The sequence below is a fragment of the Streptomyces sp. NPDC054842 genome (genome assembly GCF_053611025.1).
The window spans coordinates 112,691-169,381 of the sequence record NZ_JBSGZN010000011.1; the positions used below are offsets into that span (position 1 = coordinate 112,691).

Here is a 56,691-nt window from a genome sequence, read left to right on the forward strand (position 1 = left end):
GCAGCTCGCGCGTCACCACCTTCCTCGGCGGCGCCAACGCCGTCCGTACGAAGGTGCTCGCGGAAGTCGGCGGGCTGCCGGAGGAATTCTTCTACGCCCACGAGGAAACCGACCTGGCATGGCGGGCCCTCGACGCGGGCTGGATGATCGACTACCGGTCCGACATGGTGCTGTACCACCCCACGACCGCGCCCTCCCGGCACGCGGTCTACCACCGCATGGTGGCCCGCAACCGCGTCTGGCTGGCCCGCCGCAACCTCCCGGCGCTCCTCGTCCCGGTGTACCTCGGGGTGTGGATGCTCCTGACCCTCGCCCGGCGTCCCTCGGGACCCGCGCTCAAGGCGTGGTTCGGCGGCTTCAAGGAGGGCTGGACCAGCCCGTGCGGGCCCCGCCGCCCGATGAAGTGGCGTACGGTGTGGCGGCTGACCCGACTGGGCCGCCCTCCCGTCATCTGACACGCTCGATATCTGAGAGCATTCGGCCGTACCCCGGTCCCTGGCTTCCGGCCGGCCCGACCAGCTGCGAACTTTTGAGGACGAAAGTTTCCACTTGTGAGTGAGACAACGCATGACGGCCCAGTCGCGGTGAGCGACCGGCCGTCGCCCGACGACGGGCTTACCGCGGGCGAGCTGGCCTCCAAGTACGGGCTCGCGGTGAGCGGTGCCCGGCCCGGACTCGTCGAGTACGTCCGCCAGCTCTGGGGACGCCGTCACTTCATCCTCGCCTTCTCGCAGGCGAAGCTCACCGCCCAGTACAGCCAGGCCAAGCTCGGCCAGCTGTGGCAGGTGGCGACCCCGCTGCTGAACGCGCTCGTGTACTTCCTGATCTTCGGTCTGATCCTGGAGGCCGACCGCGGGTTCTCCCGCGAGGTGTACATCCCGTTCCTGGTGACCGGTGTCTTCGTCTTCACCTTCACCCAGAGCTCGGTGATGGCCGGTGTCCGCGCCATCTCCGGGAACCTCGGCCTGGTGCGGGCCCTGCACTTCCCGCGGGCCGCGCTGCCCGTCTCGTTCTCGCTCCAGCAGCTCCAGCAGCTGCTGTTCTCGATGATCGTGCTGTTCCTGGTGGCCATCGGGTTCGGCAGCTACCCGCAGCTGTCGTGGGTGCTGATCGTCCCGGTCCTCGCGCTGCAGTTCCTCTTCAACACCGGTCTCGCCATGATCATGGCGAGGATGGGCGCCAAGACCCCGGACCTCGCGCAGCTCATGCCGTTCGTGATGCGGACGTGGATGTACGCGTCCGGCGTCATGTTCTCCATCCCGGTGATGCTGGAGGACAAGCCGGCGTGGATCGCGGACGTCCTCCAGTGGAACCCGGCCGCCATCTACATGGACCTGATGCGCTTCGCGCTGATCGACGGCTACGGCTCCGAGAACCTGCCTCCGCACGTCTGGGCGGTCGCCGGCGGCTGGGCGGTCCTCGTGGCCCTCGGCGGGTTCGTGTACTTCTGGAAGGCGGAAGAGAGGTACGGCCGTGGCTGAGCAGCGCACCGACTCCCACATCCCCACCGTCATCGCGGACGAGCTGCACATCGTCTACCGGGTGAACGGCGCCAAGACCGGCAAGGGCAGTGCCACGGCCGCGCTCAGCCGCATCATCAAGCGCGGCGAGGAGCGCGGGGTGCGCAAGGTGCACGCCGTGCGCGGCGTCTCCTTCACGGCGTACCGCGGTGAGGCCATCGGCCTGATCGGCTCCAACGGCTCGGGCAAGTCGACCCTGCTGCGCGCCATCGCCGGCCTGCTGCCCGCAGAGAAGGGCAAGGTCTTCACCGACGGCCAGCCCTCGCTGCTCGGGGTGAACGCGGCCCTGATGAACGACCTCACCGGCGAGCGGAACGTGATCCTGGGCGGCCTGGCGATGGGCATGTCCCGCGAGCAGATCCGCGAGCGCTACCAGGAGATCGTCGACTTCTCGGGCATCAACGAGAAGGGCGACTTCATCACGCTGCCGATGCGCACGTACTCCTCCGGCATGGCGGCGCGGCTGCGGTTCTCCATCGCCGCGGCGAAGGACCACGACGTCCTGATGATCGACGAGGCGCTGGCCACCGGTGACCGCAAGTTCCAGAAGCGCTCCGAGGCGCGCATCCGGGAGCTCCGCAAGCACGCGGGCACGGTGTTCCTGGTCAGCCACAACAACAAGTCGATCCGCGACACCTGCGACCGCGTGCTGTGGCTGGAGCGCGGCGAGCTGCGCATGGACGGGCCGACCGAAGAGGTCCTGAAGGAGTACGAGAAGTTCACCGGGAAGTAGTCCTTCCTCTTCTCACCCGCACACGACCGAACCCCGCCGGGGACGCCCCGGCGGGGTTCGGTCGTGCAACCGGAGGGGCGCGGGCGGTGTCCTGACGGGCAGGAGCGCGCGCCGGAGGGGATCCGCAGTGCAAAGAGCGGACCAACTCTGGTTGTTATCAGGAAGCTTGGCGCCAATCGGTGTGTTGTTGTGATGTGCAGGACACCCCGGCGAGGCACACCGCGTTGTACAACGTAAGCTGTACCGGTGCTGATTCGCGGCAAGTAGGGCGATACTGCGCGACACCGACACGGGGGACTGCGCGCCCGCCGGGCGGCGTGTCCGAAATGGGATGTTATGGGTCGGCAGTGTAGAACGGGAGATGTGACGGCAATGGCTACGGAAACGCTCCGGCTCCGCGAGGCTCGTGCCGTCCGTGTGCCGGGTGGCGAGCGGTGACCGAAGCCGGGGCGGCGCAGGCCGGCCGTCCGGAGCGCGGCACGCTCGACAAGGCCGCCGACGAGAACTTCCCCGTCGCCCCCTTCTTCCTGCCGAGGGCCTGGCGCGACGACCTGATGGCCGTGTACGGCTTCGCCCGTCTGGTGGACGACATCGGAGACGGCGACCTCGCCCCCGGCGGTGCCGACGCCCGCCTGCTCGGGGTCGGCGCGCAGGAGGCCGAGGACCGGCTGCTCCTGCTGGACGCCTTCCAGGACGACCTCCACCGCGTCTTCGACGGGACGCCCCGCCACCCCCTGATGCGACGCCTGCAGCCCACCGTCCGGCGCACCGGTCTCACCCCCGGACCCTTCCTCGGCCTCATCGCCGCCAACCGCCAGGACCAGCAGGTCAAACGGTACGAGACCTACGACGACCTGCTCGCCTACTGCGAGCTGTCGGCCAACCCGGTCGGCCGCCTCGTCCTCTCCGTCACCGGCACCTCGACCCCCGAGCGCGTCCGCCTCTCCGACGCCGTCTGCACGGCGCTGCAGATCGTCGAGCACCTCCAGGACGTCGCGGAGGACCTGGGCCGCGACCGCGTCTACCTGCCCGCCGAGGACATGAAGCGTTTCCATGTCCAGGAGGCGGATCTCGCCGCGCCCACAGCAGGCGCATCGGTGCGCGCACTGGTTGCATACGAAGCAGAACGCGCCCTGCACCTCCTGAATGAAGGCACCCCCCTCGTGGGTAGCGTCCACGGCAGGCTGAGGCTGCTGCTCGCGGGGTTCGTTGCGGGGGGAAGGGCGGCGGTCCGAGCGATCGCCGCCGCCGAATACGACGTACTTCCCGGCCCGCCCAAGCCCGGCAAGCTCCAGTTGCTGCGCGAGGTGGGAGTGACTCTGCGAGGAGAGGGGTGATCCGGAGCGTGGAGTCGGAACCACACGCGTCCGCACCGGTACTCGCCGCTTACAGCTACTGCGAGACAGTGACCGGACAGCAGGCCCGCAATTTCGCGTACGGCATCAGGCTGCTGCCGACGCCGAAGCGCCGCGCGATGTCGGCGCTCTACGCGTTCTCGCGGCGTGTCGACGACATCGGCGACGGCACGCTGCCGCCGGACGTCAAGGCTGCCCGGCTCGAGGACACCAGGGCGCTGCTCACCCGGGTGCGCGAGGGGGCGGTGGACGAGGACGACACCGACCCGGTGGCCGTCGCCCTCAGCGACACCGCCCGGCACTTCCCGGTGCCGCTCGGCGGCCTCGACGAACTCATCGACGGCGTCCTGATGGACGTACGCGGCGAGACGTACGAGACCTGGGACGACCTCAAGGTCTACTGCCGCTGCGTGGCCGGGGCGATCGGCCGGCTGTCGCTCGGCGTGTTCGGCACGGAGCCGGGGGCGCGCGGCTCCGAGCGTGCCTCCGAGTACGCGGACACCCTGGGGCTCGCGCTGCAGCTCACCAACATCCTGCGGGACGTGCGCGAGGACGCCGAGGGAGGGCGGACCTACCTGCCGTCGGACGACCTGGCGAAGTTCGGCTGCTCGGCCGGGTTCAGCGGGCCGACGCCACCGCCGGGTTCCGACTTCGCGGGCCTCGTGCACTTCGAGGTGCGGCGCGCCCGCGCCCTGTTCGCCGAGGGCTACCGGCTGCTGCCGATGCTGGACCGGCGCAGCGGCGCCTGTGTCGCCGCCATGGCCGGCATCTACCGCCGCCTGCTGGACCGCATCGAGCGCGAGCCCGAGGCGGTGCTGCGCGGACGCGTCTCGCTCCCGGGACGGGAGAAGGCGTACGTCGCCGTACGCGGACTGTCGGGCCTCGACGCCCGCCATGTGTCCCGTCGTGCCGTCGGGAGACGCCCCTGATGGACATTCTGGGCCAAGGTGATTCCTCAGTCGAAAAGCGGCACGCAACCCTCCGGGGGTGCGTGGCGTCCCTGTCTGCGACGACCGGCGGTGCAGCGTTCAAGCACCGCGCACCGGTCGCGGGGGAGGGAGCACGATGACCGAAGGGACCGGGCCCGGAGCTCCGGACGCGGACGCGCCGGAACGACCCGGGGGCGCGAGCGCCGTCGTGGTCGGCGGCGGGCTGGCCGGCATCACGGCCGCGCTCGCCCTCGCCGACGCCGGCGTACGCGTCACCCTGCTCGAAGGACGGCCCCGCCTCGGCGGGCTCGCCTTCTCCTTCCAGCGCGGCGGACTGACCGTCGACAACGGCCAGCACGTGTACCTGCGCTGCTGCACCGCCTACCGCTGGTTCCTCGACCGCATCGACGCGGCCGCCCTCGCCCCCCTGCAGGAACGTCTCGACGTGCCCGTCCTCGACGCCGAGGGCGTGCCGGGACGGCGGCTCGGCCGCATCGGGCGCACGGCGCTGCCCGTCCCGCTGCACCTCGCCAGGAGCCTCGCCACCTACCCCCACCTCTCGCTGGCCGAACGGGCCAGGGTCGGGCGGGCCGCGCTGGCGCTCAAGCGCCTGGACCCGGCCGACCCCGCCCTGGACGCACAGGACTTCGGCACCTGGCTGGCCCGGCACGGGCAGTCGCCGCGCGCCGTCGAGGCCCTCTGGGACCTGGTCGGAGTCGCCACCCTGAACGCCGTGGCGGGCGACGCCTCGCTCGGGCTCGCCGCGATGGTGTTCAAGACCGGTCTGCTGTCCGACCCCGGCGCCGCCGACATCGGCTGGGCGCACGTCCCGCTGGGCGACCTGCACGACCGGCTCGCCCGCAAGGCCCTCGAATCCGCCGGCGTGCGCACCGAGGTCCGCACCCGCGTCACGTCCGTCACCCGGCAGGCGGACGGGCGGTGGAGCGTCCAGGTGCCCGGCGAGAGCCTCGAAGCCGACGCGGTCGTCCTCGCCGTACCGCAGCGCGAGACCCACGACCTGCTGCCCGACGGCGCGCTCGACGCCCCCGAGCGGCTGCTGCGCATCGGCACCGCGCCCATCCTCAACATCCACGTCGTCTACGACCGCACGGTGCTGCGCCGGCCGTTCTTCGCGGCGATCGGCTCCCCGGTCCAGTGGGTCTTCGACCGCACCGACGCCTCCGGGCTCGTCGACGGGCAGTACCTGGCCCTCTCGCAGTCGGCCGCCCAGGACGAGATCGACCAGCCCGTCGCCGCGCTGCGCGAGCGGTACCTGCCGGAGCTGGAGCGGCTGCTGCCCGCCACCCGGGGCGCCGTGGTGAAGGACTTCTTCGTGACCCGGGAGCGCACCGCGACATTCGCCCCCACCCCCGGCGTCGGGCGGCTGCGGCCCGGCGCCCGCACCAAGGCCCCCGGCCTCTACCTGGCCGGAGCGTGGACCGCCACAGGGTGGCCCGCGACCATGGAGAGCGCGGTCCGCAGCGGCGTCGGCGCGGCGGGCGCCGCGCTGGGCGCCCTGGGCCGGCCCCGCGACCACCTCCTCGAACTCTTCGAGGAGGCGGCGTGATGTTCGATCTGCACGGGACCGGCCCCCGCACCCCCGCCGGTACCGCAACAAGAGGAGAGACTGTGCCCACTGTGCCCCCGGCCGAAGCGGCTGTTGAGCCGGTGGACGTGACCGCGCTCCTGGAGCGCGGCCGGACCCTGGCCACCCCCGTGCTGCGCGCGGCCGTCGACCGCCTGGCACCGCCCATGGACACCGTCGCCGCCTACCACTTCGGCTGGATCGACGCCGAGGGCAACCCGGCCGACGGCGACGGCGGCAAGGCCGTGCGCCCCGCCCTCGCCGTGCTGTCCGCCCAGGCCGCCGGAGCCGAGCCCGAGGTGGGCGTGCCCGGCGCGGTGGCCGTCGAGCTGGTGCACAACTTCTCGCTGCTGCACGACGACCTGATGGACGGCGACGAGCAGCGCCGGCACCGCGACACCGTCTGGAAGGTGCACGGCCCCGCCCAGGCCATCCTCGTCGGTGACGCGCTGTTCGCCCTGGCCAACGAGATCCTGCTGGAGCTCGGCACCGTCGAGGCCGGCCGCGCCACCCGCCGCCTGACCTCGGCGACCCGCGCCCTGATCGACGGTCAGGCCCAGGACATCTCCTACGAGCACCGCGAGCGGGTCACCGTCGAGGAGTGCCTGGAGATGGAGGGCAACAAGACCGGCGCCCTGCTCGCCTGCGCCTGCTCCATCGGCGCGGTGCTCGGCGGCGCGGACGACCGCACCGCCGACACCCTGGAGAGGTACGGCTACCACCTCGGGCTCGCCTTCCAGGCCGTGGACGACCTGCTCGGCATCTGGGGCGACCCGGAGGCCACCGGCAAGCAGACCTGGAGCGACCTGCGCCAGCGCAAGAAGTCGCTGCCGGTGGTGGCCGCGCTCGCCGCGGGCGGCCCCGCCTCCGAGCAGCTCGGGGAGCTGCTCGCGGCCGACGCCAAGAGCAGCGACTTCGACAGTTTCTCCGAGGAGGAGTTCGCCGCCCGCGCCGCGCTCATCGAGCAGGCCGGCGGCCGGGAGTGGACCGCCCAGGAGGCGCGTCGCCAGCACACCATCGCCATCGAGGCCCTGGACACCGTCCAGATGCCGGACCGGGTGCGGGCGCAGCTCGTGGCGCTCGCCGACTTCGTCGTCGTACGGAAGAGATGATCACTATCGGTCGAATAAGCCTCGCGTAGTCGCCGGCCGGTGCCGCGGGAGAAGGAGCACCGGCCGACGGCGGACCCACAGCAGAGTCGTACCACTGCACGAAGGGGAAGCCATGACAGCGACGACCGACGGAAGCACCGGAGCCCTGCCGCCCCGCGCTGCCTCGGCCAGCGAAACCCAGCTCGAAGCCCCGGTGGTGGCAGGGGTCCAGGATGCCGCCGCGCGCGCGATGCAGCGTGCCACCGACCATCTCCTGTCGCGGCAGGACGCCGAGGGCTGGTGGAAGGGCGACCTCGAGACGAACGTCACGATGGACGCCGAGGACCTGCTCCTCCGCCAGTTCCTCGGGATCCGCGACGAGCGGACCACACACGCCGCCGGCCTGTTCATCCGCGGTGAACAGCGCGAGGACGGCACCTGGGCCACGTTCCACGGCGGCCCCGGCGAACTCTCCACCACCATCGAAGCGTACGTCGCCCTGCGGCTGGCCGGGGACGCCCCCGACGCGCCGCACATGGCCCGGGCCTCCGCGTGGATCCGCGAGCAGGGCGGGATCGCCGCGGCCCGGGTCTTCACCCGAATCTGGCTGGCCCTCTTCGGTTGGTGGAAGTGGGAGGACCTGCCCGAACTCCCGCCGGAACTCATCTACTTGCCGAAGTGGGTGCCGCTCAACATCTACGACTTCGGGTGCTGGGCACGGCAGACGATCGTGCCGCTCACCATCGTCTCGGCGAAGCGTCCGGTGCGGCCCGCGCCGTTCCCGCTCGACGAACTGCACGTCGACCCCGAGAACCCCAACCCGGTCAACCCCTTCGCTCCGGTGGCCAGTTGGGACGGCGCGTTCCAGCGCCTCGACCGGGCCCTGCACCTCTACCGCAAGGTCGCTCCCCGCCGGCTGCGCAAGGCCGCGATGAACACGGCCGCGCGCTGGATCATCGAGCGGCAGGAGAACGACGGCTGCTGGGGAGGCATCCAGCCGCCCGCCGTGTACTCGATCATCGCCCTCCACCTCCTCGGCTACGACCTCGAACACCCGGTCACGCGGGCGGGCCTCGAGTCGCTGGACCGTTTCACGGTCTGGCGCGAGGACGGCGCCCGGATGATCGAGGCCTGCCAGTCACCGGTGTGGGACACCTGTCTGGCGACCATCGCACTCGCCGACGCGGGTGTGCCCGCCGACCACCCGCAGCTCGTCAAGGCCGCCGACTGGATGCTCGGCGAGGAGATCGTCCGGCCCGGCGACTGGTCCGTGAAGCGGCCTCATCTGCCCCCGGGCGGCTGGGCGTTCGAGTTCCACAACGACAACTACCCCGACATCGACGACACCGCGGAGGTGGCCCTTGCCCTGCGCCGGGTCAGGCACCACGACCCGGAGCGGATCGAGAAGGCGATCGGACGCGGGGTGCGCTGGACCCTCGGCATGCAGTCGAGGAACGGCGCCTGGGGCGCCTTCGACGTCGACAACACCAGCCCCTTCCCCAACCGGCTGCCGTTCTGCGACTTCGGCGAGGTGATCGACCCGCCGTCCGCGGACGTCACCGCGCACGTCGTGGAGATGCTCGCCGTGGAGGGGCTCTCGCACGATCCGCGCACCCGCCGCGGCATCGAGTGGCTGCTCGCCGAACAGGAGGCGAACGGCGCCTGGTTCGGCCGCTGGGGCGTCAACTACATCTACGGCACGGGATCGGTGGTGCCGGCGCTCGTCGCGGCCGGACTGCCCGCCTCGCACCCGGCGATCCGCCGCGCCGTGGCCTGGCTGGAGACCGTCCAGAACGACGACGGCGGCTGGGGCGAGGACCTGCGCTCCTACCACGACGCCGCCGAATGGAGCGGACGCGGCGCCTCGACCGCCTCCCAGACCGGGTGGGCGCTGCTCGCGCTCCTCGCGGCGGGAGAGCGGGATTCCCTGGCCGTCGAGCGGGCCGTCGAGTGGCTCGCGCGGACCCAGCGGGAGGACGGCTCCTGGGACGAGCCGTACTTCACCGGCACCGGCTTCCCCTGGGACTTCTCGATCAACTACCACCTCTACCGGCAGGTCTTCCCCCTCACCGCGCTCGGCCGGTACGTGCACGGCGAGCCGTTCGCCAACACCAAGGGGGGTGGATGAGCGCCGCACCCCTTCCCGCCCCGCTGCTGATCGCCTGCGCGCTCGGCATCGAGCACCTCGCGCTGCGCAGCGGTGAGCGGGGCGGCGCCGACGGATCCGTCACCGTGCTGCGTACCGGCATGGGACCGCCGGCCGCCGAGCGCGCGGTCGCCAGGGTGCTCGCCGACCCGGCGCTGCACGACGCGGCCGTCCTGGCCACCGGGTTCTGTGCCGGTCTCGCCCCCGGTATGCACCCCGGTGACCTGGTCGTCGCCGAGGAGACCCGGGACCCGCGCGGAACCACACCGTGCGTGGGCACCGATCTGCTCGTCCGGGAACTGGCGCGCGCCCTGCCGGGCCGCACCGTCCACCGGGGTCCGCTCACCGGGTCCGACCACGTGGTCCGCGGTCCCGAACGGTCGGCGCTGCTGGAGACCGGCGCGATCGCGGTCGACATGGAATCCGCGGCCACGCTCCACAGCGCCGTGCGGGCGGGCGCGCGCCCGGTTGCGGCCGTCCGGGTGGTCGTGGACGCTCCAGAACATGAACTGGTCCGTATCGGCACGGTGCGCGGTGGAATATCGGCATTCCGCGTTCTTCGTTCGGTACTTCCCGCTTTTTTCGAATGGCACCGTTCTTTGCTGCTCCCTCGGAGGTAGAGCCAGATGGCCATGCCGCTTCGTCAGTCCATGAAGGTCGCCGCATATCTCTTTGAACAGAAGCTCAGGAAGCGGGACAAATTCGCGCTCCTTGTCGAGTTGGAACCGCTTTTCGCCTGCAATCTCGCCTGCGAGGGCTGCGGCAAGATCCAGCATCCGGCCGGTGTGCTGAAGCAGCGCATGCCCGTGGCCCAGGCCGTGGGCGCGGTCCTGGAGTCGGGCGCGCCGATGGTCTCCATCGCCGGCGGCGAGCCGCTCATGCACCCGCAGATCGACGAGATCGTGCGGCAGTTGGTGGCCAAGAAGAAGTTCGTCTTCCTCTGCACCAACGCGATGCTCCTGCGCAAGAAGATGGACAAGTTCACGCCCTCGCCCTATTTCGCCTGGGCGGTGCACATCGACGGGCTGCGCGAGCGGCACGACGCGTCGGTGGCGAAGGAGGGTGTCTTCGACGAGGCGGTCGAGGCGATCAAGGAGGCCAAGCGCCGCGGCTTCCGCGTCACCACCAACTCGACCTTCTTCAACACGGACACCCCGCAGACGATCGTCGAGGTGCTGAACTTCCTCAACGACGACCTGAAGGTGGACGAGATGATGCTCTCGCCCGCCTACGCCTACGAGAAGGCCCCCGACCAGGAGCACTTCCTCGGCGTCCAGCAGACCCGGGAGCTGTTCAAGAAGGCCTTCGCGGGCGGCAACCGGCGCCGCTGGCGGCTCAACCAGAGCCCGCTCTTCCTGGACTTCCTGGAGGGCAAGGTCGACTTCCCGTGCACCGCATGGGCGATCCCGAGCTACTCGCTCTTCGGCTGGCAGCGGCCCTGCTACCTGATGAGCGACGGGTACGTGCCGACGTACAAGCAGCTGCTGGAGGAGACCGACTGGGACTCCTACGGCCGCGGCAAGGACGACCGCTGCGCCAACTGCATGGCGCACTGCGGCTACGAGCCCACCGCCGTCCTCGCCACCATGGGATCGCTCAAGGAGTCCATCCGGGCGGCCCGCGAGACCTTCACGGAAAGCCGCGGGTGAGGTCATGACCGCCGTCTCCCTGGGCCTGCCCGAGGTGCCGGTCCGGCCGATCGCGGAACGCCGTGTGTCACGGCGGATCCAGGTCGGAACCGTGGCCGTGGGCGGAGACGCACCCGTGTCGGTGCAGTCGATGACGACGACGCGTACGTCGGACATCGGTGCCACGCTGCAGCAGATCGCGGAGCTGACCGCGTCGGGCTGTCAGATCGTGCGGGTGGCGTGTCCCACGCAGGACGACGCGGACGCGCTGGCGACGATCGCCCGCAAGTCGCAGATCCCGGTGATCGCGGACATCCACTTCCAGCCGAAGTACGTGTTCGCGGCGATCGACGCCGGGTGTGCGGCGGTGCGGGTGAACCCGGGCAACATCAAGCAGTTCGACGACCAGGTCAAGGAGATCGCGCGGGCCGCGAAGGACACCGGCACCCCGATCCGGATCGGGGTGAACGCGGGTTCGCTCGACAGGCGGCTGTTGCAGAAGTACGGCAAGGCGACGCCCGAGGCGCTGGTGGAGTCGGCGCTGTGGGAGGCGTCGCTGTTCGAGGAGCACGACTTCCGCGACATCAAGATCTCGGTCAAGCACAACGACCCGGTCGTGATGGTCAACGCCTACCGGCAGCTCGCCGCTGCCTGCGACTACCCGCTGCACCTCGGTGTGACCGAGGCGGGTCCGGCGTTCCAGGGGACCATCAAGTCGGCGGTCGCGTTCGGGGCGCTGCTGTCCGAGGGCATCGGTGACACGATCCGTGTGTCGCTGTCGGCCCCGCCGGCGGAGGAGGTCAAGGTCGGCATCCAGATCCTGGAGTCGCTCAACCTCAGGCAGCGCGGGCTGGAGATCGTCTCGTGTCCGTCGTGCGGGCGTGCGCAGGTCGACGTGTACAAGCTGGCCGAGGAGGTCACGGCGGGCCTGGAGGGGATGGAGGTCCCGCTGCGCGTCGCCGTCATGGGCTGTGTCGTGAACGGTCCCGGCGAGGCCCGCGAGGCCGACCTCGGTGTCGCCTCGGGCAACGGCAAGGGGCAGATCTTCGTCAAGGGCGAGGTCATCAAGACCGTGCCCGAGTCGAAGATCGTCGAGACCCTCATCGAAGAGGCCATGAAGCTCGCCGAGCAGATGGAGCAGCAGGACGGCGTCGCGTCGGGCGCCCCCGCCGTCACGGGAACACCCGCGGTGACGGTGATCTGAGGAAACGCATGGACCGAGAGGGGGCCCGAGCGTGACACTGCTGGAGAACATCCGGGGACCACGCGACCTGAAGGCGCTGTCCGAGGCGCAGACCGGCGAACTGGCCACGGAGATACGCGAGTTCCTGGTGCACGCGGTCGCGAGGACCGGCGGTCACCTCGGGCCCAACCTGGGCGTGGTCGAACTGACGGTCGCCCTCCACCGGGTCTTCGACTCGCCCGTCGACCGCATCCTGTGGGACACCGGCCACCAGAGCTACGTGCACAAGCTGCTCACCGGCCGCCAGGACTTCTCCAAGCTGCGCGGCAAGGGCGGCCTCTCCGGCTACCCCTCACGCGAGGAGTCCGAGCACGACGTCATCGAGAACAGCCACGCCTCGACGGTCCTCGGCTGGGCCGACGGGCTCGCCAAGGCGCGGCAGGTGCGGGGCGAGGAGGGGCACGTCGTCGCGGTCATCGGGGACGGTGCCCTGACCGGCGGCATGGCGTGGGAGGCGCTGAACAACATCGCCGCCGCCCGGGACCGGCCGCTGATCATCGTCGTCAACGACAACGAGCGCTCGTACGCCCCGACCATCGGCGGACTCGCCAACCACCTCGCGACGCTGCGGACGACCGACGGCTACGAGAAGGCGCTGGCCTGGGGCAAGGACGTACTGCTGCGCACGCCGGTCGTCGGGAGCACCCTGTACGAGTCGCTGCACGGTGCGAAGAAGGGGTTCAAGGACGCCTTCGCGCCGCAGGGCATGTTCGAGGACCTCGGGCTCAAGTACCTGGGGCCGATCGACGGGCACGACACGGCGGCCGTGGAGTCGGCGCTGCGGCGCGCGAAGGGCTTCCACGGACCGGTCCTCGTGCACTGCCTCACCGAGAAGGGCCGCGGCTTCGAGCCCGCGCTCGCGCACGAGGAGGACCGTTTCCACACGGTCGGGGTGATGGACCCGCTGACCTGCGAGTCCCTGGCGCCCTCCAACGGTCCGTCCTGGACCTCGGTGTTCGGTGACGAGATCGTCCGTATCGGGGAGGAGCGCGAGGACGTCGTGGCGATCACGGCGGCCATGCTGCACCCGGTGGGGCTCGGCCGGTTCGCGGAGCGGTTCCCCGACCGGGTGTGGGACGTCGGCATCGCCGAGCAGCACGCGGCGGTGTCCGCGGCCGGGCTGGCCACCGGCGGTCTGCACCCCGTCGTCGCGGTCTACGCGACCTTCCTCAACCGGGCCTTCGACCAGCTGCTGATGGACGTGGCCCTGCACCGGTGCGGTGTGACGTTCGTGCTGGACCGGGCCGGCGTCACGGGAGTGGACGGCGCGTCGCACAACGGCATGTGGGACATGTCGATCCTCCAGGTCGTGCCCGGTCTCAGGATCGCCGCGCCGCGCGACGCCGACCAGCTGCGGGCCCAGCTGCGCGAGGCCGTCGCCGTCGACGACGCCCCGACGCTGGTCCGCTTCCCGAAGGAGTCGGTCGGCCCCGCCGTCCCGGCGGTCGGCCGGGTCGGCGGCATGGACGTCCTGCACCGCGCCGAGAGACCCGAGGTGCTCCTCGTCGCCGTCGGCGTGATGGCGCCCGTGTGCCTCCAGGCCGCCGAGCTGCTGGAGGCCCGCGGGACCGGCTGCACCGTCGTCGACCCGCGCTGGGTCAAGCCGGTCGACCCCGCGCTGCCCGGCCTCGCGGCGGACCACCGCCTCGTCGCCGTCGTCGAGGACAACAGCAGGGCGTCCGGGGTGGGCGGTGCCGTGGCCCTCGCGCTCGGCGACGCGGAAGTCGACGTACCCGTAAGGAGGTTCGGCATTCCGGAGCAGTTCCTCGCGCACGCCAAGCGCGGCGAGGTGCTCGCGGACATCGGCCTCACGCCCGTCGAGATCGCCGGGCGGATCAGCGCCGGTCTGGCGGCGAAGGACCAGTTCGCCAAGGAGAGACAGGAATGACCATCCCCTCAGGGACGGCTCCCTCGGAGGAGCCCGTAGCCGGCGAGCCGCTCGCCGCGGACTCCCCGTCCGGCAAGGCACTGTCCGGGCCGCCCGGTGCCGGGAACACCGAGTTCGACCTCGGGGCGCTGCTGGCCGAGCGCGGCGGCGAGCGCTACGAGCTGCACACCAGGCATCTGAACCACCAGCTCCCGCGCATGCTCCACACCATCGGCTTCGACAAGGTCTACGAGCGGGCCGAGGGCGCCCACTTCTGGGACGCGGACGGCAACGACTACCTGGACATGCTCGCCGGGTTCGGGGTGATGGGCCTCGGCCGCCACCACCCGGTCGTCCGCAAGGCGCTGCACGACGTCCTCGACGCCTCGCTCGCCGACCTCACCCGCTTCGACTGCCAGCCGCTTCCGGGACTGCTCGCGGAGAAGCTGCTCACCCACAGCCCGCACCTGGACCGGGTGTTCTTCGGCAACAGCGGGACCGAGGCCGTCGAGACCGCGCTCAAGTTCGCCCGCTACGCGACCGGGAAGCCGCGTGTCCTCTACTGCTCGCACGCCTTCCACGGGCTGACCACCGGCTCGCTGTCCGTGAACGGCGAGGACGGCTTCCGCGACGGCTTCGCCCCGCTGCTGCCCGACACGGCCGTCCCGCTGGGCGATCTCGACGCGCTGGCACGGGAGTTGAAGAAGGGCGACGTGGCCGCCCTGATCGTCGAACCCATCCAGGGCAAGGGTGTGCTGGAGGCCCCGCCCGGATTTCTGCGCGGCGCCCAGGAGCTGCTGCGCCGGCACAAGGCCCTGCTCATCGCCGACGAGGTGCAGACCGGCCTCGGCCGGACCGGCGACTTCTACGCCTACCAGCACGAGGACGGCGTGGAGCCGGATCTCGTGTGTGTGGCGAAGGCGCTGTCGGGCGGGTACGTGCCGGTCGGCGCCACGCTCGGCAAGGACTGGATCTTCAAGAAGGTCTACTCGTCGATGGACCGCGTGCTCGTCCACTCGGCGAGCTTCGGCTCCAACGCCCAGGCGATGGCCGCCGGTCTGGCCGTGCTGTCCGTGCTGGAGAACGAGCAGGTCGTCGCCAACGCCCGGGCCACCGGTGAGCTGTTGAAGTCCCGGCTCACCGCGCTCATCGACACGTACGAGCTGCTGAGCGACGTGCGCGGGCGGGGCCTGATGATCGGGATCGAGTTCGGGCGGCCCCGGTCGCTCAAGCTGCGCGGCCGGTGGACGATGCTCCAGGCGGCGCGCAAGGGGCTGTTCGCGCAGATGGTCGTCGTACCGCTGCTGCAACGGCACCGCATCCTGACCCAGGTCTCCGGGGACCACCTGGAAGTGATCAAGCTGATCCCGCCGCTGACCATCGGGGAACAGGACGTGGACCGGTTCGTGGAGGCCTTCACCGCCGTGATGGACGACGCGCACAGCGGGGGCGGCCTGATGTGGGACTTCGGCAGGACCCTGGTGAAGCAGGCGGTCGCCAACCGCTGACGTTTTTTGCCTCTGGGGCAACAAAGTTGCCTCAGAGGCAAAGGTGCGGCTCAATGGACGGTATGAGCCCCGCCGCGGACACGAACCCGGAACGCCCGGCCGACGAGCTGCCCGCCGTCGCACCGCAGCTCCGCGCCCTGCGCCGTCGCGCCGACCTCACGCTGGAGGCGGCGTCACGCGCCGCCGGACTCTCGCCCGCCCATCTGTCCCGGCTGGAGACCGGGCAGCGCCAGCCCTCGCTGCCGATGCTGCTCGCCCTCGCCCGTGTCTACGGTACGACGGTCTCCGAACTCCTCGGCGAGACGGTCGCCGAACGGGACGCCGTGACGCGCGCCGCCGACGTGGAACCCAGCACGGCGGGCGGCTGGACCTACTGGCAGGCGGGCGCCCCCGGCCACGGGATGCAGGCGCTGCGCGTGCACGTCCCGCACGGGGCGCAGGGCGACATCGTGCGCGTCCACCCCGGCGAGGAGTGGCTGTACGTCCTCACCGGGCGGCTGCGACTGCGCCTCGGGGACACCGCGCACGTGCTCGCGCCGGGCGACAGCGCGCACTTCGACTCACTGACCCCGCACCGTCTCGCCGCCGCCGATCGCGGCGGGGCCGAGCTGCTCTTCGTCCACACGCTGCTGCAGAGCCCGGCCACCGCGCTCTGCCTCGGTCCGGTCACGGGCCACCCGACACCAGGAGAGACCCCATGACCGAGCACAGCGAGCCCACCGAGCCCGGCAGGCGGCGGTCGATGGAGGAGAAGTTCCCGCGCGCGCTGTGGGTGCGGCTCATCATCTACGTCGCCGTGGGCCACCTCTTCGCGGCCTTCATCTACCTGCTGTTCACCCTGGGCGCGCAGAACCAGTAGCCGGCCGGGCCGGCCCGTGTCCGGGCCGGGGCCCTCAGTCGAGGAGGCGGTCCCGCAGCCGCTCGCGCAGCTCCGGGGTGACCCCCAGGCCCTTCTCCAGGTAGGGGTCGACCCCGCCCCAGGTCTCCTCGATCGTCTCGAAGGCCGCCGTCAGGTACTCGGCGCGCGCGTCGAAGAGGGGGCTCAGCAGCTCCATGACCTCGGGGGAGTAGGCGGAGGCGGCGGAGCTGCTGCGGTGCACCTTGTAGCGGCGGTGCGTCGCGTTCGACTCCAGGTAGTCCGCGAGGATCGCGTCGCGCTCCACGCCCAGCGCCAGGAGCGTCACGGCTATCGACAGGCCCGCGCGGTCCTTGCCCGCCGCGCAGTGCATCAGGGCGGGCACGCTGTCCTCGGCCAGCGCGTGCAGCACCTGGGAGTGCTCGGCGGTGCGGTCCCTGATGATGATGCGGTAGGAGCCGATCATCCGGTTCGCGGCCTTGCCGTCGGAGAGGATCGCCCGCAGCTGGTCCAGGTCGCCGTCCCGGACCATCTTCCAGAACTCGGCCCCGTCCGCCGGGTCCGTCAGCGGGAGGTTCACGTTCCGCACGCCCGGCAGCTCGACGTCCGGGCCCTCCAGCCTCTGGTCGGCCGCGTTGCGGAAGTCGAAGATCGTGTGCAGGCCGAGCGAGGTGAGGAACGCGGTGTCCTCACCCGTCGCGTGCGCGAGGTGGCCGCTGCGGAACAGCCGTCCATGCCGCACTCGCCGGCCGTCCGTGGTGGGCAGGCCGCCCACGTCACGGAAGTTGCGCACTCCGGCCAGCTCGGGCTCGGTCGACGGGACCTGCTGCGTCACGGTGGCTCCTCCCATTCGTCCGCCGGCGCTGCTCGGCATCGCTCGCCGACGGGATGCGCTTCCGACGATACGACATGGGTTCCCGGGGCAATGAGTTGTCCACAGGCCTCCCGGCCCGGCCGCCAAGCGGAGTGACGCGCTCGGCGGTTGCCCGGCGCCAAGCCGGTAAGACGTCGCTCGTAGGGGCGCCGGGCCGCGCGGATGGCCGCCCGCGCCGACGGGCGGTGACACGGCTCATGGAGGAGTGACAGGTGAAGGGCTTCCGCGGATTCATCCTGCGCGGCAATGTGGTCGACCTGGCGGTCGGCATCGTCATCGGAGCGGCCTTCACCTCGGTGGTGAACGGGTTCGTCCGGGCGTTCCTGACCCCGCTGGTCGGGCTGGCGTCCGGGGCCACCGGTGATCTCAGCCGCAAGACCTTCACGGCGGGCGGGACCGACTTCCCCTACGGGGCGTTCATCAACGCCGCGATCAGCTTCCTGCTGGTGGCCACGGCCCTGTACTTCCTGGTGGTGCTGCCGGTGAACAAGCTGCACCAGCGGTTCGCGCCGAGCCACGACGTGCAGGCGCCCAAGCGCGAGTGCCCTGAGTGCCTGAGCCCGGTGCCCACCGAGGCCCGCCGCTGCGCCTCCTGCACGAGTCCGCTGCCCGTCCTGCCCGCGCAGGCCACCGCCCAGGCGTCGGAGGGCACCGTACCGGCACGTCAGGAGCGGTGACCGGCGCCCGTTGACCGGTGGGACCGGGCGCCCCCCGGCGAGGGAGTCGAGGGGCGCCCGGTTCCCCCTGCCCGCGCGCGGCCGGACCGGCCGGAGAGCTGCCACGGGCATCCCGCGGCCCGCTCGTTACGACTCGCCCCGGGCGGGAAGTCGCAGGTCATGAACGCATGGGCGGATCTTCGGGAAAGCGACCACCGGTTGACGAGGCGGGTGGCCGCGTGGCAGTCGGACTGTGCGCGGCGGCTGCTGCCCGCCGTGGAGGACGCGGCTCAGCACACCAAGCTGTGGTGGGGCGCCGCGGCCCTCATGTGCACGGTCAGCTGGAGAGCCCGCCGGGCCGCGGCCGCGGGGCTGGCGAGCATGGCCCTGGCCGAGCTGGTGTCGAACGGGGTGCTCAAGCAGGCCTGTGAGCGGGAGCGGCCGCCGAAGGAATGGATCTCGCACGAGGAGGTCCACGAGCGGCCCGAGTCCTCCTCCTTCCCGTCCGGGCACACCGCCGCGGGTGTGGGGTTCACTGCCGCGGTGGCCGCGGTGTGGCCGTTGGCGGGCGCCGCCTGCGCGGTCCCGGCCCTGATGGTGGCCGCCGAGCGGGTGCACACCGGCGCGCACTACCCGTCCGACGTCGCCGCGGGGGCGGCGGTCGGGCTGGCCGCGGCAGCCCTCGTGCACCAGGCCCCCCGCCTGGCCCTGCGCCTCCTGCGCTGACCGCGCGTGACCGCCCCGGCCGCCGCTCATCCGGGGGGCGTCAGTGCGCGTGGCCGTCCGCGCCTTCGGAGGGCGCGGTGCTCTCCTCGTGCCGGCCGGCGTCGGTGCCCGCTCCCGCCCGCACGGTGAAGGCGGCCGTGCGGACGGTGCCGTGGTGCCGGAAGTCGAGGAAGAGGCGGTAGGTGCCGGCGCTGGGCGCGGTGGCGGTGAAGGTGACGTCCGGGCCGGGCTTCGTCGTGCCGTCGCCCGGATCGCCGTGCGGGTGGACGTGCAGGTAGGCGAGGTCCCCGGCACGCAGGGCGACGAGGTGGCCGTACGCGCCGAGGTAGGGCTGGAGATCGGTGACGGGGCGGCCGTCCTTGCTGACGTTCAGCCTCAGTCGTCCTGGTGTCCCGGGGCGCAGGTCACCGTTGAGCGTCACGGTGTAGCCGTCCACGGACGCGGTGCGGGACGGCTCGGGCGGCTTCGCCGGCTTGTACGTGCCGGAGACCGCGAGGTCGGCGCCGAGGGTGAGGTTGCCGGCGCCCCCGGCGGCCGGGGTGAAGTCGGCGAAGACCCGGTAGCTGCCGGCGGCGGGCAGGTCGACGGGCGTGGACCAGGTGCCGTCGGCAGCCCGGACGGGATGCAGGTGCCGGTAGGTGACCAGATCCCGCGAGGCGACGATGAGGTGGAGTTCCTTGTCGTGCGCGCGCTGGTAGGCGGTGACCCGACGGCCGGTCCGGTCGCGGATGACGAAGCTCAGCCGGCTCTCCTTCCCGGCGCGCACGGCCGGTGTCCCGAGGTCGAGGGTGTAGCCGCGTTCGGAGACCTGGAGTCCTGAGGCGACCGCGTCGCCGCCCTTCCCCGCAGGTCCGGGTGAGGCGCCCCCGTCATGGCCGGAGTGCGTGGCCGGCTCGGGGCCGGCGGTCACGGGACCCACGGCGTCGCCGACGCCGTACGCGGCGGCGAAGGAGGCCGCGAGTGCGGCGCCGAACGCGGTGATCTTCACGGCGGTGTTCATGCGGTTCTCCCCTTGAAGCGTGTCCTGGGCGGTGCTCTCAAGGGCAGCGTATACCCCCTAGGGGTATTTACAAGAGGGGTGGGCGAGGCTTGCCAAGAATACGGGGGAGGGGTATACCTGAGGTCGGCCGACGGTACCCCCAGGGGGTATCCGAACGGGCGGCCGTCCCACCGACGAGGAGATCCCCATGTCCTGCTGCACCCCTGACGGCACCTGCTCCACCACCGGTACCGCCACCACCGGCACCGCGCCCACCGACGCCCGCAGCACCGTCTACGACGTGTCCGGCATGACCTGCGGGCACTGCGAGGCCACGCTCACCAAGGAGATCGGCGCCCTCGACGGCGTCCTCTCCGTGGACGTCGACCTCGCCGCCGGACAGGTCCGGGTCACCACGGAGACCGAGCCCGACGACGAGGTGCTCGCCGCCGTGGTGGACGAGGCGGGCTACGCACTCACCGGCCGGGCGGCCTGAGCCCCGCCGCCCGCCGCCGGGCCCGACGCACGCCGGGCCCGGCACCCCGCTTCCCGGTGCTCGTCCCGAGCCCGTTCCGCACCAGTCCGAGGAGCCCTGATGACCACCACGGTCCCCGACACCGCCGACATCGAACTCGTCATCGGCGGCATGACCTGCGCCTCGTGCGCCGCCAGGATCGAGAAGAAGCTCAACCGCATGGACGGGGTCGAGGCCACCGTCAACTACGCCACGGAGAAGGCGAAGGTCAGCTACCGCGGCCGGGACGTGTCGGTGGCGGACCTCATCGCCACCGTGGAGGCCACCGGCTACACCGCCGCCGAACCGGCTCCTCCGCACACCCGGCCGGGGCGGGAGACCGCCGCCCCGGACGAGACCGACCCGCTGCGGCCCCTGCGGCAACGGCTGGTCACCGCCGTCGTCCTGGCGGTCCCGGTCGTCGCGATGGCGATGGTCCCCGCCCTCCAGTTCACGTACTGGCAGTGGCTCAGCCTCACCCTCGCCGCTCCCGTCGTCACCTACGCGGCCTGGCCGTTCCACCGGGCCGCCGTCACCAACGCCCGCCACGGCGCGGCCACCATGGACACGCTCATCTCGGTGGGCACCACGGCCGCCTTCCTGTGGTCCCTGTGGGCGCTGTTCCTCGGCGCCGCCGGCACCCCGGGCATGACCCACCCCTTCGAGCTCACCGTCGGCCGCTCCGACGGCGCCGGGAACATCTACCTGGAGGCCGCCGCCGGAGTCACCGCGTTCATCCTGGCCGGCCGCTACTTCGAGGCCCGCTCCAAGCGCCGGGCCGGAGCCGCGCTGAGGGCGCTGCTGGAACTGGGGGCCAAGGAGGTCACCGTGCTGCGGCAGGGCGGTGAGCGGCTGGTCCCGGTGGACGAGCTGCGGACCGGGGACCGCTTCCTGGTCCGGCCCGGCGAGAAGATCGCCACCGACGGAATCGTCGTCGAGGGCACCTCGGCCGTCGACGCCTCCCTGCTGACCGGTGAGTCCGTACCGGCCGAGGTCGGCGCCGGTGACGCGGTCACGGGTGCCACGCTGAACGCCGGCGGCCGGCTCGTCGTGGAGGCCACACGGGTCGGCACGGACACCCAACTCGCCCGCATGGCACGGCTGGTGGAGGACGCGCAGAACGGCAAGGCCGCGGCCCAGCGGCTGGCCGACCGGATCTCCGCCGTGTTCGTGCCCGTCGTCCTCGCCCTCGCGCTCGGCACCCTCGGCTTCTGGCTGGGCAACGGCGCCGGGCTGACCGCCGCGTTCACCGCCGCGGTGGCGGTGCTGATCATCGCCTGCCCCTGTGCGCTGGGCCTGGCGACCCCGACCGCGCTCATGGTGGGCACGGGCCGGGGCGCGCAGCTCGGCATTCTCATCAAGGGCCCGGAAGTCCTGGAGAGCACGCGCAAGGTCGACACGATCCTCCTCGACAAGACCGGCACCGTCACCACCGGCAGGATGACCCTCCTCGCCGTCCACACCACCCCCGCGACCAGCGAGACCGAGGTGCTGCGGCTGGCGGGCGCCCTGGAGCACGCCTCGGAGCACCCCGTCGCCCGGGCCGTCGCCGCCGGGGCGGCGGAGCGGGGCGTCACCCTGCCGGTCCCCGAGGACTTCGCCAACGTCGCCGGGCTGGGCGTGCAGGGCGTCGTGGACGGTCACGCCGTCCTCGTCGGCCGCGCGAGGCTGCTCCAGGAGTGGTCCATGAGCCTGCCGGCGGAGCTGGAGCGCGCGAGGACCTCCGCGGAGGCTGCCGGCCGCACCGCGATCGCCGTGGCCTGGGACGGCGAGGCGCGGGCGGTCCTCGAAGTCGCCGACGCCGTCAAGGACACCAGCGCCGAGGCCGTCCGGCGGCTGCGTGCCCTCGGCCTCACCCCGGTCCTGCTCACCGGCGACAACCGGGCCGTCGCCGAGTCCGTCGCGGCCGAGGTCGGCGTCGACGAGGTGATCGCCGAGGTCATGCCGGAGGACAAGGTCGCCGTCGTGGAGCGGCTCCAGGCCGAGGGACGCAGCGTCGCGATGGTCGGCGACGGTGTCAACGACGCCGCCGCGCTCGCCCGGGCCGACCTGGGCCTGGCCATGGGCACCGGCACCGACGCGGCCATCGAGGCCGGCGACCTCACCCTCGTACGCGGCGACCTGCGCGCCGCCGCCGACGCGATCCGGCTGTCCCGCAGGACCCTGGGCACCATCAGGTCGAACCTGTTCTGGGCCTTCGCCTACAACGTGGCCGCCCTGCCGCTCGCCGCGGCGGGACTGCTCAACCCGATGATCGCCGGAGCCGCCATGGCCTTCTCCTCGGTCTTCGTGGTCGGCAACTCCCTGCGGCTGCGCGGCTTCCGGCCCCTCGGCTGACCCCGCGCCCGCGAACCCCGGCCACGGACGGGACGGAGCGGCCACTTGCGACGGATATCCCCTCGTGTCGCAAGTGGCCGTTCTGTCCTATTTATTGCTTTGAGGCCAACTGGCAGTGATTTAGGGCGTGCTGGCGTCCAACCGCGTGAGCAGGGTCATACCGGTGACGGTGCGTCGCCGACGCCGTCCGCCAAATCCCCGGGGCCGACAGGGGATTTCGGCTACGGAAAGATCACCCGTCGACGGACAGTCACCGGCAATAGGGACATGGATCAAGAAATGGGTGTGCACAGGAACCACACAAGCTTGTCCAGGCCCTCTCATGTCGCTTACGTTCACCCTCACTCCGGACGGACGCCCAATCCTGCCGCCGCCCGGAACCCGCACACTCACCCGTCCACGGCAGGAGCGGGGGACCCACAGGTACGACGCCTGTTCCGGTCTCCGGAACGGGCTAGGGGTTAAGCCGCGCGCAACGCGGCCGGGCATCTCCAGCTCGCACCCGACAGCTCACCTCGCAGGCGCCGGAGAGGAAATCACCATGCCCGCGAAGGGTAAGCACCGCCGTCCCAAGTCCCTGCGCATCACCCGCTCGATAGCCGTCGCCGGCACCGGTGGCGCCGCACTCGCGCTGCCCCTGCTGGGAGCCGCCGGCGCCCACGCCGCCACTCCGGCGGCCGCCGCCTCCGCCGCCACGGAGAAGACCGTCGCCGCCGCGCCCGTCGCCGCCCAGAAGGCCGCGGCCAAGACCTACGCGGTCAAGGCCGGCGACTCCCTCGCGAAGATCGCCGACGACCAGGACGTCAGCGGCGGCTGGAAGAAGCTCTACCAGGACAACCGCAAGGCCATCGGCGGCAACCCCGCGCTGATCCACCCGGGTCTGAAGCTGACGCTCGGCGGCAAGGCCGCGTCCGCCCCCGCCAAGCCGTCCACCGCGGCCAAGCCGTCCGGCAAGACCACCCAGACGGCCAGGACGAAGGCCGCCCCGGCCGCCGCGACCAGCAGCTCCGGCTACACCCTGCCGGTCGAGGGCGCGACCGTCGGCACCTCGTACAAGACCGCGGGCAGCATGTGGTCGAGCGGCTACCACACCGGCGTCGACTTCGTCGTCCCGACCGGCACCACCCTCAAGGCCGTCGGACCGGGCACCGTCGTCTCGGCCGGCTGGGGCGGCGCGTACGGCAACCAGGTCGTCATCCGGCAGGCCGACGGCCAGTACTCCCAGTACGCCCACCTGTCCTCGCTGTCGGTCTCGGCCGGGCAGACGGTGACCGGCGGCCAGCAGATCGGCCTGTCCGGCGCGACCGGCAACGTCACCGGACCGCACCTGCACTTCGAGATCCGCACCACGCCGGACTACGGCTCGGACGTGGACCCGCTCGCGTACCTGCGCGCGCACGGCGTCTCCGTCGGCTGACACCCGCACCCGCACGCGGGAGGCCGGACCCCGATCACGGGGGTCCGGCCTCTGTCGTACCGGGCCGGCGGCACGTCGCTCGCAGTGCACGCGTGGACGTCCGGGGAGCACCTACCGAGGACGGCGGACCGCAGGCGTTGAGGCTCGTCAACCGCCCTCGCACACCGCCTTATTCCGGGATTGACCAACACTTGACGAGTGGCTTATCTCACCGCCCGTCAACCCTTTCCTACGGTCGCGTAGCTCACATCAAAAGGTGAATCATGGGCCGATGTGGCAGACGATTCGAAGAGTGACAACAGATCAGTGATCGGGTCGTACGTGGCGGTGGGGGACAGCTTCACCGAGGGCGTCGGCGATCCCGGTCCGGACGGGGCCTTCGTCGGCTGGGCCGACCGGTTCGCCGTACTGCTCGCGGACCGACGGCCCGAGGGCGACTTCGGCTACACCAACCTCGCCGTACGCGGCAAACTGCTCGACCAGATCGTGGCGGACCAGCTTCCGCAGGCCAAGGCGCTGGAACCCGACCTCGTCTCCTTCTGCGCGGGCGGCAACGACATCATCCGGCCCGGCACCGATCCCGACGAGGTCGCCGAGCGCTTCGAACGGGCCGTCGCCGACCTCACCTCGGCCGTCGGCACCGTCATGGTGACCACCGGGTTCGACACCCGCGGCGTGCCCGTGCTCAAGCACCTGCGCGGCAAGATCGCGACGTACAACGGACACGTACGCGCCATCGCCGACCGCTACGGCTGCCCGGTGCTCGACCTGTGGTCCCTCAGGACCGTGCAGGACCGGCGGGCCTGGGACGGCGACCGGCTCCACCTCTCCCCCGAGGGGCACACCCGCGTCGCCCTGCGGGCCGGACAGGTCCTCGGCCTGGAGGTCCCGGCGGACCCGGACCAGCCGTGGCCCCCGCTGCCGCCGCGCGGCACCTTCGAGGTGCGCCGCGACAACATCCAGTGGGCGCGCGAGTACCTCGTGCCGTGGATCGGACGCCGGCTGCGCGGTGAGTCCTCCGGGGACCACGTGGCGGCGAAGGGCAGCCTGTCGCCCCACGACATCAAGACGCGGATCGCACCGGCCGTCTGAGCGGGGCGAAGGACCGGGCTCTGCCCCGGGCGAGTGGGTACGCGGGCGCGGGCCGACCGCGCTCTGAGCGGGCCGAGGGGCCGGACGGAGCGCCCGCCGGGTGCGTACGCGGGTCGATCACGCCTGCGATCGGGGGCACCGTGCGGCCACCGGTCCCGGTCGGGCGGCCGGACCGCCACGGCGCCCCGCCGACATCGCGGCGGAGACGCAACCCGGCGTCGACGGCAGGGCGGCGGCCGTCGGCCTCGCGGGGGAGGGGCCGGATCGGTCGCCAACGGGCCCTTGGGCGAGGTGAGTTGACGGGACCCGTGTCCGCCGGTGTCTCAGGCGCCGGGCGGTGCGGTCAAGGCCTCGCGCTCCAGGCCCAGTTCGCGGGCGAGCGCCTCGTCCACCCACGCCTGGGTACGCGCGCGGGACACCGAGCCGGGGTACGCCGTCATCTGCACGGCCAGACCGTCCAGCAGGGCCGTCAGCCGCAAGGCCGCGTCCATGGGGTCCGGGCACGCGAACTCGCCCGCGGCCACGCCCTCCGCGATGACCTCGGCGATCGCGGCCTTCCACTGCCGGTCGAGGCCCTGGGTGACCTCGCGCAGTCCCGGCTCGCGCAGGGCCACCGCCCAGCCCTCGATCCACAGCCGCCAGCCCTTGGCCTGTCCGGTCGGCGCGTACCAGCGCACGGCGGCCCGCAGCCTGCGCAGTGCCGACGTACGCCGGCCCAGCAGTTTGCGCAGCTTGGCCAGGTCGTCCTCGGCGGCGAACGTGAACGCCTCCGCGACCAGCTTCTCCTTGGTCGAGAAGTGGTAGAGGACCAGCGCGTTGCTCACTCCCAGCGCCGCGGCCACGTCGGCGATCCGTACGGCCGCGACACCCCGCGCCTCGATCTGCCCGATGGCCGCCCGCAGCAGCTCCTCGCGCCGCCGGCCCACACTCAACCGCACTCTCGCCACGCGGCAACCCTAATCCGTCGCGCCGGACGGCCCGACGCAGGCCCGGGGCCGGTCGGGCGCCGAGGGGTGACGGGACCTCAGCGGTACCGGCCGAACCGCTCGGCGATCACCGGCAGCCGGTCGGCGACGATGGCGTGCGCCGCCTCCCTGGGAGTGCTGCCGTCGGCCTCCGCGCGGGCCAGCATCCGGTCGATCAGGGCGCGCATCGAGCGACGGATGTGCGTGAACGCCTCGTCCGCGTCGGGGCCGATGTCGCCGAACAGCGTCCACCACCACCAGGCGTTGGTGCCGGAGTTCACCACCACGTCCGGCAGGACGGTGACCCCGCGCGCGGTGAGCAGTTCCTCCGCCTCGGGCCGCACGGGCATGTTGGCGGCCTCCACGATCCAACGGGCCCTGATCCCGGCCTGGTTGTCGGTGTCGACCGCGTACGAGACGGCGGCCGGCACCAGGACCTCCGCGTCGGTGAACAGCCAGGCGTCGGCGTCCAGTTCGCGGTCCGTGGACCGCAGCGCGCCGCGGTCGACGGTGCCGTACGCGTCCCGTGCGGCCAGCAGCGCGTCGACGTCGAGTCCGCGCGGATCGGCGATCGTGCCCTTGACGTCGGCGACCGCCACCACGGTGAGCCCGGCGCGCGCCAGGAAGCGCGCCGTCGCCCCGCCCATGGTGCCCAGGCCCTGCACGGCGACACGGGTCCCGGCGTACGGCACGCCCGCCCGGTCCAGGGCCGCCAGCACGGACTCGGCGACCCCGCAGCCACCGGCCAGCTCGTCGAGCCCGATGCCGTCCACCTCGACCGCGAACGCGTCCGCCAGCCGCCGCCGGGCCGCCGCCTCGTCGTCGAGCAGCGGGTACACGGCCTGGATCGAGGAGACGAGCCCCGCCTCCGCCATCGCCCGGTCCACGACGTCCTGCGTGAGCCCGAGGTCCTCCCCGGTCGCCCAGACGCTCTCGACGTAGGGGCGCACCGCGCGCAGGTACCGCACGAGCACGCCGTACGCCTCCGGGTCCCGGGGGTCGCAGTCGATGCCTCCCTTGGCGCCGCCCAGGGGGATGTAGCGGCCCTCGGGGTCGTAGTGCAGGGCCTCCTTCATGGTCATGCCGCGGGCGAGCCCCGCGACCTCCTCGACCGTGCAGCCCTCCCGCATCCGCAGCCCGCCGCTGGAGACCCCGCGCACCAGCCGGTCGACCACGAGGTGCCCCTCGCGTCCGGTGACGTGGTCGGTCCACGTCAGCTTGATGAGCGGGGCGTCGCCGGGGGCGGTCATGGGGGCTCCTGGGGTCGGGGACCGGTGGGCCGGTGGGTGGTGGGTCCGTGGGCCGGTTCCGGCGGTGGCGGTGTTGACGGCGGTGATCGGTGCCGGGTGTGGGTGTCGGCGGCGGATCGAGTGGACGTGCGGCGATCCCATACGACCCGAGCCCGGGCCCGGGCCTTCGCCGGAGGGCGCGGAGTCCGGGCGGGTGCCGGCGGTCCGCCCGGCTGTCCTGGCCGCCGGCGGGGATCCCCGCGTACGCACGCGCGTTCCCCGATCCGCCCCCGGACCTTCCGGTGACTCCTCCGTCGGGATCCGCAGGGATGATAGCCGGGCGGCGCCTCTTACTGAACAGCGGATCAATTGTGAACCGGTGTGCGCACCCGGCCGGTGGAGTCCGTGACACCGTGCTGTCACCCGGACGACCCGGCGTTGTCGGAGGGGCGGACCATAATGGGAAGTCAGACCGACTCCACCAGGAGGTTGCCGTGACCGGTTCCCGTCCCCTGAGCTCCGGGCTCCGCTCGTTGCGGCCCGCCGCCTTCGGCGCGGATCCGAGCGGCGAGCGCCTGGAGCGCATCCGCAGGTCGCCCAACTTCGCCGACGGTGTCTTCAAGAACCCGGAGAGTGCCCGGATCCGCCCCGACGGGTCCATGGTCGAGTTCGCGAAGGTCTTCTTCCGCCGGGAGGAGCGGCTGCACCGGTCCCCGGTCGGCGCGGTGCCGGTTCACCCCACGACCCTCGCGGACCTGGCGGCGCCTCCCGCGAGCGGACTGCGGATCACCTGGATGGGACACTCCAGCGTGCTGGCCGAGATCGACGGGCACCGGGTGCTCTTCGACCCCGTGTGGGGCGACCGCTGCTCCCCGTTCGCCTTCGCCGGGCCCAAGCGGCTGCATCCCGTGCCCCTGCCGCTGGCCGCGCTCGGCCCGGTCGACGTCGTCGTCATCTCGCACGACCACTACGACCACCTGGACATGCCGAGCATCAGGACCCTGGCCGGCACGGACACCGTCTTCGCGGTGCCGCTCGGTGTCGGCGCGCACCTGGAGCGCTGGGGCGTCTCCGCCGACCGGCTGCGCGAGCTGGACTGGAACGAGTCGACGAAGGTCGGGGGTCTCACCCTGACCGCCACCCCGGCGCGCCACTTCTGCGGCCGCGGCCTGCGCAACGCTCAGCACACGCTCTGGGCGTCCTGGGCCGTCGCGGGCGACGAGCACCGGATCTACCACAGCGGCGACACGGGCTACTTCGAGGGCTTCAAGGACATCGGCGCCGAGCACGGCCCGTTCGACCTGACGATGATCCAGGTCGGCGCGTACAGCGAGTTCTGGCCGGACATCCACATGACGCCCGAGGAGGGCATGCGGACGCACCTGGACCTCCAGGGCGGCCGGCCCGCCGGCGTGATGATGCCGATCCACTGGGCGACGTTCAACCTCGCGACGCACCCCTGGGTGGAGCCCGGCGAGGGCACGGTCGACGCCGCCCGCGCGGCGGGCGCCCGTGTCGCCCTGCCGCACCCGGGCGAGCCGTTCGAGCCCACCGCCGAGACCGTCCCGTCCGAGCCCTGGTGGCGTGGCGTCGCCCGGGAGCCCGGGGGCGGCTGGCCCGCTCCGGCCGAGGCGCCCGCCCCGGCCTCCCAGGCCACGGCGAGTGACCCCGGGGCCAGGTCCACCGAAGGCACGGGAGAGCCGGAGACCGTCCCCGCCGGGTGACCGGCCGGGACGCGGAGTCGTACGGCGAGGGCCGAGGAGCACACCGCTCCTCGGCCCTCGACGTTTGTCGCTGACCGCTTCCGACCAGGTCCGATCGATTCGTTTCCGGACGTGAGCGCGTATTCGAGGCGCTTGTCGGTCTGTCGTACGAAGCCTCATACCAGAGCGGGACGGTCGCCGGAGGACTTTGCCAACTGCCCGCCGCGCGAGACACGTTGCCGACTACTGTGAGTGGCCGTCGGGCGACACGGGGTCGATCTCCTCGGCTCCGCCGGCCGACTTCGCGATGGCGCATGCCCGAGTCGCGCAGACCCGCGGGGGTCCCGTGCCCCCGACGCACCAGTACGAGGACGCCGATGTCTCACCTCCGCGCACCGGCCGCACGCGCAGACCGCCGTGAGGGCGGCCGGCACGGGCGGCCGGTCGCCCGCGCCGCTCCGCCGCTGCCCGAGACCCACATACGGTCTCAGCTGCTGCGGCTGGCCGTGCTGCCGCCGATCGCGGTGGCCCTGAGCGCCTGCGCCGCCGTGCTGTTCATCGTGCGCACGGCCGGGGCCCGGCCCGGCCCGGCGCTGTGGGCCGTGCTCGCCGGTGCCGTCGGCGTCGCGCTCGCGGGCATCGTGATCGCCGCGATCGCGGCCGACCGCGCGGCCAGGTCCGTCCGCGACCGCGTCGCCGCCCTGCGCCGCACCACCGCCCGCGGCGAGGCCGACCTGCGTGCCCTCGTCGAGACGCTGCGCCGCGGCGAGGCCGCCCCCCGGCGCAAGCCGCGCAAGGGGCCGCCCGGGGACGCCGACGACTTCGAGCTGCTCGCCGCCGACCTGGTCCGCGCCCAGGACGGCGCGGCGACCGCGGTCGTGCAGGCCGCGCGGCTCTCCAGCCACGCGGGCAGCGAGCAGAAGGTCGAGGTCTTCGTCAATCTGGCCCGGCGGCTCCAGTCCCTCGTGCACCGGGAGATCTCCATCCTGGACGAGCTGGAGAACGAGATCGAGGACCCCGACCTGCTCAAGGGCCTCTTCCACGTCGACCACCTCGCCACCCGCATCCGCCGCCACGCCGAGAACCTCGCCGTCCTCGGCGGGGCCGTCTCCCGGCGCCAGTGGAGCAATCCCGTCACCACGACCGAGGTGCTGCGGTCCGCGATCGCCGAGGTCGAGCAGTACTCGCGCGTCAAGCTGGTGCCGCCGATCGACGGCACCCTGCGCGGGCACGCGGTCGCCGACGTCATCCACCTGCTCGCGGAACTCGTCGAGAACGCCACGGTGTTCTCGGCCCCGCACACCCAGGTGCTGCTCCGGGCCAGCCTCGTCACCTCGGGACTGGCCGTCGAGGTCGAGGACCGGGGCCTCGGCATGCCCGTCGGCGAGCAGGACAAGATGAACGCCCTGCTCGCCGACCCCGACCAGGTCAACGTCGCGAGCCTGCTCCAGGACGGCCGCATCGGACTGTTCGTGGTCTCGCAGCTGGCCCGGCGGCACGGCATCCACGTACGGCTCCAGACGAACATCTACGGCGGTGTCCAGGCCGTGCTCGTCGTGCCGCAGGCGCTGCTGGGCACCGACCCGGAGGACACCGGGGCCGTACCGCGCACACCCGCGCGGGAGACGGCGCGTCCGGAGCCCGGCCCGCCGCAGCTCGCCGCCGGGACCGCGCCCGAGCCGTCCGCGCCCCGGCACGCCGCGGCGCCCGAGCTGCCCCGGCAGACGCGCCGGCCGGGGCGGGCACCGGCCACCGCGTCCGGCGCCGACGGCGGTCCCGCGCCGCTGCCCGTGCGCGGCGCCCGCGAGGAGCGGCCCACCCCGGCGGAGGCCGTGCCCGGCGTCCGGCCCGAGGACCGGCGGACCGTGGCGGAGAACGCCGGCACCCCGCCCGTGCCGCGCAACGGCGCCGTGCGCGGCACCATGGGCAGGCCGCCGCAGCTGCCCCGGCGCCGGGCACAGGAGCACATCGCGCCCCAGCTCCGCGACGGTCCGACGACCCTGCCCCGGCCGGACGCCGACCAGCACGTCGGCCACGACCCCGGCCTGATGGCCGCCTTCCAGCGCGGCATCGGCCTCGCGGAGGCGGCCCAGCGGGAGACGGCCTACACGGAGCGGGACCACCTGGCGCCGGACCACATGGACGCGCCGGCCATGGTGGAGGTCCTACACATGGGAGTTCGCCACAGGGACGGGCTCCTGCCCGACGGGCCGCACGGCGAGCCGCCGCACCCCGGCCCGCCGCACACCGGCCTGTCCGCTCCGTCCCCCGCGGCCCCCTTCGGCGTACCGCCCGTCTCCGGCACGTCCCCGCAGCCGCCCGCCCCCCACCCGGCCTTCCCGGCGCAGCCCCCGTCGTACGCACCCGCGCCGGAGGCGGCCCTCGACGGACGTCACCCGGAGGGCACGCCCAGGGAGCACCTGCCCCTGGACGCCGAGACGCCGCTGGAGGCGCCGCACATAACCGAGGAGCACTCGACCCACGCGCCCGCGCGGCACGAAGCGCACGGAGTGCGCGAGATCGCGCCCGCGCCGGGACACGACCTCACCACCCGGCACGACGGGAGCGCACCGGCCGGATGACCAGCACCCCCACCCCCACCGCTCCCGCAGACCTTCGTATTCCAAGGAGTCGATCCATCATGGCGAGCGATGCGCCGACCGGCCATGTATCCGACCTGGACTGGCTGATGAGCGGCCTCGTCCAGCGCGTACCGCACACCGCGAGCGCGGTGCTCCTGTCCTGCGACGGGCTCGTGAAGTCGGTCCACGGCCTCGACACCGACAGCGCCGACCACATGGCGGCGCTGGCCTCGGGCCTGTACTCCCTCGGACGCAGCGCCGGACACCGCTTCGGCGACGGCGGCGACGTACGCCAGGTCGTCGTCGAACTCGACTCGATGCTGCTGTTCGTCTCCACCGCGGGCTCGGGCACCTGCCTCGCCGTGCTCGCCGGACGCGAGGCCGACGCGGCGGTGCTCGGCTACGAGATGGCGATGCTGGTCAAGAGCGTGCGGCCGTACCTGATGACCGCGCCCCGGCAGGTCGCCGTCGAACCGTCGGCGATGAGGCCTTGAGGGTGGCCGCGGCCGGCGACGGGCCCTGGCTCGACGACGCGGCCGGCCGGCTGGTGCGCCCGTACACGGTGAGCAACGGCCGGACCCGGCCCACGACCGCGCTCGACCTGCTCTCGCAGGTGATGACCACCGGGGCGACCCCCCTCGGGTACCTCGGCCCGGAGCACACCCAGGCACTCGAACTGTGCCGGGGGCCGCTCTCGGTCGCGGAGATCGCCGCGCACCTGAAGCTGCCGGCGGCCGTCACCAAGGTGCTGCTGTCGGACCTCGTCGACTGCGGGGCGCTGACCACCAAGCCTCCCGAGTTCCACCACAACCCCACTGACCGGTCTCTTCTGGAGGCAGTGCTCGATGGACTACGACGACAGCTCTGATCCCTTCCCCACCGCGCTGAAGATCCTGGTGGCGGGCGGGTTCGGGGTCGGCAAGACGACCTTCGTCGGCGCGGTGAGCGAGATCGCGCCGCTCAGCACGGAGGAGCTGCTCACCACGGTCAGCGCGGCGACCGACAACCTCGACGGGATCGAGAACAAGGTCGAGACGACCGTGGCGATGGACTTCGGGCGCATCACCCTGGATCCGGAACACGTGCTCTACCTGTTCGGCACGCCCGGGCAGGAGCGCTTCTGGTTCATGTGGGACGAGCTCTCCGAGGGCGCGCTCGGCGCGGTGATCCTCGCCGACACGCGCCGCCTGGAGGACTGTTTCGCGGCCGTCGACTTCTTCGAGCAGCGCGGCCTCGGATTCATCGTCGCCATCAACGAGTTCGACGGTTCGTACCGCTACGACCCGGACGAGGTGCGCGCGGCCATCGACCTCGATCCGGAGGTCCCCGTGGTGCGCTGCGACGCCCGGATCTCCAGCTCCGGCGTGCAGACCCTGCTCACGCTGGTCCGCCATCTCCTCGCCCACGCGCCGACCCACGCCCCCAGTCACGGGGCCCACACATGAGCCCCGTCCCGAATCGAGGAGCCCGCTTATGACGTACGACCCTCCGCGTCCGGCAGGTCGTCTGCTGCTGACCCCGGAGGACAAGGACGCGCCGACCAGGGTGCGGCGGCTGCGCCGGCTGGGCCTGGGCGAGCGCGCCGAGCCGGCCTTCGACGCGTTCGCGGACCGGCTCGCGGAAGTCGCCGCGGTGCCGTACTCCATGGTCAACTTCATCGACGAGAAACGGCAGTTCTTCGCCGGTCTGCACACGCCGGACGGCACGGGCTCGGGCGCCCGGCTGATCACCGCGGCGACCGCGGACGGCGGGACCCGCGGCTTCGGCCGCCACCTGGCCCGCGACTACGGCTTCTGCCCGCACGTGGTGGTCCGCCGCAAGGCACTCGTCCTGGAGGACGTCTGCGACTATCCGCGGTTCGCAGGCAATCCGGTCGTCGACGAGATCGGCATCCGCTCCTACCTGGGCGCCCCGCTCATCGACCGCACCGGCATCGCCCTCGGCACGGTCTGCGTCGTGGACGTCGAACCGCGCCCGTGGGGCAGAGCCGGCCTGGAGACGATCAAGGCGATGGCGTCGGAACTCGTCGCGCAGCTCGAACGCCGGGAGGCCCACGGCCTGTGAGCACACCGCCCGGCCCGCCGGACGCGGGGGCGTGAAGGAAAGCTGCGGCGGCGCTTAAGAAAACCTCGATGGACCGGGGCATGCGTCGTACGGCAGATTTCTGGGGGATCACACCCCTCTCCCCGGTACGGGCCGCTTCGGCGTGCCCGGCTCCGGGACCTCACCCACAGGAGCCGTTGCGTTGAAGGCGCTGGTCAAGGAGAAGGCGGAACCGGGCCTCTGGCTCGCGGACGTACCCGAGCCGTCCATCGGTTCCGGCGATGTACTGATCAAGGTGCTCAGGACCGGCATCTGCGGGACCGATCTGCACATCCGGAACTGGGACGGCTGGGCGCAGCAGGCGATCGCCACCCCGCTCGTCCTCGGCCACGAGTTCGTCGGGGAGGTCGTCGAGACCGGCCGTGACGTCGCCGACATCGCGGTGGGCGACCGGGTCAGCGGCGAGGGGCACCTGGTCTGCGGCAAGTGCCGGAACTGCCTGGCCGGCCGCCGCCACCTGTGCCGGGCCACGGTCGGTCTCGGTGTCGGCCGCGACGGCGCGTTCGCCGAGTACGTGGCGCTGCCCGCCGCCAACGTGTGGGTGCACCGGGTGCCGGTGGACCTCGACATCGCCGCGATCTTCGACCCGTTCGGCAACGCGGTGCACACGGCGCTCTCCTTCCCGCTGGTCGGCGAGGACGTCCTGGTCACCGGCGCCGGACCCATCGGTCTGATGGCCGCGGCCGTGGCCCGGCACGCCGGCGCCCGCAACGTCGTCATCACGGACGTCAGCGAGGAGCGGCTGGAACTGGCCCGCAAGATCGGCGTGAGCCTCGCCCTGAACGTCCGGGAGGGGACCATCGCCGACGGCCAGCGCGCCCTGGGGCTGCGTGAGGGCTTCGACATCGGCCTGGAGATGTCCGGCCGCCCCGAGGCGATGCGCGACATGATCGCCAACATGACGCACGGCGGCCGGATCGCCATGCTGGGGCTGCCCGCCGAGGAGTTCCCGGTCGACTGGTCCCGGATCGTGACGTCCATGATCACCATCAAGGGCATCTACGGCCGGGAGATGTTCGAGACCTGGTACGCGATGTCGGTCCTGCTCGAAGGCGGACTCGACCTCGCCCCCGTCATCACCGGCCGGTACGGCTACCGCGACTTCGAGGCGGCCTTCGCGGACGCGGCGAGCGGCCGCGGCGGCAAGGTCATCCTCGACTGGACCGCGTAACCCCCTCCCGCGCTAGCACTTCAGGAGCCCTTCCCATGTTCGACTCCGTACGCGACGACCTCCGCGCCACCCTCGACGAGATCCGCGCCGCCGGCCTGCACAAGCCCGAGCGCGTCATCGGCACCCCGCAGTCCGCGACCGTCGGTGTCACCTCCGGCGGCCGCCCCGGCGAGGTCCTCAACTTCTGCGCCAACAACTACCTCGGCCTCGCCGACCACCCCGAGGTCGTCGCCGCCGCGCACGAGGCACTCGACCGCTGGGGCTACGGGATGGCCTCCGTGCGCTTCATCTGCGGTACGCAGGAGGTGCACAAGGAGCTGGAGCGGCGCCTGTCCGGCTTCCTCGGCCAGGAGGACACGATCCTGTACTCCTCCTGCTTCGACGCCAACGGCGGTGTCTTCGAGACGCTGCTCGGCGCCGAGGACGCCGTGATCTCCGACGCCCTCAACCACGCCTCCATCATCGACGGCATCCGGCTCTCCAAGGCCCGCCGCTTCCGCTACGCCAACCGCGACATGGCCGACCTGGAGCGGCAGCTCAAGGAGGCGTCCGACGCCAGGCGCCGCCTGATCGTCACCGACGGCGTGTTCTCCATGGACGGTTACGTGGCGCCGCTGCGCGAGATCTGCGACCTCGCCGACCGCTACGACGCCATGGTCATGGTCGACGACTCGCACGCCGTCGGCTTCGTCGGCCCCGGCGGCCGGGGCACCCCCGAGCTGCACGGCGTCATGGACCGCGTCGACATCATCACCGGCACCCTCGGCAAGGCCCTCGGCGGCGCGTCCGGCGGCTACGTGGCCGCCCGCGCCGAGATCGTCGCCCTGCTCCGCCAGCGCTCGCGCCCGTACCTCTTCTCCAACACCCTCGCCCCGGTGATCGCGGCGGCCTCCCTGAAGGTCCTCGACCTGCTGGAGTCGGCCGGCGACCTGCGCGAGAAGCTGGCCGCCAATACGGCGCTGTTCCGCTCCCGGATGACGGAGGAGGGCTTCGACGTGCTGCCCGGCGACCACGCGATCGCCCCCGTCATGATCGGTGACGCGGCCGTGGCCGGACGCCTCGCCGAGCTGCTCCTGGAGCGCGGTGTGTACGTGATCGGCTTCTCGTACCCGGTGGTGCCGCAGGGGCAGGCCCGCATCCGGGTGCAGCTGTCCGCCGCCCACTCGACCGAGGACGTGAACCGGGCCGTGGACGCCTTCGTCGCGGCCCGCGCGGAGCTGGACGCCTGAGCGGGACCCATTGGCCGTGTGACCTGAGAGAATCGGTCGCATGATCGAGGCGCGGCGGCTCCACATCCTCCGTGCGGTGGCGGACCACCGCACGGTGACGGCGGCTGCCGCCGCGCTGTACCTCACGCCCTCGGCGGTCTCCCAGCAGCTGGCGGCGCTGGAGCAGGAGACCGGCCACCGGCTCGTGGAGCGCGGCGCCCGGGGCGTACGGCTGACCCCCGCCGGCGAGATCCTGCTCGGCCACACGAACGAGGTCCTTGCCCAGCTGGAGCGCGCCGAGGCGGAACTGGCGGCGTACAGCTCGGGTGCGGCCGGCACGGTGACCGTCGCCGCCTTCGCGACCGGCATCGGCCTGGTCGTGGCGCCCGCGCTGGCCCGCCTCGCGCTGACGGCGCCCGGCATCCGCCTGCGCGTGCAGGACGCCGAGGGGGACGCCAGCCTGCCCATGGTCCTGGACCGGCAGGTCGACGTGGCGGTCGCCGTCGAGTACCGGGGCGCCCCGGCGGCGGACGACCCGCGCCTGACGCACGTGCCGTTGTACGCCGAGCCCTTCGACGCGGTCGTCCCCGTGACGCACCGGCTGGCCGGCGCCGGCGAGGTGCCGCTCGCCGAGCTGGCCAAGGACCCCTGGATCGGCCCGTATCCGGGCAACCCCTGCCACGACGTGGTCGTCCTGGCCTGCGAGAACGCCGGGTTCCAGCCCCGCCTCGAACACTCCTCGGACGACTTCCGGGCCGTCGTCGCCCTCGCCTCGGCCGACGCCGGGGTGGCCCTGGTGCCCCGCTCGGCCCTGCGCGGCATGGACCTCACGGGCGTGGTGGTGCGGCCCGTCGACGGCACCGCCCCGACCCGGCGCGTCTTCGCCGCCGTACGCCGCGGCGCGGAGGGCCATCCGCTGATCAGGCCGGTGCTGGACGCCCTGGCGGAGGCCGCGACGGCCTGATCCGCCCGGAGCCCGCGACCTTGCGTCTCACATCTGGGATAACATCCCGAATATGGGAAACGATGTGGAGGGCGCCGTCGACGCCCGGCTCGCCGCCCGCCTGGCCGAGCTGCGTGCCGAACGCGGCTGGTCCCTGGGCGAGTTGGCCGACCGCAGCGGAGTGAGCCGCTCGACGCTCTCGCGGGCCGAGCGCGCCGAGATCAGCCCCACGGCCGCACTGCTGAACCGGCTGTGCGGGGTGTACGGGCGCACCATGTCGCAGCTGCTCAGCGAGGTCGAGGCGGCCCCGGACCCGCTCGTGCGCGCCGCCGACCAGGCCGTCTGGAAGGACGCCGCGTCCGGTTTCCTGCGGCGCTCGGTCTCCCCGCCGCACGCGGGCCTGCGCGGTGAACTGGTCGAGGGGCGGCTCACGGCGGGCGCCGACATCGCGTACGACCGTCCGCCCGTCCCCGGCCTCGAACAGCACATCTGGGTCCTGTCCGGAAGCCTCGACGTCACCGCGCGGGACGTCGAGCACCACCTCGCCACCGGTGACTGCCTCCGGATGCGCGTGTGGGGACCGACCCGCTTCAGGTGCCCCGGCCCCGAGGACGTCCGGTACGCGCTGGCGGTGGTGCTGCCGTGACCGCGGCCTCCCGGCTGACCCCGGATCAACTACTGGACCACGCGGAGGAGTTGGCGGACCTGCTGGCCGACACCGTGGACGGAGGAGCCTCCGTCGGGTTCCTCGCCCCCCTCGACCGCGCGGCGGCCCTCGCCTGGTGGCGGGAGCAGGCGGAGGCGGTCGCCGCCGGGCGGCTCGCCGTCTGGGTGGCGCGCACCGGCGACCGGGTCACCGGCACCGTCGGCCTCGCCTTCCCGGGCAAGCCGAACAGCCGCCACCGCGCCGAACTGGTGAAGCTGATGGTGCACCGGGACGGCCGCGGCCAGGGGATCGGCCGTACGCTCCTCGCCACCGCCGAGCGGGCGGCGGCCGCGGCGGGCGTCACCCTGCTGCACCTCGACACCGAGACGGGCAGCCCCGCCGAGTCCCTCTACCGCTCCGCCGGATGGACCCGGGTCGGCGACATCCCGGACTACGCCGCCACACCCGGCGGCACGCTGCACGCCACGACGATCTTCTACAAGCACGTCGGCCCCGCCGCCTGAGCCCGCCGCCGGGCGGTACCCCGCCCGGCCCGACGGTCAAAGCCGCATGGGCCGCGACGAGTTCCGCCGCCTCTCACCTCAAACGGGGCGAGGGGCGCGGGACTCGTGCCTCTCCGGGCCGCCCGGACACGTCCACGGCAGGTCGTCCTTCCGGCCCTGTGCGCGCGTCGCGCCAGGAGCCGCCGGACGTGCGGCCGACTCCGCCCGAGGCGCAGCGGACGCGGTGGCGGCCCGCCCGTCACCGCGCCCCGGCGGGTGGATGTCAGTGGCAGCGGTTACGGTGCGGTCCATGCCGGATGCCGAAGACGTACGCCGTATCGCCCTCTCCCTGCCGGACACGACGGAGAAGACCGCCTGGAGCATGCCCACGTTCCGGGTCGCGGGCAAGATGTTCGCCACGCTGCCCGAGAACGAGACCTCCATCGCCGTGCGCTGCCCGAAGGAGGAGCGCGACGAACTGGCCCTGGCGGAGCCGGACAAGTTCTGGATCGCCGACCACGAGGCCAATTTCGCCTGGGTCCGCGTCCGCCTCGCCGCCCTGGAGGACGAGGGCGAACTGCGCGACATCCTGGCCGACTCCTGGCGCCAGGCGGCACCGACCCGGCTCCTCGACTCCCATCCGGAGCTGGGGCACCCGGCCGTCGGCTGACACGACCGTGGTGGCGGTGCCCGGACCGGGGCGGCGGGGTCCGCACCCCGTCACCCGCGGACCGCGACGCCCGCCCCCAGGAAGCCGCCGATCCGCTCCCGCAGCGCTTTCGCGTCGAGCCCGTGGGCGGCCACGTGCTCGTCGACGCCGCCGTACCGGCGCAGTTCCCGGCGGCCCACACCCAGGCCGAGGACCCTGTGCGGCACGTCGGCCAGCGCGTCGTTGGCCTCGGTCGTCGAGGTACCCGCCAGATACGGCTCGACCAGGACGACGTCCGGCCCCGCCGCGTCCGTGGCCCGGCGCAGCCCCGCCGCGTCGAAGGGACGCACGGTGGCCGCGTACAGGACCGTCACGTCGAGCCCCTCCGTCGCGTCGAGGACGGCGTCGAGCATCGGGCCCACGGCGACGACCACGCCCGAGCGGCCCTCCCGCACGGTAAGGAAGTGCGCCCCGTCGACCGGCAGTCCGCGCGCGTTCGACTGCACGGACAGGCGGACGTAGACCTTGTCGTCGCCGGCGGCCACCGCGTGCCGCAGCAGGGTCTCCGCCTCGTCCGGATGGCCCGGGACGTGCACGGTCCAGCCGTCCAGCGTGTCCAGCAGTGCCACGTCGCCGGGGGACATGTGCGTGAAGCCGCCGGCCGGCCAGTCGAAGGAGGCGGCCGCGCTGACCAGGACCGCGCCGGCGTCCTGGTGCCCGAGGTCGAGCTTGACCTGCTCGAAGGGCCGCTCCACGAGGAAGCCGGCGAAGGTGTGCACCACCGGCCGCAGCCCCGTGAGCGCGAGTCCCGCGGCCGCCCCGACGAGGAGCTGCTCGCGGATACCGACGTTGATCACCCGGTCCGGGTGCCGCCGCCGGGCCTCCGCGAAGCCGTCGGCGCCGATCTCGGCGAGGACGACCGCGACGCGCGGGTCCTCGTCGAGCAGCCGCCCGGCCACGGGGGCGAAGCGGTCACGCATGGTGTCCATGGGATGTGTCCTTCCAGGCAGGGTCGGTCGGTCGGTCCGCCCGTTCCGTGCCGGGCGGAGGGGAGTGCGGGAGGTGGGGGAGGGCCGGAAGGGCCGGCTCAGGCGCCCTTGGGCTCCACCCGGGCGACGACCACGTGCGGCCGGCCCGGATGCGGCGCGGTGAAGGCGGCGTACAGCGCCGTGTGGTCGCGGCCGTCCACGGTCCGCGTGGACCAGCCGGCCGCAGCGAACCGCGCCGCGATCCCGCCGGGCCGGGCGTGACTGGCCGAGGCGTTGTCGATGACGACGGTGTGCAGCCGTTCCAGCCCGGCCGGACCCGCGTACGCGATGGCCTCGTGGTTGCTGCCCTCGTCCAGCTCGGCGTCCCCGACCAGCACCCACACCGACGGGTCGTCGAGACCCTGTGCGCGCAGACCGAGTGCCGTGCCGACCGCGATCGGCAGCCCGTGTCCCAGGGACCCGCTGCCGATCTCCGCGCCCGGGACCAGCACGCGGTCCGGGTGGTGCCCCAGCGGCGAGTCGAACGAGCCGAAGCCCGCGAGCCAGTCGACGGGCACGAACCCCTTGGCGGCGAGCACCGCGTAGTACGCCATGGGCCCGTGCCCCTTCGACAGCAGGAACCGGTCCCGGCCCGGGTCGTCCGTCCGCTCGGGTCCCACGCGCAGGACGCGGTCGTAGAGCACCCACAACGCGTCCAGGGTGGACGTCGCCGCGGGGCCGTGCTTCTCGTCGCCCGTCATCAGCCCCATGAGCCCGGGCAGGTCCTCGTACCGATACCGCGCGTGGCCGCGCTCCGCCGTGATCGTCATGCCGACGATCGTGCAACCTCAAGCAAACTTGAGGTCAAGTCCCCGCGGGCGCGGGACGGCCGCTGTGCGTCGCACCGCAAAAGCGGTGCGCGATCACGGGCCCGAGTGCGGTATTGTTTCGGTGCACGTTCGGCCAGGGGAAACCCCAGGTCAGACGGGCACCGGGACGTGGCGCAGCTTGGTAGCGCACTTGACTGGGGGTCAAGGGGTCGCAGGTTCAAATCCTGTCGTCCCGACTCTGCCGCAACGCAGGTCGGAGGCCGTTCTCTCATCCGTGAGAGGGCGGCCTTTCGTGTGTCCCGGGGACGTCGAGGAAGGCCCCGGTCACCCGTTCCTCCCGGGGGCGGCCCGGTCCTCGTGCCGACCCGCCCAACTGCGTACCCACCATGGCCCCGAGCCCACGGCCGGGGCTCACGGCGTACGGAGGCCGGGCCTGCCTCAGGGCGTGACGATGGGGAACTGCTTGTCGGGGGAGGTCACCAGGGCGAACAGGCGTGCCAGCAGGTCCGGATCGCCGGTGTGCTCGACCTGGTCGATGCCCTGGCCCGCGAGGAGGCCGATGAGTTCCGGCTTGGTGAGCGTCAGGGTGAGTCCGGCCTCCGGGCGGGACCGGCCGCCGGGGTACTCCGGGCGCAGGACCCGGTGCGTGAGCGTTCCGTTGTGCAGGGTCAGCCGGTGCCGGCGCTCCTCGTCGGTGAGGTGCACGTCGATGACGAGGTCCTCGTCCCACGCCCGCGGCCCGTCGATCCGGATGGCGACGGAGTCCAGGAGCTGCTCGGTGGACAGCGCCATCACCATCTCCGGGTTGGTGACGTCGGCGACCTCGCCGCCGACACCGGAGCGCAGTTCGAGCGCGGCGGTCAGGTAGAAGTTCCGCCAGGTGCCGTTCTCCGAGCCCTGGCCGAGCCGGTCGTAGACCGACGCGAGGACCTCCTTGGCCTCGGTGTCCCGCGCGTCGGCGAAGACCAGGTGGTCGAGCACCGTGGCCGCGAACCGCAGGTCGCCCTCCTCGGCGTACGCGCGTGCCTTGGCCAGCGCGCCGTCCCGGCCGCCCGCGAGGTCGACGTAGCGCCTGGCCTGCTCGGTGGGCGGGTGCTGCCAGAGCGTCGCGGGGTTGCCCTCGAACCAGCCCAGGTACCGGTGGTAGACCGCCTTGACGTTGTGGCTGAGCGAGCCGTAGTAGCCGCGCGTGTTCCACGCCGACTCGATGGCGGGCGGCAGCCGCAGCGCCTCGGCGATCTCCGCGGCCACCAGCCCCTCGTTGAGCATGCGCAGGGTCTGGTCGTGCAGGTAGCCGTAGAGGTCCCGCTGTTCGCTCAGGAGCCGGACCACCTCGTCGTGGCCCCAGGTCGGCCAGTGGTGGGAGGCGAAGCCGACGTCGTACCGGCCGTGGAAGTACTCGATCGCCTCGTCGATGTAGCGGGACCAGTTGCGGGCGTCCCGCACCATCGCGCCGCGCAGGGTCTGGATGTTGTGCATGGTGTGCGTGACGTTCTCGGCGAGGCACAGGGCGCGCTGGTCGGGGAAGAGGAAGTTCATCTCCGCCGGTGCCTCGGTGCCCGGGGTCAGCTGGAAGACGATCCGCACCCCGTCGACGACCTCCTCCTGCCCGGTCTCGGTGATGTCGACCGTGGGCGGGATCAGGCTGATCGTCCCGGTGGACATCGCCATGCCCAGCCCGGCGCCGATCTGCCCGTTGGCGGCGCGCGGCAGCCGGTCGCCGTACATGTACACGGCCCGCCGTGTCATCGCGTTGCCCGCGTAGACGTTCTCGCTGATGGCGTGCTCCATGAAGCCGGCCGGTGCCAGGACGGGGACGCCCTGTCCGGTGCCCTCGGGCAGGACGCCCCGGGAGCCGCCGAAGTGGTCCGCGTGGGAGTGCGTGTAGATCAGGCCGGTGACCGGGCGGTCGCCCCGGTGCTCGCGGTAGAGGGCGAGCGCCGCGGCGGCGCACTCCGTCGAGATCAGCGGGTCGATGACGACGACGCCGCGTTCCCCCTCCACCAGCGTCATGTTCGACAGGTCGAGCCCCCGGACCTGGTAGATGCCCGGCGTGACGCTGTAGAGACCCTGCCTGGCCACCAGCTGCGCCTGCCGCCACAGGTTCGGGTGCGCGGTGTCGGGGCACGGGCCGTCCACGAAGGCGTAGCTGTCGTTGTCGTACACCACGCGGCCGTCGGCGTTCTCGATCCGGGCCGGTACGAGGGCCGCGATGAACCCGCGGTCCGCGTTCTCGAAGTCCTTGGTGTCCTCGAACCGAGGTGTGCTCATGGTGGCGCTCCATTGTGAGGGGGGTCGGCCCGCCTGGTCGGGAGGAGGGCTAGGAGGGGTACTGGCCGCCGATGCCCTGGAGGTCCGGCTGCTCCGCGACGGCCCTGCGGGCCGCGTCGGGGAAGTGCCGCTCCACGGAGTCCCGCAGCAGGCCCAGTTCGGCACGGATCGCGGGGTGCTGCGGCGGGGGAAGCCCGTCCAGCAGGCCGTCGAGCACGGCGCGCAGCCTGCGGCAGATCTGCACGGACGAGCTTCCGTACTCGCGGATCTCGCAGACGGCGAGCTGGAGGAGGCTGTCCCAGTCGCGCCCCGGGAGCACGAGCCGGGCGTCCCCGTGGCGGTCGGCCAGGATGTGCCGGGCCGGGAGCTGCGTCCTGCCGATGGTGTGCAGGAACCGCTCGATGTAGTTGATCACCTGGACGGCGGTGGTGGGGTCGTTCACGGCCGGGGACAGGGCGCGGATGGCGATGTCGACGAGGACGCGCAGCGCGAAGGCGGGGTCCTGTTCGATGGTGCGCTCGGCCCCGAGCGCGACGAGACCGTTCACCCGCTCCGGTGACGGGCCTGACGTATTTCCGTGGACCTCCACCAGGACGGTGCCCGGGGGTACGAAGTCCCCGACGAGCCGGGTCACCACGAGGACGCAGTCGTGGCGCGTGGCCTCCGCGACCAGTCCGGCCACGTCGAACGCCTGGACGGCTCCGCCGCGATCGGTACGGATACGGGTCACCGGTCCCGCGGCCGGCACGACCTGGTCCCCGCGCGGGGCGGCGCCCCTGAGCGCGGACGCGCCGCTCTCGAGGACGGCCTCCCCGAGGGTCGTCACCAACTCGGCGATGGCCACCGGACGGAGGCTGTGCGTGAACCGGTTCAGGTAGACGAGCAGCAGCACGAGACTGACCGCGACGGCCGCCCCGGCCAGGGTGACGCCCAGGTCGGGGACCGAGTCGGACTCGACGCTGCGCAGCAGCGAGAAGGCGAAGGCGAACGTCCCCGTGAACGTCGCCAGGACCGCCTTCTGCAGCCGGTCCCGGTACCAGAGGCGCATGTAGCGGGGGGAGAGGGTGCTTGTGGCCTGCTGCACCACCAGCACGCCGATGGTGACGACGAATCCGAGCAGCGCCACCATCGCCCCGACGATGGCGGTGAGGACGCCGCTCGCCGTGGTCGAGGAGTAGTGCCAGCCGCTCGGCGGCCGGTTCGTGCTGTCGGCGACGAGCGCGAGTTCGGCGAGCAGCGCGCCCAGGACCAGACCGGCCGTCGGCAGGATCCACAGACTGGCCTTGACGTACTGCCGCAGCCTGAACCGGGCCGCCCAGGATGTCGGGACACCCACGTCACGCCCCCTTCGACGGAGGAGTCGGGTGCATTCGGGCACACGAGACGGCGGGTCTCCCCGACGGGATCGCCGTGAACTCACACTAAGGCGCTTCGGGGGACCCCGCAGGGCAGCGCCGTCCGCGCGTGACACCCACCGGAGGGGCCGCCCGGCCGGTCCGTACCGGCAGTGGTCCCGCCCGGCTGCGGCCGGCGTCCGGCGCGGTGACCGCGTGATGCCGACGGGCGCCGGGCGCGATGCGCGCTCACTAAGTCGCATACGTGAGCCCGGGTGGCGACGAACGCACGCGGGGCGGGATACGCGCTCATCCGGTGGCATCCGCGGGCACGGGTGGGGGGCGAGGAACGCACGCGGGGCGGGATACGCGCTCACCCGATGGCATGCATGAGGCCGAGCAAGGGACGGCGGACGCGCGCATGAAATGCGGGGCGCCGTAAGGGCTCGGTGCGGGGCGGCGAGCGCCCTCCGTCGGCGCCGCTGACCTGGTCTCGTACGGCTTCGCGTGGTTTGGGACTGGCGAGTCCTTGCCATGGCGACGACTTGCCGCCGACAGGCCTTCACGACGGCCTGAGCAGGTCGGTAGACCCGTGGCATGTCCTCCCCCTCCCAGGCTTCCGCCTCCCGGCGCAGACGCCGGCGGCTGACCGCGGCCGCGACCGCCGTACCGCTGCTGGCATCGGTCCTCGTCGTCCTGCAAGCCCCCGCCCAGGCGGCTCCGAGCAAGCCCGCCGTGCCCGCCAGGCCCTCGGCGACCCATCGGGTCACCCTGGTCACCGGCGATGTCGTCACGGTCTCCACCTCGGCCGACGGCAGGCAGACCGCCGAGGTCGACCGGCCCGACAGCGCCGTCGGCGGAGTGAAACTCCAGCAGATCAAGGGGGACCTGTACGTCGTCCCGGACGAGGCGGCGGCGCTGCTCGGCAAGGGCAGGCTCGACCGGCGGCTCTTCAACGTCACCGACCTGATCGAGATGGGCTACGACGACGCGAAGACGGCCACGGTGCCGCTGATCGCGACGTACGCCGGAACGAAGAAGCGCGAGGGCGTCGAGCCGACGGCGCCGCGCGGCAGCCGGATGACCCGCGAGCTCACCGGCATCCGTGCCGCCGTGCTCAGCACGAAGAAGCGGCAGGCCCGCACCTTCTGGACCTCCGTTGCTCTGCGGGGCGCCACCGGGCTGGCCGCGGGTGTCGCCAAGCTGTGGCTGGACGGACGGGTCGAGCCCGACCTGAAGGAGAGCGTGCCGCTGATCGGCGCGCCCGAGGCCTGGGCGGCCGGGTACACCGGCAAGGGGAGCAAGGTCGCGGTCCTCGACACGGGTGTCGACACCGGACACCCCGATCTCGCGGGCCTGATCGACGGCACCGCCAGCTTCGTGCCCGACGAGGGCGTCACCGACGTCAACGGGCACGGTACGCACGTGGCGGGCACCATCGTCGGTTCGGGCGCCGCCTCCGGGGGCGACCACAGGGGCGTCGCCCCGGGCGCCGACCTGCTCGTCGGCAAGGTGCTCGGCGGAGCGGAGGGCTCCGGCCAGGACTCCTGGGTCATGGCCGGCATGCAGTGGGCCGCCGAGTCCGGTGCCGACGTCGTCAACATGAGCCTCGGCAACTCCTACCCGACAGATGGCAGCGACCCGATGTCGCAATTGGTCGACGCCCTGTCCGAGCGGTACGGCACCCTGTTCGTCGTCGCCGCGGGCAACGCGGGCCCGGAGACCGTCTCCGCCCCCGGGGCCGCGGCCGCCGCGCTCACCGTGGCCGCGACGGACAAGGAGGACCGGCTCGCGTCCTTCTCCAGCACCGGTCCGCTGGCCGGCTCCGGCGCCATGAAGCCGGACATCGCGGCGCCGGGCGTGGACATCACCGCTCCCCGCTCCCAGGCGATGACCGACGGCGGCGAGGGCCTCTACCGCACCCTCAGCGGCACCTCGATGGCCACCCCGCACGTGGCCGGCGCGGCGGCGATCCTCGCCCAGCAGCACCCGGACTGGACCGGCGCGCAGCTCAAGGAACACCTCATGAGCACCGCGAAGGGCCTGGACGACGGCTACTCGCCGTACGAGGTGGGGACCGGCCGTCTCGACGTGGCCGCCGCCGTGCGCACGCCCGTCCGCGGCACCGGCTCGCTCTTCTTCGGCAACCACACCTGGCCCCACCGGCCGAGCGACGGCGCCGTCGAGAAGGAGCTGACCTACACCAACACCGGCTCCCGCGACGTCACGCTGGACCTGGCGCTGAACGACGGCAACCGCGACGGCCCCTTCACCCTCGGAGCCGACGAGGTGAGCGTCCCGGCGGGCGGCACCGCCGTCGTGCCGGTGACCGGCGACCCGCGCGCCGTCCAGCCCGGCCGGCACGTCGGCCGGGTGACCGCCACCGACGCCGCCACCGGGAAGCCGGTGGCCCGCACGTCCGTGGCGCTGCTCAAGGAGGAGGAGCGCTACGACCTGAACATCGAGCTCGTCGGCCGCGACGGCGAGCCCGCCGCCGGCTGGGTCGGCGTCAACCTGGGCGGCGACGTCTGGCCGTACACGCTCTGGGTCGACGGCTCGACGACCCTGCGCACGGCACCCGGCGTCTACACCGTCGCGGCCTACCTCGACGTGTCCGGCGAGAAGGCGGACCGCTCCGGGCTGGCCGTCCTGGTCGACCCGGAGACCGTGCTCAAGGACGGCTCGGCCGAGGTGGTGCTGGACGCGAGCAGGGCGCGACTGCTGCGGACCGAGGCGCCGCAGCGCACCGAGGACCGGCAGCGCAAGGTCGACTTCGACGTCCACTACGAGGGGCAGGACCCGTACACGGACTACCGCAGCGCGTACGTGCTGCCGCCCACGTACGACGACGTCTACGTGTCGCCCACGAAGGCCATGGAACACGGCGAGTTCATCCTCACCACCCGCTGGCGCAAGGGTGAGCCGCGGCTCGGTCTGAGCACGTCCGGCGGTCGCCTCCGCTTCGACACGCAGGTGCAGCCGGGCAGCGCCCTGCGCACCGGTGAGGAGAAGCTGGAGGCGGTCCTCGCGGGCGACGGCTCCGCGTCGGCGTACGCGAAGGTCCGGGCCAGGGGCAAGGTCGCCGTCGTGCACCGCAGCGACGAGGTCCCGCCGCAGGAGCGCGCCGAGGCCGCGGCGGCGGCCGGCGCCAAGGCGCTGATCGTGGTCAACGACCGTGCCGGGGCCCTCGTGGAGTACGTCGGCGAGTCGGCCGTCCCCGTCGCCGCCGTGCACCGGGACGCCGGCCGCACCCTCGCCGCGATGGCCCGGTCCGGCTCCCTGAAGCTGACCGTGCAGCAGACCGAGCACACGCCGTACGTCTACGACCTGACCCGGGACTACCCCGGCCGGGTGCCCGACCGGCCCCTGGTCTACGAGCCCGCCAAGGCCGACCTGGCCCGCATCGACGCCCGCTACTACGCGGCGGCGGGCGACCGGGCGGCGGAGGGCTACCGCTCCGACTTCACGCTCAGCCCGTCGTTCAACCTCCCCGACACGGAGCGGCACCCGGGCACCCGCACCGAGTACGTGACCCCGGGTCAGGTCTGGAGGGAGTTCCACACGCAGGGCGTCGACACGGCCCTGCCCTGGACGATGGTCTCCGGCGACAACACCTACGCCCGGGGCACGACCACCCGGCAGGACTGGTTCGCGCCGCTGACCCGGCCGGGCCAGAGCGAGTCGTTCGGCGTGTACAACTCCCGCTGGAACAACTACATGACGTGGAACGTCCAGGCGTGGGCCTCGGCGAGCGGCACCCAGCGGCTCGGCGGCTACCTCCCGTGGGGTGAGACCCCGTCACACCTGCGCGTCTACCAGGGCGACACCCTGATCCACGACAACCCGGTCAGCGGCGACATGCAGTGGCGGGAGGTGCCGGCGGGCGACCTGCCCTACCGTGCCGTCCTCGACGTGGAACGGCCCGCCGACGCCTTCCGGCTGTCGACGCGCACCCACACCGAGTGGACCTTCAGGTCCGACACCACCGACACGGACTTCTTCGAGCCGTTCTCGGCGCTGAACCTGGACTACGCGCTGGAGTCCGACCTGCACGGCGACGTGAAGGCCCGGGCGACGCAGAGGATCACGCTCAAGCCGGTGTCGACCGACCTGGGCGAGGTGCCCGGCACGGTGACCAGTGTGCGGCTGGACGTCTCCTGCGACGACGGTGCCACCTGGCGGAAGGTGACCCTCGCCAAGGGCGCCCACGGCACCTGGACCGGCTCGTTCAGGGCGGACGGCAAGCCCGGCGGCTTCCTGTCGGTCCGCGCGAGCGCCGGGACCGACCGGGGCTTCGGTGTCGAGAACGAGGTCATCCGGGCGTACGGCCTGCGATGAGCCGCACCGTCGGGCCCCCGGGAGTCGACTCCCCGGGGCCCTCCCCCTCAGCACCCCTCCCAGCAGGGACTTCTCGGATTCCGCCGCCGTGGCCCATACTCTCCCCGCTGCGGCAAGTGGAGGAGAGTCGGTCGCCGATGCTGGATGTACTGGGTCTCGAAGCCGGCCAGGAGCGCGTCTACCGGGCGCTGCTCGGCCGGCCGGACTCCACCGCCGCCTCCCTCGCCGAGGTGCTCGCCCTGCCGTGGGCCGAGGTCGACAAGGCCCTGGCGCGTCTGGCCGACTGGGGACTGGCGACCGGGTCGGCGGACGGGCGCTTCACCGCCGCGCCGCCCGCGATGGCGCTCGGGGCCCTCATCGGCCAGCGCCGGGACGGTCTGCGCCTGGCCGAGCAGGCGCTGGTGGCGTTCGCCGAGGAGCACCGCGCGGCGATGACCGGCAGCAGCATCAGCGACCTCATCGAGATCGTCACCGGCGTCGACGCGATCCGGCACCGCTTCCTCCAGGTGCAGCAGGCGGCCCGCACGGAGGTCCGCTCCTTCATCACCGCCCCGTTCGTCGCCCTGCCCCCCGACGAGAACACCGCCGAGCCCATGGCCCTCGGCAGGGGCGTCCGCTTCCGGGCGGTCCTGGACCGGGCGGTGCTGGCGGAGCCGGGCATCGTGCGCGACGCGGTCGAGTCGCTGCGCAACGGCGTGCGGCTGCGTGTCACCGACCGCCTGCCGATGAAACTCGTCCTGGCGGACGCCGACCTGGGTCTCGTGCCGCTGGCCGTCACCCCGGCCGGGGAGCCCGGCGCGGTGCTCCTGCACCGCAGCGGCCTGCTGGACGCGCTGGACGCGCTGTTCGAGTCGGTGTGGCGCGCCGCCTCTCCGCTCGGACTCACGGGCCCCGGAGACGGCGCCGACGTCTCCGTCGAGGTCGCCGCGGACGGCCCCACCGACCTCGACCGGCAGATCCTCGCGCTGCTCCTGGCCGGCCTGACGGATCTGGCGGTGGCCACACAGCTCGGGCTGTCGCCCCGCACGCTCCACCGGCACCTGCGCCGCCTCATGGACCTGGCCGGAGTCAGGACGCGGATGCAGCTGGGCGGGCACGCCGTACGGCACGGCTGGGTGACCCCGGGCTGAACGGCCCGCCCGGCGCCGCCCGGCGGGTCACTCCTTGGTGAAGTCGATCTGGTCGGCCGGGACGACGTCCGCGTTCATGTTGCGCTGCATCATGCGGAACGACGCCTGCGCCAGATCGGCGTGGATGTGCGCGACCGCGTCGCTCGGCACGGTCACCCGGAAGTGCCGGATGTGCGCGTCGAGCGCCGAGTACAGCACGCACTGCTCCGTGACCTGCCCGCACATCACGATGTGCCCGATGCCCTGTTCGTTCAGCAGGTACTCCAGGGGCGTCTGGTAGAAGATCGAGTGGCGGGCCTTGACGACGAAGAGCGACTCCCCGTCCGGCCTGATCGGCTCGACGAGGTCCGCGTGCGGCCCCTGGAGCGCGGCGTGGAGAAGCTCGTCGTGGTGCGAGCGCCACCGCCCGAAGTTGTCGTTGACGTAGATGACGTCCGCCCCCTGCTCGCGGGCCCGGCCGATCAGCCGCCGCATCGCGGGCAGGGTCTCGCGGACGGAGTCGACCAGCACCTCGGCGTCCTCGTGCTCGTAGGTGTTGATCATGTCGACGACGATCAGGGCGGTCTTCGTCATGTCGGACTCCACAAGATCCTCCTCGGCCCGGGGAAACAGGGTTCACGGTGGCAGTGCGTGCACCCGTCCGCCCCTCGACACGCTCCGGCCCCGCGGTGGCGCGGCGTTCGGGTGACGGGTCGACGGCTCGCTCCCCTTTATGATCACGAACGTACGGTCCGGTTGTGTGCGGTACCCACCACGGCCCCCGCCATCCACGCGGGTTTCCGTCCGGCTCTCCGGTGAGCGCGGGAACGCGGGGCGGCCCGCACGGGTGACGTCCAGGAGAGCCGCGGCCGTCACCTGCGTCGGCCCGAAAAGGGATAGCGCGGCGCATTGTGGGAACGCGGACGGCTGCCGCGGGATCGGCCGACAACCGCGCGTCGGCTCCCACCACCGTCCGCCGTAGGAGGGCACATGCCAGTGAAGCAATGGCCGTTGCGGACGGACGCCCGCCTGGGGAGCAACGACGTGCTGGCAGGCCGCTACCGGTTGGACGCCCTCCTCGGCCAGGGCGGCGCGGCCGACGTCTACAGCGCGTTCGACCTGCGGCTCAGGCGCCAGGTGGCCGTCAAGGTGTTCAGGCCCGGGACCGACGCGCAGACGGAGGAACGCTTCACCGAGGAGGCCGTGCTGCTGGCCGGTCTTCAGCACCCCGGACTCGTCACCGTCTTCGACTCCGGCCGGGAGGCGGGCAGCCCCTACCTCGTCATGCAGCTCATCACCGGGGCGACACTGCGCGCACGTGCCGCCGCGGGGGTGCTCGCGCCCGCCGAGGTGTGCGCGCTCGGCGCGGCCCTGGCGGACGCCCTCGACCACGTGCACGCGGCCGGGGTGGTGCACCGCGACGTCAAGCCGTCCAACATCCTCCTGGACGAGACGGGCGTCCCCCACCTCACCGACTTCGGCATCTCCCGGCTGATGGACAGCACCGCGCGCACGGCCACCGGGGCGCTGGTGGGCACGGCCGCCTACCTGGCTCCCGAACAGGTCCTGGGCCGGACGGTCGGACCCGCCGCGGACGTGTACGCGCTCGGCCTGACCCTCCTGGAATGCCTCAAGGGAGAGCTGGAGTACGACGGGACTCCGCTGGAGGCCGCGATCGCGCGCCTGCACCGGGCCCCGGCCTTCCCCTCCTACCTCGACGACGGACTGGCCGGCCTGCTGGGCGCCATGACCGCGCTGGACGAGGACGACCGCCCCGACGCCCGCACCTGCGCGGACGCGTTCAGGGCGCTGGGCAACGGTGAGGAGCCCGTCGGCGCGGCCGCCCGGGCGGTACTCGTCGGACCGGTGCCGGACGGCCACCACACGGCCCGGACCGTCGCCGCCGACCCCGCGTCCGCCGCCGACCCCGCCTTCGCCGACGACGGTGCCTCGCCGGGCCGGCGGGTGAACGGGCGCACGCTGGCGACGGCGGGCGCGGCGCTGGCGACGCTCCTCGGCGTCACCCTCACGGGCATGGCCGGCCTGCCCGACGGCGCCGACTCCGCCACGGGCCCGGAGAACCACGTCTCGGCGGCGCCGGGCGCCCGCCCCTCGGACAGCTCCGCCGCCTCCCCGGACCCGCGGTCCGGGGCCGGTTCCGAAGGCCCGTCCGCGCGGGACGGGAAGCGCTCCGTCACGTCCTCCCCGTCCGCTCCCGTCGCCCGGCAGGTCCCCGCCGCGGACCGCCGGCCCGCCGCAGCGGACCACACCGAACGGCAGAGCAAGTCGCCGAAGCACAAGGCCCCGAAGAAGCTGGCGACGCCTGGCAGGCAGCGGAGCCACAAGTAAGCGGTGGCGGAGGCCCGCCCCGGACCCGGAGCCGCGCCGAAGCGGCCCACGCCCAAAGGAGATGGGCCTCGCGCGCCTTCCGGGTCAGGACCCGGCCCCGGACCACTGACCGGAACACCGGCCCCCGCAAGCCGATGAGCTGCGGTTTTCCGGGCGCGGCGACGGCGGTCCCGCCAAGGGGCACCCCCTGCATGATCAAAACGACGGGAGCGTTAACATCTGAGCACCGCCTAGCTCGAAAGATAAACCTGTGACTGTCAACGACGACTCGTTCACCAACTGGAAGAACCGCGAGGAGATCGCGGAGTCGATGATCCCGATCATCGGGAAGCTGCACCGGGAGCGGGACGTGACCGTCCTGCTGCACAGCCGCTCCTTGGTGAACAAGTCGGTGGTCAGCATCCTCAAGACCCACCGCTTCGCCCGGCAGATGGCGGGTGAGGAGCTCTCGGTCACCGAGACGCTGCCCTTCCTGCAGACCCTCGCCGCGCTGGACCTCGGCCCGTCCCAGATTGACATCGGGATGCTCGCCGCGACCTACAAGTCCGACGACCGCGGGCTCTCGGTGGCCGACTTCACCGCCGAGGCCGTCGCCGGCGCCACGGGCGAGAACAAGATCGAGCGCCGCGAGGGACGCGACGTCGTCCTCTACGGGTTCGGCCGCATCGGCCGCCTCGTGGCCCGCCTGCTCATCGAGAAGGCCGGCTCGGGCAACGGCCTGCGGTTGCGCGCCGTCGTCGTCCGCCAGGGCGGCGGCCGGGCCGCCGGGGATCTCGTCAAGCGCGCCTCGCTGCTGCGCCGCGACTCCATCCACGGCCAGTTCCAGGGCACGATCACCGTCGACGAGGCGAACAGCACGATCATCGCCAACGGCAACGAGATCAAGGTCATCTACGCGAGCGACCCGTCCGAGGTCGACTACACGGAGTACGGCATCAAGGACGCCATCCTCATCGACAACACGGGCAAGTGGCGGGACCGCGAGGGCCTGTCCAAGCACCTGCGGCCCGGTGTCGACAAGGTCGTCCTGACGGCGCCGGGCAAGGGCGACGTCCCGAACATCGTGCACGGCGTCAACCACGACACGATCAAGCCCGACGAGCAGATCCTGTCCTGCGCGTCCTGCACCACCAACGCGATCGTCCCGCCGCTGAAGGCCATGGCGGACGAGTACGGCGTCCTGCGCGGCCACGTGGAGACCGTCCACTCGTTCACCAACGACCAGAACCTGCTGGACAATTACCACACCTCGGACCGCCGGGGCCGCTCCGCGCCGCTCAACATGGTCCTCACCGAGACCGGCGCCGCCTCCGCCGTGGCGAAGGCGCTGCCCGACCTCAAGGCGAGGATCACCGGCAGCTCGATCCGGGTGCCGGTGCCGGACGTCTCGATCGCGATCCTGAACCTGCGCCTCGCCCGCGAGACCACGCGTGAGGAGGTCCTCGACTACCTGCGCAACGTGTCGCTGACCTCGCCGCTCAAGCGCCAGATCGACTTCATCAGCGCTCCCGACGCGGTCTCCAGCGACTTCATCGGCTCGCGGCACGCCTCGATCGTCGACGCCGGTGCCACGAAGGTCGAGGGCGACGACGCGATCCTCTACCTCTGGTACGACAACGAGTTCGGCTACTCCTGCCAGGTCATCCGCGTCGTCCAGCACGTGTCCGGCGTCGAGTACCCCACGTATCCGGTCACCGTGAGCTGAGCCGAGACCTGCCGGCTCCGCCGCCGCGCCCGACGGCGTGGCGGCGGCGGACGGCGACAACCGTACGCGGCGTCCCTCCCGGTCGGGGGAGGGGCGCCGCGTACGGCTGTCCTGGCGGGGATTGGTCCGGCGGACCTGGGGCGTCGTGCCGGGAGCGGGTCAGGCCGCCTGGACGAGCTGGGCCCGACCGAACAACAGGGCGTAGCCGTCCGGCAGTTGGTGGATGATGCGGGAGATCAGGTCGTCGCCGGCGAGGCGGGCGACGACGCCGAGCACCGAGCCGGTGTCCCAGCGCGTCGTCGCCGGGGAGGCACCGTTGCGTTCGGCGAGGTCCTTCACGAAGCCCCAGCCGGTGAGCGGCTCGCCGGAGGGGATCTGCGAGGCGAGGAAGGCGGCGGCCTCGCGGGGCAGCCGGGCGGCGAGTTCGACGCGCTCGTCACCCGTCAGCTGCCGGCCGAGGGCTTCCAGGACGCGGCGGACGACGTCCTCGGCCCGCCGGCGGGTGGGATAGGCGCCCTCGTAGCGCACCTTCTCCAGCAACTGCTCGAAGGTGACGGCTGCCGTGGGCGCGGCCGGGGCGGCGGGTGCGGGGGAGAGGAGGGTCATGTGCGGTGCGACGTCTTTCCTTGCGTGGGCCGATGTCTGACGTGGGCCGGTGTCCGGCGGGCCGGCGTCCCTACAGGGAGGTGCCCCCTGCGGCCGCGGCCGGGGCGGGGCGGGGCGCTGGAGGCACCGCCCCGGGGCGGCGGCGGGCGTCCGGCCGGCGGTTCAGCCGTCGATCTCCTTGCGCTGTCCGGCGCTGCGGACGCTGATCTTCCGGGGCTTGGCCCGCTCGGTGATCGGGATGCGCAGGGTGAGGACGCCGGCCTCGTAGTCGGCCGTGATGTGCTCGGTGTCCAGGGTGTCGGCCAGGACGACCTGGCGGGAGAAGACGCCCAGCGGCCGCTCGGAGAGCTCCGTCTGCGCGTTCTCGGACCGTACGACGGGGCGGCGCTCCGCCCGCACGGTGAGCATGTTCCGCTCGACGTCGATGTCCAGGGCCTCGGGGTCGATGCCCGGCAGGTCGAAGGCGATCACGTACTCGTCGCCGTCGCGATAGGCGTCCATCGGCATCGCGGAGGGGCGGGACCACGTTCCCGGACCCATCAGGTGCTGGGCCAGCCGGTCGAGTTCACGGAACGGGTCGGTGCGCATCAACACGGGAAACACCTCCAGCAAGTTCAGGCAGTTGCTGCCAATGCGCTTCACCTGACTCCGTTGTAGCATGTCATCCATCCGACGACAAGCGAGATGTCATCCACCTGATGACGGCGCCGACGGGGGCCGGACCGAGACGAAGGAGAGGCGATGAACGACGACGGAACGCCGGCCCCGGCCTCCTTCCTGGCGGCGGCCGCGGCGCTGGAGGCCATCGCGGAGGCCATGCGGACGGCCCGGGACGCCGACGCCTCCTCGACCGACGACCCCGAGCAGGCCATGGAGGCGCTGCTGCTCCTGCGCGAGGTGCGCGAACAGCTCGCCGGCTGGGAACCGGGGCTCATCGAGACGGCCCGGGAGGCCGGTGCGAGCTGGGCGGACCTCGCCCGCCCGCTCGGTGTCTCCAGCCGCCAGGCCGCCGAGCGGCGGTACCTGCGGGTGCGCCCCGGGGAGGCCGGTACGACGAAGGAGCAGCGCGTGCGGGCCACCCGTGACCGGCGGGCGGCGGACCGTTCCGTCGCGTCCTGGGCCCACGACCACGCGGCCGCCCTGCGCCAGCTCGCCGGGACGATCACCGCGCTGCCCGACCTGCCCGCGGCGGCGAAGGAGGCGCTGGCCGACCTGCACGCGGCCCTCGGCGACAGTGATCCGGCCCGCCTGCTCGATCCCCTCTCGGCGGCCGGACCGCATCTGCGGAGGGCGCATCCCGACCTCGCCGACCGGGTCGGCGAGGTCGGCCGCCGTACGCGCGAGATGCGCGAGACCGAACAGCGCCAGCGGTCGTCCGACGAGGCGTGAGGACCGGTCCCGGGCGGCGGGCCCGCGCGATGCCGTGCGCCCCGGCCGGCCGACCCGGCCGCCGGCTCCGTCAGCCGGCGGAGTGCGTGAGCAGGTAGTCGATCGCCTGGGTGACGTCGTCCACGCTGTGATGGGGGACGGAGAGATCGTCGGGCCAGGTCAGGCCGCGCACCCAGATGGGCTGCAGGCCCGCCTTGTAGCCGCCCGCGATGTCGTTCTCCGGGTCGTCGCCGATCATCCAGTCGTCCCGGGAGAGCTGGGTGCCGCAGCGGGCCGCCGCCAGCTCGAAGAGGCGGGGGTCGGGTTTGCGGACGTCGATGTCGCCGCTGGCCGCGATCCCGTCGATCAGGTCGGCGAGGCCGGTGGCGCGGATCTTGGCGCGCTGGATGTCGGACGGCCCGTTCGTCACGACCCCGACGGTCCAGGAGGCGGCCCGGAGACGGGCCAGGCTGTCCAGCACGGCGGGTCGGCAGGTGACGGCGGCCGTCATACGGTCGATGTACGCGCGCCACAGTCCGGCGGCGGACTCGTCCAGGTTGAAGACCTCCCGGAGCCGGGCGAAGTCCTCGGGGCAGCCCCGGTCGGCGAGGTGCGTGAGCATCCAGTGCTCGACGTCGGGCCCGTAGCCGTGCGTGCGGGTGAGGTCCGCGACGGCATCGGCGAACGCGGAACGACGGTCGACCAGGGTCCCGTCCAGGTCGAAGAGGGCCAGGCGCATGCGCCAGACCCTAACCTGCCAGGCCGATCCTGTCCCCGACCTCACCACCGCCCCCGACCTCGCCGCCGACGCCAGCCCCCACGCCGACGCCGACTCACCCCCGGACCATGATCCGGACGCCGACTCCGACTTCGACCCCTGCTTCGGCCGTGATCCGGACGCCGAGCCCGACCCCGACGCCGACGAGGACTCGCCCCCGAGCCGGCCGCCGACGCCGCCTCGCCCTTGACCGTGATCCGGACGCTGACCCGGCCTCGACCCCGATCCGGACGCTGACCCGGCCTCGACCGCGATTCGGACGCCGATCCCGACCTCG

52 protein-coding genes, 1 tRNA gene and 1 riboswitch (1 of these 54 running past the window's edge) are annotated in these 56,691 nt (G+C 72.6%); of the genes, 41 read left to right on the forward strand and 12 right to left on the reverse strand.

Features of this window, described 5'->3' with window-relative positions; genetic code table 11:
• The 16 genes from ACWGIS_RS11375 to ACWGIS_RS11450 form a co-directional block, all read left to right on the forward strand.
• On the forward strand, positions 1–455 hold the 3' portion of the coding sequence (locus ACWGIS_RS11375; RefSeq protein WP_453362156.1) for a glycosyltransferase family 2 protein. Its footprint begins 427 nt before the window's first position; 455 of the gene's 882 nt are visible here — the last part of the coding sequence; its start codon lies off the left edge, out of view; its stop codon occupies positions 453–455.
• Between the two features lie 96 nt (positions 456–551).
• The gene (locus ACWGIS_RS11380) at positions 552–1,481 is read left to right on the forward strand and encodes an ABC transporter permease (protein WP_453362157.1); all 930 of its coding nucleotides are present in this window, start codon (positions 552–554) and stop codon (positions 1,479–1,481) included.
• Positions 1,474–2,253 carry an ABC transporter ATP-binding protein gene (locus tag ACWGIS_RS11385; protein ID WP_453362158.1) on the forward strand — a complete coding sequence of 260 codons (780 nt, stop codon included), beginning with the start codon at positions 1,474–1,476 and terminating at the stop codon, positions 2,251–2,253. Before ACWGIS_RS11380 ends, ACWGIS_RS11385 begins: the two co-directional genes overlap by 8 nt.
• Before the next feature lie 434 nt (positions 2,254–2,687).
• The gene (gene hpnC / locus ACWGIS_RS11390) at positions 2,688–3,590 is read left to right on the forward strand and encodes a squalene synthase HpnC (RefSeq protein ID WP_453362159.1); all 903 of its coding nucleotides are present in this window, start codon (positions 2,688–2,690) and stop codon (positions 3,588–3,590) included.
• Positions 3,587–4,537 carry a presqualene diphosphate synthase HpnD gene (hpnD, locus tag ACWGIS_RS11395; RefSeq protein WP_453362160.1) on the forward strand — a complete coding sequence of 317 codons (951 nt, stop codon included), beginning with the start codon at positions 3,587–3,589 and terminating at the stop codon, positions 4,535–4,537. Before hpnC ends, hpnD begins: the two co-directional genes overlap by 4 nt.
• Positions 4,537–4,677, forward strand: coding sequence for a DUF6380 family protein (locus ACWGIS_RS11400; RefSeq protein ID WP_453362161.1), 141 nt, complete (start codon positions 4,537–4,539; stop codon positions 4,675–4,677). Before hpnD ends, ACWGIS_RS11400 begins: the two co-directional genes overlap by 1 nt.
• On the forward strand, positions 4,674–6,104 hold the full coding sequence (gene hpnE, locus ACWGIS_RS11405) for a hydroxysqualene dehydroxylase HpnE (RefSeq protein WP_453362162.1): 1,431 nt from the start codon (positions 4,674–4,676) through the stop codon (positions 6,102–6,104). Before ACWGIS_RS11400 ends, hpnE begins: the two co-directional genes overlap by 4 nt.
• Positions 6,104–7,234 carry a polyprenyl synthetase family protein gene (locus ACWGIS_RS11410; RefSeq protein ID WP_453362163.1) on the forward strand — a complete coding sequence of 377 codons (1,131 nt, stop codon included), beginning with the start codon at positions 6,104–6,106 and terminating at the stop codon, positions 7,232–7,234. The genes hpnE and ACWGIS_RS11410 overlap by 1 nt, the downstream gene beginning before the upstream one ends.
• Before the next feature lie 112 nt (positions 7,235–7,346).
• Entirely contained in the window at positions 7,347–9,341 is a 1,995-nt protein-coding gene (gene shc, locus ACWGIS_RS11415) for a squalene--hopene cyclase (protein ID WP_453362164.1), read from the forward strand.
• On the forward strand, positions 9,338–9,979 hold the full coding sequence (locus ACWGIS_RS11420; protein WP_453362165.1) for a phosphorylase family protein: 642 nt from the start codon (positions 9,338–9,340) through the stop codon (positions 9,977–9,979). The genes shc and ACWGIS_RS11420 overlap by 4 nt, the downstream gene beginning before the upstream one ends.
• Before the next feature lie 6 nt (positions 9,980–9,985).
• On the forward strand, positions 9,986–11,008 hold the full coding sequence (gene hpnH, locus ACWGIS_RS11425; RefSeq protein WP_356166122.1) for an adenosyl-hopene transferase HpnH: 1,023 nt from the start codon (positions 9,986–9,988) through the stop codon (positions 11,006–11,008).
• A 4-nt stretch (positions 11,009–11,012) separates the two neighbouring features.
• Positions 11,013–12,191: a flavodoxin-dependent (E)-4-hydroxy-3-methylbut-2-enyl-diphosphate synthase gene (gene ispG, locus ACWGIS_RS11430; protein WP_453362166.1), complete on the forward strand. Its 1,179-nt coding sequence runs from the start codon at positions 11,013–11,015 to the stop codon at positions 12,189–12,191.
• A gap of 31 nt (positions 12,192–12,222) precedes the next feature.
• The gene (gene dxs / locus ACWGIS_RS11435) at positions 12,223–14,118 is read left to right on the forward strand and encodes a 1-deoxy-D-xylulose-5-phosphate synthase (protein WP_453362167.1); all 1,896 of its coding nucleotides are present in this window, start codon (positions 12,223–12,225) and stop codon (positions 14,116–14,118) included.
• Positions 14,115–15,605, forward strand: a complete 1,491-nt coding sequence (locus ACWGIS_RS11440; protein WP_453362168.1) for an aspartate aminotransferase family protein — start codon at positions 14,115–14,117, stop codon at positions 15,603–15,605. Before dxs ends, ACWGIS_RS11440 begins: the two co-directional genes overlap by 4 nt.
• A 62-nt stretch (positions 15,606–15,667) precedes the next feature.
• Complete coding sequence (locus ACWGIS_RS11445; protein WP_453362221.1) at positions 15,668–16,306, forward strand: helix-turn-helix domain-containing protein; 639 nt, start codon at positions 15,668–15,670, stop codon at positions 16,304–16,306.
• Positions 16,307–16,347: 41 nt separating this feature from the next.
• Complete coding sequence (locus ACWGIS_RS11450; protein WP_356166334.1) at positions 16,348–16,464, forward strand: DUF6126 family protein; 117 nt, start codon at positions 16,348–16,350, stop codon at positions 16,462–16,464.
• Between the two features lie 34 nt (positions 16,465–16,498).
• Here the strand turns inward: ACWGIS_RS11450 and ACWGIS_RS11455 are convergent, their stop codons facing one another.
• Positions 16,499–17,296, reverse strand: a complete 798-nt coding sequence (locus tag ACWGIS_RS11455; protein ID WP_453362169.1) for a tyrosine-protein phosphatase — start codon at positions 17,294–17,296, stop codon at positions 16,499–16,501.
• A gap of 251 nt (positions 17,297–17,547) precedes the next feature.
• On the opposite strand from ACWGIS_RS11455, the gene mscL reads away from it, so the two are divergent.
• Together mscL and ACWGIS_RS11465 are read left to right on the forward strand one after the other, a co-directional pair.
• Positions 17,548–18,012, forward strand: coding sequence for a large conductance mechanosensitive channel protein MscL (gene mscL / locus ACWGIS_RS11460; RefSeq protein WP_453362170.1), 465 nt, complete (start codon positions 17,548–17,550; stop codon positions 18,010–18,012).
• Between the two features lie 159 nt (positions 18,013–18,171).
• On the forward strand, positions 18,172–18,717 hold the full coding sequence (locus ACWGIS_RS11465) for a phosphatase PAP2 family protein (protein ID WP_453362171.1): 546 nt from the start codon (positions 18,172–18,174) through the stop codon (positions 18,715–18,717).
• 40 nt (positions 18,718–18,757) lie between these two features.
• Here the strand turns inward: ACWGIS_RS11465 and ACWGIS_RS11470 are convergent, their stop codons facing one another.
• On the reverse strand, positions 18,758–19,717 hold the full coding sequence (locus ACWGIS_RS11470) for a hypothetical protein (protein WP_453362172.1): 960 nt from the start codon (positions 19,715–19,717) through the stop codon (positions 18,758–18,760).
• 187 nt (positions 19,718–19,904) lie between these two features.
• On the opposite strand from ACWGIS_RS11470, the gene ACWGIS_RS11475 reads away from it, so the two are divergent.
• From ACWGIS_RS11475 to ACWGIS_RS11490, 4 genes are all read left to right on the forward strand, one after another.
• On the forward strand, positions 19,905–20,192 hold the full coding sequence (locus tag ACWGIS_RS11475; protein ID WP_453362173.1) for a heavy-metal-associated domain-containing protein: 288 nt from the start codon (positions 19,905–19,907) through the stop codon (positions 20,190–20,192).
• A 99-nt stretch (positions 20,193–20,291) separates the two neighbouring features.
• Positions 20,292–22,547, forward strand: coding sequence for a heavy metal translocating P-type ATPase (locus ACWGIS_RS11480; protein WP_453362174.1), 2,256 nt, complete (start codon positions 20,292–20,294; stop codon positions 22,545–22,547).
• A gap of 380 nt (positions 22,548–22,927) precedes the next feature.
• A riboswitch (cyclic di-AMP (ydaO/yuaA leader) is annotated at positions 22,928–23,086 on the forward strand.
• Positions 23,087–23,088: 2 nt separating this feature from the next.
• Positions 23,089–23,964 carry a peptidoglycan DD-metalloendopeptidase family protein gene (locus ACWGIS_RS11485; protein WP_453362175.1) on the forward strand — a complete coding sequence of 292 codons (876 nt, stop codon included), beginning with the start codon at positions 23,089–23,091 and terminating at the stop codon, positions 23,962–23,964.
• A gap of 306 nt (positions 23,965–24,270) precedes the next feature.
• Complete coding sequence (locus ACWGIS_RS11490) at positions 24,271–25,056, forward strand: SGNH/GDSL hydrolase family protein (protein WP_453362222.1); 786 nt, start codon at positions 24,271–24,273, stop codon at positions 25,054–25,056.
• 323 nt (positions 25,057–25,379) lie between these two features.
• On the opposite strand, the gene ACWGIS_RS11495 is transcribed toward ACWGIS_RS11490, so the two are convergent.
• A complete protein-coding gene (locus ACWGIS_RS11495; protein WP_453362176.1) occupies positions 25,380–26,003 on the reverse strand; it encodes a TetR/AcrR family transcriptional regulator in 624 nt (207 codons plus the stop codon).
• Between the two features lie 77 nt (positions 26,004–26,080).
• Positions 26,081–27,271, reverse strand: a complete 1,191-nt coding sequence (locus ACWGIS_RS11500) for a Glu/Leu/Phe/Val dehydrogenase dimerization domain-containing protein (RefSeq protein ID WP_453362177.1) — start codon at positions 27,269–27,271, stop codon at positions 26,081–26,083.
• Positions 27,272–27,744: 473 nt separating this feature from the next.
• Between ACWGIS_RS11500 and ACWGIS_RS11505 the strand changes: the two genes are divergently transcribed.
• The 12 genes from ACWGIS_RS11505 (at position 27,745) to ACWGIS_RS11560 (ending at position 38,779) form a co-directional block, all read left to right on the forward strand.
• Positions 27,745–28,974 carry an MBL fold metallo-hydrolase gene (locus ACWGIS_RS11505; RefSeq protein ID WP_453362178.1) on the forward strand — a complete coding sequence of 410 codons (1,230 nt, stop codon included), beginning with the start codon at positions 27,745–27,747 and terminating at the stop codon, positions 28,972–28,974.
• Between the two features lie 356 nt (positions 28,975–29,330).
• Positions 29,331–31,535, forward strand: coding sequence for an ATP-binding protein (locus ACWGIS_RS11510; RefSeq protein WP_453362179.1), 2,205 nt, complete (start codon positions 29,331–29,333; stop codon positions 31,533–31,535).
• 59 nt (positions 31,536–31,594) lie between these two features.
• Positions 31,595–32,029, forward strand: a complete 435-nt coding sequence (locus tag ACWGIS_RS11515) for a roadblock/LC7 domain-containing protein (protein ID WP_453362180.1) — start codon at positions 31,595–31,597, stop codon at positions 32,027–32,029.
• Positions 32,030–32,031: 2 nt separating this feature from the next.
• Positions 32,032–32,403, forward strand: a complete 372-nt coding sequence (locus ACWGIS_RS11520; protein ID WP_355795961.1) for a DUF742 domain-containing protein — start codon at positions 32,032–32,034, stop codon at positions 32,401–32,403.
• Complete coding sequence (locus tag ACWGIS_RS11525) at positions 32,381–32,980, forward strand: GTP-binding protein (protein WP_453362181.1); 600 nt, start codon at positions 32,381–32,383, stop codon at positions 32,978–32,980. The genes ACWGIS_RS11520 and ACWGIS_RS11525 overlap by 23 nt, the downstream gene beginning before the upstream one ends.
• A gap of 28 nt (positions 32,981–33,008) precedes the next feature.
• Entirely contained in the window at positions 33,009–33,599 is a 591-nt protein-coding gene (locus tag ACWGIS_RS11530; RefSeq protein WP_453362182.1) for a GAF domain-containing protein, read from the forward strand.
• A 181-nt stretch (positions 33,600–33,780) separates the two neighbouring features.
• Positions 33,781–34,809, forward strand: a complete 1,029-nt coding sequence (gene tdh, locus ACWGIS_RS11535) for an L-threonine 3-dehydrogenase (RefSeq protein WP_453362183.1) — start codon at positions 33,781–33,783, stop codon at positions 34,807–34,809.
• Positions 34,810–34,844: 35 nt separating this feature from the next.
• The gene (locus ACWGIS_RS11540) at positions 34,845–36,038 is read left to right on the forward strand and encodes a glycine C-acetyltransferase (protein ID WP_453362184.1); all 1,194 of its coding nucleotides are present in this window, start codon (positions 34,845–34,847) and stop codon (positions 36,036–36,038) included.
• A gap of 40 nt (positions 36,039–36,078) precedes the next feature.
• Positions 36,079–36,981: a LysR family transcriptional regulator gene (locus tag ACWGIS_RS11545; RefSeq protein WP_453362185.1), complete on the forward strand. Its 903-nt coding sequence runs from the start codon at positions 36,079–36,081 to the stop codon at positions 36,979–36,981.
• 52 nt (positions 36,982–37,033) lie between these two features.
• A complete protein-coding gene (locus ACWGIS_RS11550) occupies positions 37,034–37,606 on the forward strand; it encodes a helix-turn-helix domain-containing protein (protein ID WP_453362186.1) in 573 nt (190 codons plus the stop codon).
• Positions 37,603–38,130 (forward strand): N-acetyltransferase family protein, encoded by a 528-nt coding sequence (locus ACWGIS_RS11555; protein WP_453362187.1) that lies wholly within the window; start codon positions 37,603–37,605, stop codon positions 38,128–38,130. Before ACWGIS_RS11550 ends, ACWGIS_RS11555 begins: the two co-directional genes overlap by 4 nt.
• Positions 38,131–38,389: 259 nt before the next feature.
• Positions 38,390–38,779 carry an MmcQ/YjbR family DNA-binding protein gene (locus ACWGIS_RS11560; RefSeq protein ID WP_453362188.1) on the forward strand — a complete coding sequence of 130 codons (390 nt, stop codon included), beginning with the start codon at positions 38,390–38,392 and terminating at the stop codon, positions 38,777–38,779.
• A gap of 50 nt (positions 38,780–38,829) precedes the next feature.
• Here the strand turns inward: ACWGIS_RS11560 and ACWGIS_RS11565 are convergent, their stop codons facing one another.
• Complete coding sequence (locus tag ACWGIS_RS11565) at positions 38,830–39,747, reverse strand: transketolase family protein (protein ID WP_453362189.1); 918 nt, start codon at positions 39,745–39,747, stop codon at positions 38,830–38,832.
• A gap of 98 nt (positions 39,748–39,845) precedes the next feature.
• Positions 39,846–40,556, reverse strand: coding sequence for a transketolase (locus tag ACWGIS_RS11570; protein WP_453362190.1), 711 nt, complete (start codon positions 40,554–40,556; stop codon positions 39,846–39,848).
• A gap of 162 nt (positions 40,557–40,718) precedes the next feature.
• On the opposite strand from ACWGIS_RS11570, the gene ACWGIS_RS11575 reads away from it, so the two are divergent.
• Positions 40,719–40,792 (forward strand) — tRNA-Pro (locus ACWGIS_RS11575).
• Between the two features lie 202 nt (positions 40,793–40,994).
• On the opposite strand, the gene ACWGIS_RS11580 is transcribed toward ACWGIS_RS11575, so the two are convergent.
• Positions 40,995–42,827 (reverse strand): alkyl/aryl-sulfatase, encoded by a 1,833-nt coding sequence (locus ACWGIS_RS11580; RefSeq protein WP_453362191.1) that lies wholly within the window; start codon positions 42,825–42,827, stop codon positions 40,995–40,997.
• A 49-nt stretch (positions 42,828–42,876) separates the two neighbouring features.
• Entirely contained in the window at positions 42,877–44,163 is a 1,287-nt protein-coding gene (locus tag ACWGIS_RS11585; protein WP_453362192.1) for a DUF2254 domain-containing protein, read from the reverse strand.
• A gap of 595 nt (positions 44,164–44,758) precedes the next feature.
• Here ACWGIS_RS11585 and ACWGIS_RS11590 point away from each other — a divergent pair.
• Complete coding sequence (locus ACWGIS_RS11590) at positions 44,759–48,499, forward strand: S8 family serine peptidase (protein WP_453362193.1); 3,741 nt, start codon at positions 44,759–44,761, stop codon at positions 48,497–48,499.
• 137 nt (positions 48,500–48,636) lie between these two features.
• Positions 48,637–49,629, forward strand: coding sequence for a helix-turn-helix transcriptional regulator (locus ACWGIS_RS11595; RefSeq protein ID WP_453362194.1), 993 nt, complete (start codon positions 48,637–48,639; stop codon positions 49,627–49,629).
• A gap of 27 nt (positions 49,630–49,656) precedes the next feature.
• Here the strand turns inward: ACWGIS_RS11595 and ACWGIS_RS11600 are convergent, their stop codons facing one another.
• The gene (locus tag ACWGIS_RS11600; protein ID WP_453362195.1) at positions 49,657–50,202 is read right to left on the reverse strand and encodes a cysteine hydrolase family protein; all 546 of its coding nucleotides are present in this window, start codon (positions 50,200–50,202) and stop codon (positions 49,657–49,659) included.
• 396 nt (positions 50,203–50,598) lie between these two features.
• On the opposite strand from ACWGIS_RS11600, the gene ACWGIS_RS11605 reads away from it, so the two are divergent.
• The gene (locus ACWGIS_RS11605; protein ID WP_453362196.1) at positions 50,599–51,957 is read left to right on the forward strand and encodes a protein kinase domain-containing protein; all 1,359 of its coding nucleotides are present in this window, start codon (positions 50,599–50,601) and stop codon (positions 51,955–51,957) included.
• Between the two features lie 250 nt (positions 51,958–52,207).
• Positions 52,208–53,662: a glyceraldehyde-3-phosphate dehydrogenase gene (locus tag ACWGIS_RS11610; protein ID WP_453362197.1), complete on the forward strand. Its 1,455-nt coding sequence runs from the start codon at positions 52,208–52,210 to the stop codon at positions 53,660–53,662.
• A 159-nt stretch (positions 53,663–53,821) separates the two neighbouring features.
• Here the strand turns inward: ACWGIS_RS11610 and ACWGIS_RS11615 are convergent, their stop codons facing one another.
• Positions 53,822–54,268, reverse strand: coding sequence for a DUF2267 domain-containing protein (locus tag ACWGIS_RS11615; RefSeq protein ID WP_453362198.1), 447 nt, complete (start codon positions 54,266–54,268; stop codon positions 53,822–53,824).
• Between the two features lie 162 nt (positions 54,269–54,430).
• Positions 54,431–54,862, reverse strand: coding sequence for an Hsp20/alpha crystallin family protein (locus tag ACWGIS_RS11620; protein WP_453362199.1), 432 nt, complete (start codon positions 54,860–54,862; stop codon positions 54,431–54,433).
• 147 nt (positions 54,863–55,009) lie between these two features.
• Between ACWGIS_RS11620 and ACWGIS_RS11625 the strand changes: the two genes are divergently transcribed.
• Entirely contained in the window at positions 55,010–55,657 is a 648-nt protein-coding gene (locus ACWGIS_RS11625) for a type III effector protein (RefSeq protein WP_453362200.1), read from the forward strand.
• Positions 55,658–55,727: 70 nt separating this feature from the next.
• Here the strand turns inward: ACWGIS_RS11625 and ACWGIS_RS11630 are convergent, their stop codons facing one another.
• Positions 55,728–56,375 carry an HAD family hydrolase gene (locus ACWGIS_RS11630; protein ID WP_453362201.1) on the reverse strand — a complete coding sequence of 216 codons (648 nt, stop codon included), beginning with the start codon at positions 56,373–56,375 and terminating at the stop codon, positions 55,728–55,730.
• Here ACWGIS_RS11630 and ACWGIS_RS11635 point away from each other — a divergent pair.
• Positions 56,374–56,604, forward strand: a complete 231-nt coding sequence (locus ACWGIS_RS11635; RefSeq protein WP_453362202.1) for a hypothetical protein — start codon at positions 56,374–56,376, stop codon at positions 56,602–56,604. The two genes, ACWGIS_RS11630 and ACWGIS_RS11635, sit on opposite strands and share 2 nt — an antisense overlap.
• Positions 56,605–56,691: the final 87 nt, after the last annotated feature.

Bases quoted from the DNA above. Each gene is read 5' to 3' on its own strand.
- ACWGIS_RS11400 (WP_453362161.1), top strand. From the start codon at position 4,537: ATGGACATTCTGGGCCAAGGTGATTCCTCAGTCGAAAAGCGGCACGCA.
- hpnE (WP_453362162.1), top strand. From the start codon at position 4,674: ATGACCGAAGGGACCGGGCCCGGAGCTCCGGACGCGGACGCGCCGGAA.
- ACWGIS_RS11410 (WP_453362163.1), top strand. From the start codon at position 6,104: ATGTTCGATCTGCACGGGACCGGCCCCCGCACCCCCGCCGGTACCGCA.
- shc (WP_453362164.1), top strand. From the start codon at position 7,347: ATGACAGCGACGACCGACGGAAGCACCGGAGCCCTGCCGCCCCGCGCT.
- ACWGIS_RS11420 (WP_453362165.1), top strand. From the start codon at position 9,338: ATGAGCGCCGCACCCCTTCCCGCCCCGCTGCTGATCGCCTGCGCGCTC.
- hpnH (WP_356166122.1), top strand. From the start codon at position 9,986: ATGGCCATGCCGCTTCGTCAGTCCATGAAGGTCGCCGCATATCTCTTT.
- ispG (WP_453362166.1), top strand. From the start codon at position 11,013: ATGACCGCCGTCTCCCTGGGCCTGCCCGAGGTGCCGGTCCGGCCGATC.
- ACWGIS_RS11440 (WP_453362168.1), top strand. From the start codon at position 14,115: ATGACCATCCCCTCAGGGACGGCTCCCTCGGAGGAGCCCGTAGCCGGC.
- ACWGIS_RS11445 (WP_453362221.1), top strand. From the start codon at position 15,668: ATGAGCCCCGCCGCGGACACGAACCCGGAACGCCCGGCCGACGAGCTG.
- ACWGIS_RS11450 (WP_356166334.1), top strand. From the start codon at position 16,348: ATGGAGGAGAAGTTCCCGCGCGCGCTGTGGGTGCGGCTCATCATCTAC.
- ACWGIS_RS11465 (WP_453362171.1), top strand. From the start codon at position 18,172: ATGAACGCATGGGCGGATCTTCGGGAAAGCGACCACCGGTTGACGAGG.
- ACWGIS_RS11470 (WP_453362172.1), bottom strand. From the start codon at position 19,717: ATGAACACCGCCGTGAAGATCACCGCGTTCGGCGCCGCACTCGCGGCC.
- ACWGIS_RS11475 (WP_453362173.1), top strand. From the start codon at position 19,905: ATGTCCTGCTGCACCCCTGACGGCACCTGCTCCACCACCGGTACCGCC.
- ACWGIS_RS11480 (WP_453362174.1), top strand. From the start codon at position 20,292: ATGACCACCACGGTCCCCGACACCGCCGACATCGAACTCGTCATCGGC.
- ACWGIS_RS11485 (WP_453362175.1), top strand. From the start codon at position 23,089: ATGCCCGCGAAGGGTAAGCACCGCCGTCCCAAGTCCCTGCGCATCACC.
- ACWGIS_RS11500 (WP_453362177.1), bottom strand. From the start codon at position 27,271: ATGACCGCCCCCGGCGACGCCCCGCTCATCAAGCTGACGTGGACCGAC.
- ACWGIS_RS11510 (WP_453362179.1), top strand. From the start codon at position 29,331: ATGTCTCACCTCCGCGCACCGGCCGCACGCGCAGACCGCCGTGAGGGC.
- ACWGIS_RS11515 (WP_453362180.1), top strand. From the start codon at position 31,595: ATGGCGAGCGATGCGCCGACCGGCCATGTATCCGACCTGGACTGGCTG.
- ACWGIS_RS11525 (WP_453362181.1), top strand. From the start codon at position 32,381: ATGGACTACGACGACAGCTCTGATCCCTTCCCCACCGCGCTGAAGATC.
- ACWGIS_RS11530 (WP_453362182.1), top strand. From the start codon at position 33,009: ATGACGTACGACCCTCCGCGTCCGGCAGGTCGTCTGCTGCTGACCCCG.
- ACWGIS_RS11540 (WP_453362184.1), top strand. From the start codon at position 34,845: ATGTTCGACTCCGTACGCGACGACCTCCGCGCCACCCTCGACGAGATC.
- ACWGIS_RS11545 (WP_453362185.1), top strand. From the start codon at position 36,079: ATGATCGAGGCGCGGCGGCTCCACATCCTCCGTGCGGTGGCGGACCAC.
- ACWGIS_RS11550 (WP_453362186.1), top strand. From the start codon at position 37,034: ATGGGAAACGATGTGGAGGGCGCCGTCGACGCCCGGCTCGCCGCCCGC.
- ACWGIS_RS11560 (WP_453362188.1), top strand. From the start codon at position 38,390: ATGTCAGTGGCAGCGGTTACGGTGCGGTCCATGCCGGATGCCGAAGAC.
- ACWGIS_RS11565 (WP_453362189.1), bottom strand. From the start codon at position 39,747: ATGGACACCATGCGTGACCGCTTCGCCCCCGTGGCCGGGCGGCTGCTC.
- ACWGIS_RS11570 (WP_453362190.1), bottom strand. From the start codon at position 40,556: ATGACGATCACGGCGGAGCGCGGCCACGCGCGGTATCGGTACGAGGAC.
- ACWGIS_RS11580 (WP_453362191.1), bottom strand. From the start codon at position 42,827: ATGAGCACACCTCGGTTCGAGGACACCAAGGACTTCGAGAACGCGGAC.
- ACWGIS_RS11590 (WP_453362193.1), top strand. From the start codon at position 44,759: ATGTCCTCCCCCTCCCAGGCTTCCGCCTCCCGGCGCAGACGCCGGCGG.
- ACWGIS_RS11595 (WP_453362194.1), top strand. From the start codon at position 48,637: ATGCTGGATGTACTGGGTCTCGAAGCCGGCCAGGAGCGCGTCTACCGG.
- ACWGIS_RS11600 (WP_453362195.1), bottom strand. From the start codon at position 50,202: ATGACGAAGACCGCCCTGATCGTCGTCGACATGATCAACACCTACGAG.
- ACWGIS_RS11605 (WP_453362196.1), top strand. From the start codon at position 50,599: ATGCCAGTGAAGCAATGGCCGTTGCGGACGGACGCCCGCCTGGGGAGC.
- ACWGIS_RS11615 (WP_453362198.1), bottom strand. From the start codon at position 54,268: ATGACCCTCCTCTCCCCCGCACCCGCCGCCCCGGCCGCGCCCACGGCA.
- ACWGIS_RS11625 (WP_453362200.1), top strand. From the start codon at position 55,010: ATGAACGACGACGGAACGCCGGCCCCGGCCTCCTTCCTGGCGGCGGCC.
- ACWGIS_RS11635 (WP_453362202.1), top strand. From the start codon at position 56,374: ATGCGCCAGACCCTAACCTGCCAGGCCGATCCTGTCCCCGACCTCACC.
- ACWGIS_RS11630 (WP_453362201.1), bottom strand. From the start codon at position 56,375: ATGCGCCTGGCCCTCTTCGACCTGGACGGGACCCTGGTCGACCGTCGT.